The 57504-nt window shown below is 65.8% G+C and carries 49 protein-coding genes, 1 tRNA gene, 1 other RNA gene and 1 riboswitch (1 of these 52 only partly in view); of the genes, 20 read left to right on the top strand and 31 right to left on the bottom strand.

Annotated elements, in window-relative coordinates; genetic code table 11:
• Positions 1 to 338: 338 nt before the first annotated feature.
• The 4 genes from Y887_RS12895 to gcvP form a co-directional block, all read right to left on the bottom strand.
• Positions 339 to 2444, bottom strand: a complete 2106-nt coding sequence (locus tag Y887_RS12895; protein ID WP_046964719.1) for a catalase — start codon at positions 2442 to 2444, stop codon at positions 339 to 341.
• Between the two features lie 218 nt (positions 2445 to 2662).
• A complete protein-coding gene (locus tag Y887_RS12900; RefSeq protein ID WP_046964720.1) occupies positions 2663 to 3517 on the bottom strand; it encodes an aldo/keto reductase in 855 nt (284 codons plus the stop codon).
• Positions 3518 to 3617: 100 nt separating this feature from the next.
• Positions 3618 to 5288 (bottom strand): carboxylesterase/lipase family protein, encoded by a 1671-nt coding sequence (locus Y887_RS12905; protein ID WP_046964721.1) that lies wholly within the window; start codon positions 5286 to 5288, stop codon positions 3618 to 3620.
• A gap of 376 nt (positions 5289 to 5664) precedes the next feature.
• Positions 5665 to 8598 (bottom strand): aminomethyl-transferring glycine dehydrogenase, encoded by a 2934-nt coding sequence (gcvP, locus tag Y887_RS12910; protein WP_046964762.1) that lies wholly within the window; start codon positions 8596 to 8598, stop codon positions 5665 to 5667.
• A 98-nt stretch (positions 8599 to 8696) separates the two neighbouring features.
• Positions 8697 to 8811, bottom strand: a riboswitch (glycine riboswitch).
• Positions 8812 to 9066: 255 nt separating this feature from the next.
• On the opposite strand from gcvP, the gene Y887_RS12915 reads away from it, so the two are divergent.
• Positions 9067 to 10320 (top strand): multidrug effflux MFS transporter, encoded by a 1254-nt coding sequence (locus tag Y887_RS12915; RefSeq protein WP_046964763.1) that lies wholly within the window; start codon positions 9067 to 9069, stop codon positions 10318 to 10320.
• A 16-nt stretch (positions 10321 to 10336) separates the two neighbouring features.
• Entirely contained in the window at positions 10337 to 10741 is a 405-nt protein-coding gene (locus Y887_RS12920; RefSeq protein WP_046964722.1) for a hypothetical protein, read from the top strand.
• Between the two features lie 259 nt (positions 10742 to 11000).
• On the opposite strand, the gene Y887_RS19145 is transcribed toward Y887_RS12920, so the two are convergent.
• The 6 genes from Y887_RS19145 to Y887_RS12945 form a co-directional block, all read right to left on the bottom strand.
• Positions 11001 to 11067, bottom strand: a non-coding RNA gene (locus tag Y887_RS19145) — sX9 sRNA.
• A gap of 77 nt (positions 11068 to 11144) precedes the next feature.
• On the bottom strand, positions 11145 to 13031 hold the full coding sequence (locus Y887_RS12925; RefSeq protein WP_046964723.1) for an XVIPCD domain-containing protein: 1887 nt from the start codon (positions 13029 to 13031) through the stop codon (positions 11145 to 11147).
• 132 nt (positions 13032 to 13163) lie between these two features.
• Complete coding sequence (locus Y887_RS12930; protein WP_046964724.1) at positions 13164 to 15182, bottom strand: M2 family metallopeptidase; 2019 nt, start codon at positions 15180 to 15182, stop codon at positions 13164 to 13166.
• 136 nt (positions 15183 to 15318) lie between these two features.
• Positions 15319 to 16980 (bottom strand): phosphoethanolamine transferase, encoded by a 1662-nt coding sequence (locus tag Y887_RS12935; protein WP_046964725.1) that lies wholly within the window; start codon positions 16978 to 16980, stop codon positions 15319 to 15321.
• Positions 16977 to 17741: a phosphatase PAP2 family protein gene (locus Y887_RS12940; protein WP_046964764.1), complete on the bottom strand. Its 765-nt coding sequence runs from the start codon at positions 17739 to 17741 to the stop codon at positions 16977 to 16979. The genes Y887_RS12935 and Y887_RS12940 overlap by 4 nt, the downstream gene beginning before the upstream one ends.
• A 98-nt stretch (positions 17742 to 17839) precedes the next feature.
• Positions 17840 to 19573 carry an ArnT family glycosyltransferase gene (locus tag Y887_RS12945; RefSeq protein ID WP_046964726.1) on the bottom strand — a complete coding sequence of 578 codons (1734 nt, stop codon included), beginning with the start codon at positions 19571 to 19573 and terminating at the stop codon, positions 17840 to 17842.
• 148 nt (positions 19574 to 19721) lie between these two features.
• Here Y887_RS12945 and Y887_RS12950 point away from each other — a divergent pair, with 148 nt between their 5' ends.
• A complete protein-coding gene (locus Y887_RS12950) occupies positions 19722 to 20438 on the top strand; it encodes a response regulator transcription factor (protein WP_046964727.1) in 717 nt (238 codons plus the stop codon).
• Positions 20431 to 21729 (top strand): sensor histidine kinase, encoded by a 1299-nt coding sequence (locus Y887_RS12955; RefSeq protein ID WP_046964728.1) that lies wholly within the window; start codon positions 20431 to 20433, stop codon positions 21727 to 21729. The genes Y887_RS12950 and Y887_RS12955 overlap by 8 nt, the downstream gene beginning before the upstream one ends.
• Positions 21730 to 21842: 113 nt before the next feature.
• On the opposite strand, the gene Y887_RS12960 is transcribed toward Y887_RS12955, so the two are convergent.
• From Y887_RS12960 to Y887_RS12980, 5 genes are read right to left on the bottom strand one after another with little or no spacing between them, the layout of a single operon-like run.
• On the bottom strand, positions 21843 to 22436 hold the full coding sequence (locus tag Y887_RS12960) for a hypothetical protein (RefSeq protein WP_425445608.1): 594 nt from the start codon (positions 22434 to 22436) through the stop codon (positions 21843 to 21845).
• Between the two features lie 53 nt (positions 22437 to 22489).
• Positions 22490 to 22747, bottom strand: a complete 258-nt coding sequence (minE, locus tag Y887_RS12965) for a cell division topological specificity factor MinE (protein WP_005994583.1) — start codon at positions 22745 to 22747, stop codon at positions 22490 to 22492.
• 2 nt (positions 22748 to 22749) lie between these two features.
• Positions 22750 to 23559: a septum site-determining protein MinD gene (minD, locus tag Y887_RS12970; RefSeq protein WP_046964730.1), complete on the bottom strand. Its 810-nt coding sequence runs from the start codon at positions 23557 to 23559 to the stop codon at positions 22750 to 22752.
• A gap of 35 nt (positions 23560 to 23594) precedes the next feature.
• Positions 23595 to 24338, bottom strand: coding sequence for a septum site-determining protein MinC (minC, locus tag Y887_RS12975; protein ID WP_046964731.1), 744 nt, complete (start codon positions 24336 to 24338; stop codon positions 23595 to 23597).
• A 2-nt stretch (positions 24339 to 24340) separates the two neighbouring features.
• Positions 24341 to 24937 (bottom strand): GNAT family N-acetyltransferase, encoded by a 597-nt coding sequence (locus tag Y887_RS12980; RefSeq protein ID WP_046964732.1) that lies wholly within the window; start codon positions 24935 to 24937, stop codon positions 24341 to 24343.
• 232 nt (positions 24938 to 25169) lie between these two features.
• Between Y887_RS12980 and Y887_RS12985 the strand changes: the two genes are divergently transcribed.
• The 5 genes from Y887_RS12985 (at position 25170) to Y887_RS13010 (ending at position 29836) form a co-directional block, all read left to right on the top strand.
• Entirely contained in the window at positions 25170 to 26363 is a 1194-nt protein-coding gene (locus Y887_RS12985; protein ID WP_046964733.1) for a sensor histidine kinase, read from the top strand.
• Complete coding sequence (locus tag Y887_RS12990; RefSeq protein WP_005990002.1) at positions 26363 to 27004, top strand: response regulator; 642 nt, start codon at positions 26363 to 26365, stop codon at positions 27002 to 27004. Before Y887_RS12985 ends, Y887_RS12990 begins: the two co-directional genes overlap by 1 nt.
• 508 nt (positions 27005 to 27512) lie before the next feature.
• Positions 27513 to 28694 carry a polyketide cyclase gene (locus Y887_RS13000; protein ID WP_046964735.1) on the top strand — a complete coding sequence of 394 codons (1182 nt, stop codon included), beginning with the start codon at positions 27513 to 27515 and terminating at the stop codon, positions 28692 to 28694.
• Positions 28695 to 28788: 94 nt separating this feature from the next.
• Entirely contained in the window at positions 28789 to 29160 is a 372-nt protein-coding gene (locus tag Y887_RS13005; protein ID WP_046964736.1) for a DUF423 domain-containing protein, read from the top strand.
• 1 nt (position 29161) lies between these two features.
• The gene (locus Y887_RS13010) at positions 29162 to 29836 is read left to right on the top strand and encodes a DNA-3-methyladenine glycosylase family protein (RefSeq protein WP_046964737.1); all 675 of its coding nucleotides are present in this window, start codon (positions 29162 to 29164) and stop codon (positions 29834 to 29836) included.
• 83 nt (positions 29837 to 29919) lie between these two features.
• Here the strand turns inward: Y887_RS13010 and Y887_RS13015 are convergent, their stop codons facing one another.
• From Y887_RS13015 to Y887_RS13045, 6 genes are all read right to left on the bottom strand, one after another.
• Positions 29920 to 31353, bottom strand: a complete 1434-nt coding sequence (locus Y887_RS13015) for an FAD-binding oxidoreductase (protein WP_052764998.1) — start codon at positions 31351 to 31353, stop codon at positions 29920 to 29922.
• A gap of 171 nt (positions 31354 to 31524) precedes the next feature.
• Complete coding sequence (locus Y887_RS13020) at positions 31525 to 32322, bottom strand: M15 family metallopeptidase (RefSeq protein ID WP_046964738.1); 798 nt, start codon at positions 32320 to 32322, stop codon at positions 31525 to 31527.
• A gap of 158 nt (positions 32323 to 32480) precedes the next feature.
• On the bottom strand, positions 32481 to 33080 hold the full coding sequence (locus tag Y887_RS13025) for a PH domain-containing protein (RefSeq protein ID WP_046964739.1): 600 nt from the start codon (positions 33078 to 33080) through the stop codon (positions 32481 to 32483).
• 186 nt (positions 33081 to 33266) lie between these two features.
• A complete protein-coding gene (locus Y887_RS13035; RefSeq protein WP_046964741.1) occupies positions 33267 to 33446 on the bottom strand; it encodes a type II toxin-antitoxin system antitoxin in 180 nt (59 codons plus the stop codon).
• Positions 33443 to 33727 carry a hypothetical protein gene (locus Y887_RS13040; RefSeq protein ID WP_011036335.1) on the bottom strand — a complete coding sequence of 95 codons (285 nt, stop codon included), beginning with the start codon at positions 33725 to 33727 and terminating at the stop codon, positions 33443 to 33445. The genes Y887_RS13035 and Y887_RS13040 overlap by 4 nt, the downstream gene beginning before the upstream one ends.
• Positions 33728 to 33736: 9 nt before the next feature.
• Entirely contained in the window at positions 33737 to 34603 is an 867-nt protein-coding gene (locus Y887_RS13045; RefSeq protein ID WP_046964742.1) for an SPFH domain-containing protein, read from the bottom strand.
• A gap of 129 nt (positions 34604 to 34732) precedes the next feature.
• Between Y887_RS13045 and purT the strand changes: the two genes are divergently transcribed.
• A complete protein-coding gene (gene purT, locus Y887_RS13050; protein ID WP_046964743.1) occupies positions 34733 to 35935 on the top strand; it encodes a formate-dependent phosphoribosylglycinamide formyltransferase in 1203 nt (400 codons plus the stop codon).
• A gap of 258 nt (positions 35936 to 36193) precedes the next feature.
• Here purT and Y887_RS13055 read toward each other — a convergent pair whose 3' ends face one another.
• Both Y887_RS13055 and Y887_RS13060 read right to left on the bottom strand, forming a co-directional pair.
• Positions 36194 to 37441 carry an endonuclease/exonuclease/phosphatase family protein gene (locus Y887_RS13055; protein WP_084726027.1) on the bottom strand — a complete coding sequence of 416 codons (1248 nt, stop codon included), beginning with the start codon at positions 37439 to 37441 and terminating at the stop codon, positions 36194 to 36196.
• Between the two features lie 21 nt (positions 37442 to 37462).
• Positions 37463 to 38377: an arginyltransferase gene (locus Y887_RS13060; RefSeq protein WP_046964745.1), complete on the bottom strand. Its 915-nt coding sequence runs from the start codon at positions 38375 to 38377 to the stop codon at positions 37463 to 37465.
• Positions 38378 to 38416: 39 nt separating this feature from the next.
• On the opposite strand from Y887_RS13060, the gene Y887_RS13065 reads away from it, so the two are divergent.
• Entirely contained in the window at positions 38417 to 39007 is a 591-nt protein-coding gene (locus tag Y887_RS13065) for an EF-hand domain-containing protein (protein ID WP_046964746.1), read from the top strand.
• A gap of 313 nt (positions 39008 to 39320) precedes the next feature.
• Here Y887_RS13065 and Y887_RS21445 read toward each other — a convergent pair whose 3' ends face one another.
• The 7 genes from Y887_RS21445 to uvrA all read right to left on the bottom strand — a co-directional run bounded on the left by Y887_RS21445 (position 39321) and on the right by uvrA (position 47125).
• Entirely contained in the window at positions 39321 to 39449 is a 129-nt protein-coding gene (locus Y887_RS21445) for a hypothetical protein (RefSeq protein WP_281256844.1), read from the bottom strand.
• A 44-nt stretch (positions 39450 to 39493) separates the two neighbouring features.
• Positions 39494 to 40687: an RNA polymerase sigma factor gene (locus Y887_RS13070; protein ID WP_046964747.1), complete on the bottom strand. Its 1194-nt coding sequence runs from the start codon at positions 40685 to 40687 to the stop codon at positions 39494 to 39496.
• A 357-nt stretch (positions 40688 to 41044) separates the two neighbouring features.
• Complete coding sequence (locus Y887_RS13075) at positions 41045 to 41548, bottom strand: putative signal transducing protein (RefSeq protein ID WP_046964748.1); 504 nt, start codon at positions 41546 to 41548, stop codon at positions 41045 to 41047.
• A gap of 230 nt (positions 41549 to 41778) precedes the next feature.
• Positions 41779 to 42684: an acyl-CoA thioesterase II gene (gene tesB / locus Y887_RS13080; RefSeq protein WP_046964749.1), complete on the bottom strand. Its 906-nt coding sequence runs from the start codon at positions 42682 to 42684 to the stop codon at positions 41779 to 41781.
• Positions 42685 to 42755: 71 nt separating this feature from the next.
• Positions 42756 to 43526, bottom strand: coding sequence for an enoyl-CoA hydratase/isomerase family protein (locus Y887_RS13085; protein WP_046964750.1), 771 nt, complete (start codon positions 43524 to 43526; stop codon positions 42756 to 42758).
• A gap of 228 nt (positions 43527 to 43754) precedes the next feature.
• Positions 43755 to 44159: an acyl-CoA thioesterase gene (locus Y887_RS13090; protein ID WP_017156574.1), complete on the bottom strand. Its 405-nt coding sequence runs from the start codon at positions 44157 to 44159 to the stop codon at positions 43755 to 43757.
• Positions 44159 to 47125: an excinuclease ABC subunit UvrA gene (gene uvrA, locus Y887_RS13095; protein WP_046964751.1), complete on the bottom strand. Its 2967-nt coding sequence runs from the start codon at positions 47123 to 47125 to the stop codon at positions 44159 to 44161. The genes Y887_RS13090 and uvrA overlap by 1 nt, the downstream gene beginning before the upstream one ends.
• 292 nt (positions 47126 to 47417) lie before the next feature.
• Between uvrA and rplU the strand changes: the two genes are divergently transcribed.
• The 3 genes from rplU to obgE all read left to right on the top strand — a co-directional run bounded on the left by rplU (position 47418) and on the right by obgE (position 49293).
• Complete coding sequence (rplU, locus tag Y887_RS13100; RefSeq protein WP_005989959.1) at positions 47418 to 47738, top strand: 50S ribosomal protein L21; 321 nt, start codon at positions 47418 to 47420, stop codon at positions 47736 to 47738.
• A gap of 12 nt (positions 47739 to 47750) precedes the next feature.
• Positions 47751 to 48011, top strand: coding sequence for a 50S ribosomal protein L27 (gene rpmA, locus Y887_RS13105; protein WP_003484326.1), 261 nt, complete (start codon positions 47751 to 47753; stop codon positions 48009 to 48011).
• A gap of 232 nt (positions 48012 to 48243) precedes the next feature.
• Positions 48244 to 49293 carry a GTPase ObgE gene (gene obgE / locus Y887_RS13110; RefSeq protein WP_046964752.1) on the top strand — a complete coding sequence of 350 codons (1050 nt, stop codon included), beginning with the start codon at positions 48244 to 48246 and terminating at the stop codon, positions 49291 to 49293.
• Positions 49294 to 49384: 91 nt separating this feature from the next.
• Here the strand turns inward: obgE and rpsT are convergent, their stop codons facing one another.
• Positions 49385 to 49654 (bottom strand): 30S ribosomal protein S20, encoded by a 270-nt coding sequence (rpsT, locus tag Y887_RS13115; protein WP_002807888.1) that lies wholly within the window; start codon positions 49652 to 49654, stop codon positions 49385 to 49387.
• 116 nt (positions 49655 to 49770) lie between these two features.
• On the opposite strand from rpsT, the gene murJ reads away from it, so the two are divergent.
• The 6 genes from murJ to Y887_RS13145 all read left to right on the top strand — a co-directional run.
• The gene (gene murJ, locus Y887_RS13120; protein ID WP_046964753.1) at positions 49771 to 51375 is read left to right on the top strand and encodes a murein biosynthesis integral membrane protein MurJ; all 1605 of its coding nucleotides are present in this window, start codon (positions 49771 to 49773) and stop codon (positions 51373 to 51375) included.
• Between the two features lie 273 nt (positions 51376 to 51648).
• Entirely contained in the window at positions 51649 to 52734 is a 1086-nt protein-coding gene (locus tag Y887_RS13125) for a bifunctional riboflavin kinase/FAD synthetase (protein WP_046964754.1), read from the top strand.
• 6 nt (positions 52735 to 52740) lie between these two features.
• Complete coding sequence (gene ileS, locus Y887_RS13130) at positions 52741 to 55572, top strand: isoleucine--tRNA ligase (protein WP_046964755.1); 2832 nt, start codon at positions 52741 to 52743, stop codon at positions 55570 to 55572.
• 247 nt (positions 55573 to 55819) lie between these two features.
• Positions 55820 to 56338 carry a signal peptidase II gene (gene lspA, locus Y887_RS13135; RefSeq protein WP_046964756.1) on the top strand — a complete coding sequence of 173 codons (519 nt, stop codon included), beginning with the start codon at positions 55820 to 55822 and terminating at the stop codon, positions 56336 to 56338.
• Between the two features lie 64 nt (positions 56339 to 56402).
• Entirely contained in the window at positions 56403 to 57353 is a 951-nt protein-coding gene (gene ispH, locus Y887_RS13140; protein WP_046964757.1) for a 4-hydroxy-3-methylbut-2-enyl diphosphate reductase, read from the top strand.
• 140 nt (positions 57354 to 57493) lie between these two features.
• A tRNA-Thr gene (locus Y887_RS13145) sits at positions 57494 to 57504 on the top strand; it runs 65 nt beyond the window's last position.

Consider the following 57504-nt stretch of genomic DNA (forward strand, 5'->3'; position numbering starts at 1 on the left):
CCAACAACACAGTTGCTACAAGGACGTACTTGCGGCGTGTCCCGCGACGGTGGGCGGGCAAGGGCCTTGCAGCCGAGTCGCAGCCCGCTGCTCTACAGCCGGCCTATCCGCGCGCACCAACACCCCAAAGACAAGAAGGCGCAACGACGTACAGGCAGCCAGGGGCTCAAATCGCAGCGTCGTTGACTAGAAACGGCCAAAAGAATGGCTGAAGGCTGGCCGTTGCGTAGGACGCATTGGTCTACTGCTGAAGATGAGTTGCTGCCCGCATAAACGACTTGGGCGCGAACGACGTAGAGTCGTTCGCGCCCAAGCCTGTGCAGCCTCTGCGGATAAGGTTACGCCAGCATGCGCACCTTCGGTTCGCGCGCCCACTGGCGGGTCTTGGCTGCAGCGATGAAGGCCTTGGTGTCGGCAGCCGGGACGATACCGGCATCCTTGCCGACATTGCCTGCCTTGAGCAGCAGCTGCGCGCCATCGTCGAAGGCAATCGCCTTCAAATGCGCCCAGGCATTGCTGACGAAGTCCAATGCCGCAGATTCGGTGGTCAGCAATTTTGCCGCTTCCGACGACAGCAACACGGCCACGGCATCGAACACGATCGACGGTGTGCCGGCCAACTGGCCATCGGCAGCCAGCTGCTTGCCATCGCTGAGTTTGGCGCCGCCGAGTTTGGGTGCCACGATCTTCACTGTTGCACCGGCTGCTTCGGCGGCCTTGCGCACGGCCTTGATCGCCGCGGCGTCCGAGCCGTCGTGGATCAGGATGCCCACCGTGCGCCCCTGCAAGGTGTCTTTCATCTTGCCGATCAATTGCAGCGCGGGCGACAGCGGCATGTCGGTGGGCGCAACCGCTGCAGGAGGTGCTGGCGGCAGCTTGGTCATGCCCATGCCGTCGGCCACGCGCTGCGCCAACGCCGGGTCGACATGACGCAGATGCCCCACGATGGCTTCGCGCACATGCGCGGTTTCGACCTTGGACAGTTCAAACACCAGCGCCGACGCGATATGCGCCTGTTCCGGTGCGGTCTGGCTGCGATAGAACAGCCGTGCCTGGCTGTAGTGGTCGGCAAAACTCTCTGCACGCACGCGGCCCTTCGCGCCATCTTCCGCAGGCGTTGCATGACTGGGGAATCCACGCAGCGCCTCACGCGGCGCATCGGCCTGCAGAGAACTGGGTTCGTAGGCAACGCGTCCCTTCGGCACCCCCATCTGCATATGCCCATCGCGCTGGTTGTTGGCGAACGGGCACTTGGGCGCATTGATCGGGATCTGATGGAAATTCGGCCCGCCCAGACGGCTCAGCTGCGTGTCCAGGTACGAGAACAGACGGCCCTGCAGCAGGGGATCGTTGCTGAAATCGATGCCGGGAACGATGTTGGCCGGGCAGTACGCCACCTGTTCGGTTTCGGCGAAGAAGTTGTCCGGCCAGCGGTCCAGCACCATGCGGCCGACGATCTGCAGCGGCACCAGTTCCTCCGGAATGACCTTGGTCGAATCAAGGTGATCGAACGGGAATGCATCGGCTTCCGCCTCGGTGAACAGCTGCACGCCCAGCTCCCACTCGGGGAAGTCGCCGCTCTGGATCGATTCGAACAGGTCGCGACGATGGAAGTCCTGGTCGGCACCGGCAATCTTCACCGCCTCGTCCCAGATCGTGGACTGCAGGCCGAGCTTGGGGCGCCAATGGAACTTGACGAAGGTGCTGTCGCCGGCTTCGTTGAGGAAGCGGAAGCTGTGGATGCCGAAACCTTCGATCATGCGTAGCGACCGCGGGATGGTGCGGTCGCTCATCGCCCACATGATCATGTGCATCGATTCGGGGGAGAGCGAAATGAAATCCCAGAACGTGTCATGCGCGCTGGCGGCCTGCGGAAAGCCGCGGTCCGGTTCCATCTTCACTGCATGGATCAGGTCCGGGAACTTCATCGCATCCTGGATGAAGAACACCGGGATGTTGTTGCCCACCAGATCCCAGTTGCCTTCCTTGGTGTAGAACTTGACCGCAAACCCGCGCACATCGCGCGGTGTATCCACCGAGCCGGCGCCACCTGCAACGGTGGAGAAACGCGTGAACAACGGCGTCTTTTCACCAACTTCGGTGAAGATCTTGGCGGTGGTGTACTGACTCAGCGATTTGGTCAACTCGAAGTAGCCATGCGCGGCGCTGCCGCGTGCATGCACGATGCGCTCGGGGATGCGCTCGTGATCGAAGTGGGTGATCTTCTCGCGCAGGATGAAGTCTTCCAGCAACGTCGGCCCGCGCGGCGTGGCGCGTAGCGAGTTCTGGTTATCGCCAACCGGGATGCCCTGGTTGGTGGTCAACTGCGGATGCGAACCGCCGGCTTTCTGATGCAGTTCGTCGCCGATGCCACGCAACTCGTGCGCGCTGGCGGAGCTGCCGACAGAAGGAACCTGTGCGGATTTGATTGGGGACTTGGCCATGGGGGACTCCACGTTGGCGGGCTTGAGGATGCGGGCTATCCAATCGAGCCTGGGAGTGGCGCTGTTAAACGGATGTGTCTACATGCGAGCAAACACTCACACTCATGCATCGCACGTGGCCAAGCGTGCGCGAGCGCGCGTTGCGCAATGCCAAGTACGCCACGTGCATGATGCGAACGCTGCCACATCCATCGCGATGCAGGATGCAGCGTGCGGATCTACAACAGATCCAGCGGCTGTTTGCGCGTGGGCGGCGGGAACGCGCTCTCCAGGGCGGCAAGATCCTGCGCATCCAGCTGCAAGGTGCACGCCGCGGCGTTTTCACGCACATGCGCGGGCGTGCCCGATTCGGGAATGGCGATCACCTGGCCGCTGCGGATCGCCCACGCCAATGCCACCGCGGTGGCTGCCACGCCACGTCGTGCGCCGATGGCATGCAGCACCGGATGGTCGAGCAAGGCGCGGCTGCCCAGTGGCGAGTACGCCATGACCGTCACCTCATGGTCGGCGCACCACGGCAGCAGATCGAATTCGATACCGCGGCTGCCGGCGTGATACAGCACTTGATTGACCAGGCAGCGCTGCCCGCCATCGATGCGCCACAGATCCTGCATATCGTCCACATCGAAATTCGACACGCCCCAATCGCGGATCTTGCCAGCGTCGCGCAAGGCTTCAAACGCCGCGACCACCTCGGCGAGATCGCTGCCGCCGCGCCAGTGCAGCAGGTACAGATCCAGCGTACGCACGCCAAGCCGCTGCAGGCTGGCTTCGCAGGCGCGTGCGATGCCGCGCGCGCTCGCGTTGCCCGGCAACACCTTGGACACCAGGTACGGCGCCTGTGCGCTGTCGATGGCCTGGCCAATCAACTGCTCGGAACGGCCGTTGCCGTACATCTCGGCGGTGTCGATCAGCCGCATGCCCAGCTGCTGGCCGGTGCGCAACGCCTCGATCTCCTGGTGTGGCGGATGCCGGCCCTGGCCCAGATTCCATGAGCCCAGGCCAAGCGCAGCGACGCGACGTCCGGTGCGCAGCAGCACCTCGGGGCAGGGGGATGAGGTGGATGTGGACATGAAACACTCCCGTAACGTTGATTGCAGGCAACTGGGCGAAGCCGACAGTGCGGCACCGGCATCTGCGTCACCGACGCACTTCGCTGCGGCGACGACACGCTCATCGTTGACCATCGCCTGTGAGGTCCGGCTGATGCTGTTGCGTATGCGACGGCAGTGGGAGTGCAGCAGCCTGTGCATGTGCATCCCAGAACGCGCAGCGGTGCCGCTGTACGAAGTCGGGCGTGCTGCCGATCCTGCGCGGTGACAGTGTCAACGGCGTGTCACCCTCCAGGCGCGGCCACAGCGGTCGTCCGCCACCGTTGGGGTCGCCAGTGCGGGCGAACGCACCCCAATAGTCCTGGAAAGTGTTGGAAAATGCCTGTTGCGCTGTACTGAACTGCGGGTCGCCACTGAGCACCCAGGGGCGCTGAAACAGGTATGCCAGCTCGGAGGCGTGAAACGCGCCCAACGGGCGCGAGAACGGCAGGCGCCACAGGCCGTACGGCGCCTGCGGGTCGTCGAACTCATACGCATACACCGCCGCATGCGTGCGCAACGCTTGCCCGAGCCGCCGCGTGGGGCAGGCGAAGCCGCCGTCGGTGACGATGTCGGCAAAGGCTTCCCAGCGCGATTGCGCCGCGACATCCGCGTAGTGCGCCATGATCGGTGCCGGTGCCGCATACATGCGCTGGATGCGCGCCTCATAGCCGCTGCGCAGCGTGAGCTTGCCGATGTAGGACAGCAGTTGGGCGAACAGGCGCCCCTCATCGCGGTTGTTGCCGAGCAGGACCGGGACCTGCACATGCTGCGCGCCGGCAATCGCCTCGGCGGGCGTCAACGGCAATACATCGCCGCCTGTCATTGGCGCCCAGGCGTCGCTGCCGGTCAAGCCGCGGCGTTGCGGCGTTGCATCGGCCACTGCGTCGGCAGGCAGCCCGCGCAGGCAGGCTGCAGCATCTGTGTCATCTGTGCATCCAAGCGCGTGCGCCATGCGGGTGCCGCCGTTTTCGGCCTGCTGGCGTGCCACGCTCGAATCGGCGGCCAGGCAGCTGCCGCTCTGCAGGATCGCGCGCTGAAACAGGTCACGCGCCCCTGGCGAGGCGAGCTGGTAACAGATGCTCCATGCGCCGGCGGATTCACCGAAGACGGTGACGTTGTGCGCGTCGCCCCCGAAGGCGGCGATATTGCGTTGCACCCAGCGCAATGCGGCCTGTTGATCGAGCAATGCATATGCCCCTTCGCCTTCGCCACGCAGACCCGGATGCGCGAAGAATCCGAAGACCCCCAGCCGGTAATTGGGCGCCACCACGATGACATCCTGCCGCGCCGCCAGTGCACTCAGGTCGTAGTCGACATTGCTGCCCAGCTCCAGCGCGCCGCCGTAGATCCACACCATCACCGCGCGCGGATGTGCAGGCGCCGGGCCGGGCGGGGCGTAGATGTTCAAGGTGAGGCAGTCTTCGGAGACGTTCTTTTGCCCGAAGCGATAGCGCGGCAGGCAGGCTGGCCCGGCCTGCGTTGCTTCGCGGACATCCTTCCAGGCTGTTGCCGGCTGCGGCGCGCGAAAGCGCAACGCGCCCACCGGCGGCGCGGCAAACGGCACGCCGAGAAATGTCTTGCCTTGTGCGCTGGCCGCACCGCGCACCACGCCCGTCTCGGTCCGTACCAGCTCGGCACGCGTATCGGGCGCATGCACCAGTGCCGGCACCTCGCCGGGGCGGCGCGGTGCGCAGCCGATCAGCAGGCTGGTTGCCAACAGCAAGGTAGCGAGATGTTTCAGTGCAGGCATGTGCAGGGATCTGCCATGTGAGGAGGGCGTTGGCCATCATGCCCATCGCACGTGTAGGCGAGGCAAACGCACGCGCAGTGCCTGCGCGGCAGGCGTTGCGAGTCGCGTTCTGCGATGGCTCCGAAACAGGACAGTGCATGTGCACACCATCTGCAGCTGCGATGTCGATGAATGCTGGTCGCCCCAGCAGCGGTTCTGGTAGCGACCATGTGGCTGCCACCATGTCGCTATCGCGCGTTCACTGGTAATGCTGCAACCAGCATTCGCTGGCCATCGATGTCGTCCTCTCGCGAGGCTGGGGCGCATCGCATGACGCAACAAAAAACCCGGCTGTCTCACCAGCCGGGTTCGATGGTTAACATCTGTGGACCGTCAGTCAGGCCTCGGCGTCTTCCTTGTACGCATCCACCGGGATGCAGGCGCACATCACGTTCTTGTCGCCGTAGACATTGTCCACGCGTGCGACCGGCGGCCAGTACTTCTGCTGCTTGAGGCTGGGCAGCGGGAAGGCGGCCAGTTCGCGTGGGTAGGCATGGGTCCACTCGCTGGCCGACACCTGGGTGGCGGTATGCGGGGCGTGCTTGAGCGGGTTGTCGTCGCGGTCCAGGCGGCCGTCTTCGATGGCGCGGATCTCTTCGCGGATCTGGATCATCGCGTCGATGAAGCGGTCCAGTTCGTGCTGCGATTCGCTTTCGGTCGGTTCCACCATCAAGGTGCCGGCGACCGGGAAGCTCAGCGTCGGCGCGTGGAAGCCGAAGTCGATCAGGCGCTTGGCGATGTCTTCGGCACCGATGCCGCTGGTCTTTTCCAGCGGGCGGATGTCGAGGATGCACTCGTGCGCCACCAGCCCATTGCGGCCGGTGTACAGCGTCTTGTAATGCGGTGCCAAGCGCCTGGCGATGTAGTTGGCATTGAGCAGTGCCACCTGGGTCGCCTTGCGCAGGCCACCGCTGCCCATCATGGTCACGTACATCCAGCTGATCGGCAGGATCGAGGCCGAGCCGTAGGCCGCCGCGCTGACCATGCCGCCGATGCGCGAGGAGTGTTCACTCCCGCTTTCGGAGTTGAGTCCGCCGCCATGGATGGCGGCAGTTTGACCTTCGCCGGCATGGATGCCGGCACGAGGCAGGTATGGCGCCAGGTGCGACTTCACCGCGCACGGGCCCACACCCGGGCCGCCGCCGCCATGCGGAATGCAGAAGGTCTTGTGCAGGTTCAGGTGCGACACGTCCGAGCCCCACTTGCCGGGCTTGGCCACGCCGACCAGGGCATTCATGTTGGCGCCGTCGGTGTAGACCTGGCCGCCATGCGCGTGCACGGCTTCGCAGATCGCCACCACGTCCTCTTCGAACACGCCGTGGGTGGACGGGTAGGTGATCATCAATGCGGCCAGACGCTCGGAGTACTTTTCCGCCTTGGCGCGGATGTCGTCGACATCGACATTGCCGTTGGCATCGCACTTGGTCACGACCACTGTCATGCCGCACATCTGCGCCGACGCCGGGTTGGTGCCGTGGGCGGATTCGGGAATCAGGCAGATGTCGCGATGCGCTTCGCCACGCGAACGGTGATAGGCGCGGATCGCCAGCAGGCCGGCGTATTCGCCCTGCGCGCCGGAGTTGGGCTGCAGGCTGACCGCGTCGTAGCCGGTGCATTCGACCAGCATCGCTTCCAGCTCGTCGATCAGCTGCGCATAACCGGCCGACTGCTCGGCCGGCGCCAGCGGATGGATCGCGCCGAACTCGGGCCAGGTCACCGGGATCATTTCTGCGGTGGCGTTGAGCTTCATCGTGCAGCTTCCCAGCGGGATCATGGTGCGATCCATCGCCAGATCCTTGTCGGCCAGCGAGCGCATGTAGCGCAGCAGTTCGTGTTCGCTGTGGTGGGTGTTGAACACCGGGTGTGTCAGGAACGCGCTGCTGCGCAGCAGGCCGTGCGGCAGCGCATCGGCGGTGACGGCATCCAGCGCATCGATGTCCGCCTGCGCACCGAACAGCTGCGCCAGCGCGACCACGTCGGCGCGCGTGCTGGTTTCATCCAGGCTGATACCGACCGCTTCGCTGTCGATCGCGCGCAGGTTGATGCCGGCTGCGCGAGCCCTGGCGTGGATGGCCTCGGCATCGACCGCCTTGACGTGCAAGGTGTCGAAGAACTGCTCGCCCACGGTGACGCCGGCGCCGCGCAGTGCAGCGGCCAGGATCGCAGCCAGCCGATGGGTGCGGCGCGCAATGCGGGTCAGGCCCTCGGGGCCGTGGTAGACCGCGTACATCGAGGCCATCACCGCCAGCAGCACCTGCGCGGTGCAGATATTGGAGGTGGCCTTCTCGCGGCGGATATGCTGCTCGCGCGTCTGCAGCGTCAAACGGTAGGCGGGATTGCCGGCGGCATCGATCGATACGCCGATCAACCGGCCCGGCATCGAGCGCTTGTACGCATCGCGGCAGGCCATGAAGGCGGCATGCGGGCCGCCGAAACCGAACGGCACGCCAAAGCGCTGCGAGTTGCCGACCACGATGTCCGCGCCCCATTCGCCGGGCGCGGCGATCAGGGTCAGTGCGAGCAGATCGGTGGCCACCGCGACCAGGCCGCCTTGCGCGTGCACTGCATCGGCCAGCGCGGCGTGGTCGCCGATGTGTCCGAAGCTGTCCGGGTATTGCAGCAGCACGCCGAAGCATTCGGCCTGCAGCGCTTCGTCCGGGGTGCCGACGCGCAGCACGATGCCCAGCGGCTCGGCGCGGGTACGCAGCAGTTCCAGCGTTTGCGGATGCACCGCGTCGTGCACGAAGAAGGTGTCCGACTTCGACTTGGCCGAGCGCTTGGCCAGCGTCATCGCCTCGGCCGCGGCAGTGGCTTCGTCCAGCAGCGAGGCGTTGGCGATCTGCATGCCGGTGAGGTCGGCGCACAGGGTCTGGAAGTTGATCAGCGCTTCCATGCGGCCCTGCGAGATCTCTGCCTGGTAAGGCGTATACGCGGTGTACCACGCCGGGTTTTCCAGGATGTTGCGCAGAATGACCTTGGGCGTGTGCGTGCCGTAGTAGCCCTGGCCGATAAAGGTGCGCCGTACCTGATTCTTGCTGGCGATGGCGCGGATCTTGGCCAGCGCTTCTTCTTCGGTGATCGCCTCGGGCAGCGCGAGTGCGGCTGGCGACTTGATGTTGCCCGGCACGATGGCGTCGGTCAGCGCATCCAGCGAGGCGTGGCCGACCACATCCAGCATCTGCGCGATTTCCGCATCGTTGGGGCCGATATGGCGTTCGACGAACGCGCTGTGGTGTTCGAGGTCGCGCAGGGAAGACGTGGTCTGGGACATGGCGGGCATCCGGGGCAGGGGGCAGACGAATGGTTGACAGCCACCGGACCGGCGTGACGCGCGCAGCGCATCACCTCCTGTCGCAGCGACAGTCTTCCTCGCGCCCCTCTGTCCTTTTGCCTGAGAGTTTAAAAACGCGGCCTGGCCCATGGCCTGCCTGCGTTCCGTGCCCCTTCGGCGCCGGCATCGGCCGGTCTCTCCAGAGTTGTACTGCGGATGGTATCGGGCCTGAGCGATTACGGGCTGTTGCGCCTTCGGCAGCGGCAGTGCCGCTTCTCCCACCGTGTTGCCGGGGCGATTATAGCGTGGCTCCGCGCCGGCTGGTGCGCGGCAGGCCGGGGGCGTACTTGCGCTTGCTTAACCTTGCCGGCGCAAGCGCCTATCATCGGCGTCCCTGTGCTCATCCCGGCATTGCGACAGGCAGGTGCCGGCGTGCGTCCCCCGATGCACCACGTTCCGGACTCCTGCATGCCCCCCACCACGCCCTCCACCCGTCGCATGGCGCTGCTGCTTGCCGGGCTGGCGATGTTCGGCCCGTTCTCCATCGATACCATCTTCCCGGCGTTCTCGCGGCTCAGCCGCAGCCTGGCGGTGGACCAGGTGGCGATCCAGCAGACCATCAGCATCTACCTGCTGGCCTACGGGGTGATGAGCATCGCGCACGGGCCGCTGTCCGATGCCTGGGGTCGCAAGCGGGTGATCCTGGGCGGGCTGGTGCTGTTCATCGCCGGCTCGATCGGCTGCGCGCTGTCGCAGGATCTGCCCACGCTGCTGGCCTTCCGCGCGCTGCAAGGCCTGTCGGCCGGCGTGGGGATGATCGTCGGGCGGGCCGTGATCCGCGACCTGTTCCATGGCCCGGATGCGCAGCGGCTGATGAGCCAGGTCTCGATGATCTTCGGCATCGCGCCGGCGATCGCGCCGATCATCGGCGGCTGGATCCTGCTCAGCGGCGCTGGCTGGCCGCTGATTTTCTGGTTTCTGGTGGTGTTCGGCCTGGTGCTGCTGATCGCGACCATGACCTGGCTGCCGGAGACCCACCCGGTGGAAGCACGCACGCCGCTGCAGCTCAAGCGCTTGCTGCACGACTACGTACGGATCGGCTTCAACCCACGCTTCCAGCGCCTGGCGGCCGCCGGTGCGTTCAATTTCGCCGGCATCTTCCTGTACATCGCCTCGGCGCCGGTGCTGATCATGCAGCACCTGCATCTGGGCGAAGGCGACTTTGCCTGGTTGTTCATTCCCACCATTGGCGGCATGACGCTTGGCTCGTTTTTGTCCGGGCGCATGGCCGGCCAGATGAACCCGGTGCGGCAGATCCGCATCGGCTTCATCTGCTGCGGCGTGGCCGCGCTCGCCAATCTCGGCTACACCCTGACAGTGGCGCAGATCGCGCTGCCGTGGGCGGTGCTGCCGATCTTCCTGGCCGGTGTCGGCATGGCGTTGATCTTCCCGATCCTGGCGCTGGCGGTGCTGGACATGTACCCGCAGCAGCGCGGCCTGGCCTCGTCGCTGCAGGCCTTTACCCAGCTCATGACCAATACGGTGGTGGCCGGGGTGCTGTCGCCGCTGCTCAGTGAACACCCGCGGCATCTGGCGATCGGCATGACCGGTTTTTTCCTGCTGGGCTGGCTATTCTGGCGCTGGGAGCGCCGCAGCGGCCGCCGTCTGCGGCACCGCCAGGCCACCGAGGCAGTGCCGCTGGAGCCGGCCGACCATCTTTGACCCTACAGGAGCCCGCATGTCCACCGATTCCAAGTTGCGCCGCGATGCCCGCAAGCGTGCCACCGAGCGCCAGCGCAACCAGGCCGCCGCCAAGGCCACGGCCGAATCGCCGATCGAGGCGCATGCCGAACTGCGCGACCAGCAACGCACGCTGCTGGCCGGCATCGTCCGCCGCGACGGCGAATGGGTGCTGGGAATGGACGGCCGCATCGCTGGCGAGAGCACCAGCGCCGCGCAGGTGTTGACGCTGATCATGCGCGCCGCCGAACTGCACGAGCGCCAGGGCACTCCCGTGCGCCTGACCTATTCGGACGCGCTCAAAGATGCCGCGCATGCGGAGGCCCAGGCCGGCGGCATGGAGTTCGAGCAGTTCAAGGCCAGGTTGAGCGAACGCTTGCAGGGCGGCGCGAAGCTCAACTGAGTCGCCCCCGCGGCATGCCTTCGCCGGCGCAGGGGAGGCGTTCTGCATGGATCAATCGCGCTACCGTGCCTGCTGCAAGGGCGTGCAGCAGGCCGGCCTCAGGTGTGGCGGCCAGGCGCTGCGCTGCAGCTGCGTGGCGCAGCGTCGCCGGCGCGCCAGCCGATCATCGTCCCCGACCCGGTACGCTCGGCCAACACAGCCGGTTGACCACATGTGCGAGCGACCTCTTTCGATCTACAAATTCAGTGCAATTGAGAGCGGCTAACAAGATGTAGCGGGCAGTCGTCAGGTGGGCGCGGCGGAGCCGGCGTGTCCGAGCGGTCCATGCCGCGCCGCGCACCGGCCGTGCCCGTCTGGCGGTGAGCACAGCGGGTTCGTTGCCTGCGCTCACAGGCGCGCCGTCTCAGCGCGCCTGTGCCTGCCGCTGCGTTTCCTGCGACACCTGCGCCTGCGCCGCGGCATCGCGCTCCGTGCCGGTTTCCAGCGCCTGCAGCCGTTGCAGGCTGGCTGCGACAGGCTCCTCCTGCACGGCCTTGGCATCGAAGCTGCCCCGCAGATGCGCGGGCGAGTCGAGTGCGCCCTGCACCACGAAGCCACGCGCAGGATCGTTGCCGAGCAGCACGTGATCGACCCGCTGCAAGCCATTCTCGCGTGCGGCCACCACCGACCCCAGGGCCAGGCGTTCGCTGTCCATCCCGGCTGCCGGGCCCGGTGCCGCTTGCAGGCGCTCCACCGCCGCAGTGCATTGCTGCAGCAGGGCATGATCCGGATGCGTTGCATCGCGCGGGTCCGGGAGCGCCGGGGCAGCGTCGGTCGGCCGCGGCAGTACGGTGGCATCGATACGCTGCAGTTGGCCGTCGTAGGTGCCGTCGGCGCCGTCGGCGATGCGCTGCAGCCGCTCGGCGAACGCATAAGGCGATCCACCCACGTTGCGGACCATCGCGATCGCGAACTGCTCGGGCGACTGCGCCGGGGCGTTGCGATCGCCGACCAGCGAGCTCAGGGAGCTGCCGCCGATCCTGCTGGCGTCGACGCTGGCGCGGGTCTGCTCCAGCAGCGCCTGCATCTGCGCCTCGTTCAATTCCAGCGTGGTCTTCTGTCCTGGCGCGATTTCGCCGGTCCCCGTCATCTCGCCGCGCAACGCGCTGTTGAGGGTCTGCGCGATCGCCTTTTCCTCGCTGGCCTCGTTGCGCCCGCCCAGGCGCTGCAACAAGCCCGGCGCGGCCACGTCGCCATCGATCTCGAAACGGTAGCTGCGCTGCTCCACGCGTTCGGTCTGATTGCCGTCGTACTGGCGCACGATCGTCAGCGGCACGTTGTCGCCGTATTGCAGCTGCTGCACCAGAGTGTAGCCCTCCTGGCCCGGCGTGCTGATGCGCACCTGGCTGCCTTGGTTGCGGTTGCCGGCGACATCGGCGCTGAGCGGGCCTAGCTCCAGCTGCAGACGCTGCTGCGAGCTGAAATTGATCCGCTCCAGCGTCTGCATCTCATCGACGCCGGGCACGTCCGCTGCAAGCCTGCCCTCGCGCACGAATTCGCCCATCGCCGCGCGTGCGCGCGGATCGGCCAGGTCGAACTGCGCGCTGTGTACCTGCGACTGGCCCAGGGAGTCGGCGCGCCCGAGCAGGGCCTGCGCCGGTCCGGCCTTGACACCAAGCGCGTTCACCGCCTCGATGGCCGCATTCGGCCCGGTCACCACGCGCACGTGGCGCTCGTCGACGCGCTCGATCATGGAGCTGCGGCCGCTGGCTTCGGTGATCTGGCTCTGCGCGGTGAGTGATCGCAGGCTCGCCGAGGATTCGTGCTGCACGAAGGTCTGGGCGTCCATCACCGCGCGTGCGCCGACCGGAAGGCTCTCCGGCTGCAGCGGATTGACCTGTCTGGCGGCTTCCAGCGGCTGGTCGACACCGGGCAGCGTCAGGGCGTAGCGCATGCGCTGCCCGGCACTGGCGCCAGCCTCGAGGCTCAGCTTGCTGTCGCCGAGCTTGGACTGCAGGCGTTGCTGCAGACCGGTCTGCGCGTCGGCCTCAAGGCTGAAGGTGGTGGTCTTGGCGTCTGCATCGCTGAGAATGCCTGCGCTCAGCGAGCCGCTGCTCTGCGCGTTGCCATGCGAATACTTGGCCGACTGTTCTGCCGGGTTGGCTGAGACGGTGCCGCTCCCCAGTGTCGCCGCGTACTCGCTGTTGGAACTGCTGTAGGTCGGGTCGAATGCGCGATCGTTGGCATCGTCGATGAACTGCGTGTTGCGGTCCACATCGCGCGCGTCCGGGCCGGTGGAGGCGTTGCTCATTGGGATGCTTCCTGCATGCTGCGCCTGTGCGGCGGGCGCGCAGTATATCGCCGACGTTTTTGGCGTTTATCAAAGAAGTGTGATGCGGCGGCCAAGGCGATGGCCGTCGCATGTCGCAGCGACATCGGCGCCTCAGTGCAGCGTGGCAGGCGCGGGCGTGTTGCTTGCGGCAGCAGGCGCAGTGGCTTGCCAGCCGCACAATTGGCCTTGATTTTGCTGCTTGAGCCAATCGCTCATCGGTGCGAAGTACTCCAGCATCGGGCCGGCGTCGAGTTTTTCGTTGCCGGTGAGTTCCTTCAGCGTGGTCTGCCAGGGCTGGCTCGCTCCACGTTGCAACATCGACCAGAATTTCTGTCCGGCGTCCTTGTTGCCGTAGAAGCTGCACTCGTACAACGGGCCTTGATGCCCGGCCGCATCGCACAGCCCCTTGTAAAACTGGAACTGCAGGATATGCGCCAGAAAGTAGCGCGTGTATGGCGTATTGCCCGGCACGTGGTATTTGGCGCCGGCATCGAAGAACTCCTCGCCGCGCGGGGTCACCGGCGCCACGCCCTGATATTTGGCTTTCAGTTCCCACCAGGCCTGGTTGTAGCGCTCCGGCGGAATCGAGCCATCGAACACGCCCCAGCGCCAGCGGTCGATCATCAAGCCGAACGGCAGGAACGCGACCTTGCTCAAGGCCATGCGCATTTGCGAATTGATCAATGCTTCGCGCCCGGCCTGCTGTTCGCCGACCATGCCGATCGACTGCAGATACTTGGGCGTCATCGCCAGCACGATGGTGTCGCCGATCGCTTCGTGGAAGCCGTCGTTGGCGCCGTTCTGGAAGAGCGGCGGCAGCGGGTTGTAGGCCAGGTCGTAATAGATGTGGCCGAGCTCGTGATAGATGGTGGTGAAGTCTTCTTCGGTGGGCTTGATGCACATCTTGGTACGCACATCGGCACCGATGTTCTGAGTCGGCTCGCCGCCCATGTTCATGTCCCATGCGCTGGCATGACAGACTACATCGCGGTCCAGGGGCTTGATGAACTGCGAGCGTTGCCAATAGGTATCGGGCAGCTTGGGCATGCCCAGCGACGTGTAGAAATCCTGCGCGCGCTCGGTCATCTGTCGGGCGGTGCGCAATTGCGCCTCGCGCTCGGCATTGAAGCGTGCGGCCGTCCCGCCGTCGCCACCGGTGTTGCGCGCCAGCACCGCGCTCAGATTGCCCTGGTACTGTTTTTCCAGCGCAGAAGTGATGTCCAGATCGCCGGCGCCGGGGTAGGGCTGCAGCAGATCCCACAGATTGCTCCAGTCCTGCTGCCACATATTGCCCATCAGGTGCGCAGGCAACAGGCCGCCGGCCAGCTCGCCCTTGTCCTTGCCGTATTGCGTGTCCAGCTTGCCGCGCGCGTAGCACTGCAGCTGCGCATACAGCGGTTTGACCTGCTCCCACAACCGGTCGGTCTCGCTGGCCAGCTGTGCCGGCGGCATGTCGTAGCCGCTGCGCCACATCACCCCGACATCGGCAAAGCCATTGCCGCGCGCGCCTTCGTTGGCCAGCTCGACAAAGCGCTGGTAGTCCTTGCGCATCGGCTGGGCAGTGCCATGCCAGCCCTGCCAGGCATCGAGTTGTTCGTTGTAGTCGCGGCTGCTGGCCAGGACCTGTTCCAGCTCGCCGAGCTGGCGGCAACGGCGTTGTTCGCCATCGCCCACGCAGTAACTTCCCGCGCCGTAGTCGCCTTCCATCTTGGCGGCGATGCGGGTGAGTTCGGCCAGCTTGGCCGGGTCGCGCGGTGCGGGCAGGGCGCTCATCAGCTTGAGCAGCTGCAGTGCGCGTGCGCTGTCGGCCGACATCGGCGTGCCGACATAGCGCTTGGATTGTTCGATCCAGCGATCCAGCTGCGCCAGCGAACGCTCGTTGGCCTTGGCAGCCAGCAGCTGCGAGTCGCCGTTGATATAGGTCGAGGACAGCCACTGCGCGGCAGTGACTTCCGGGTAGGCGGCCTTGTACTCGGCACTGATACGCGCCACGAACTGGTCGGCGCTTTCGGCAGGCGCGGTCTTGGTCGCGGCCGGCGTGGCCGGCGGCGCAGCGTCCTTGCGGCAGGCCGACAGCGATAACGTGCCGGCGGCCACAGCCAGTGCCAGCAACAGCAGACGAGGATTCACGGGTGGTCCTTGCAGTGAAGTCCGGCGAAGGCTAGAGCGCGCGAGGCTTCAGGGCAAGCAATGCTTCACGGCAAGCGGTGCCGCCGCCGATGCCACGCAGCGGCGGTGGATCCCGCCGCTGGCGGTGCCAAGACGCTCAGCCTTTGCCGGTGCACTGCGCAAAGACATCGCGTTCGCGCGCATACACGCTGGTCTTGACCTGCATCAGGCCCAGCACCGACGGGAACAGCGCGTCCTGGTCGGTGTATTGCCCGGCGCGATGGCGCAGGCAGGTCTCGTCCAGACCGCGGTCACGCGCGAATTCCGGCGAGAACCACATCACCATCGGCACGTGGGTCTGCTCCTTCGGCGCGATGGCATACGGCACGCCATGCAGATACAGGCCCTTCTCGCCCAGCGATTCGCCATGATCGGAGAGATAGATCATGGCGGTGTCGTAGTCGGACAGGCCGCGCAAGGTATGGATGGCCTGATTGAGGAAGTGATCGGTATAGCTGATGGAATTGTCGTAGGCGTTGACGATGTCCTGGCGGCTGCAGCTGCCGAGGTCGGCGGTCCTGCACACCGGCTTGAAGCGCTCGAACTGCGCCGGGTAGCGTTCGAAGTAACTGGGGCCGTGGCTGCCGAGTTGATGCAGGACCACCACGCGGTCGCCGGGCTTGGCGCGCACTTGCGCCGCGAGGTCGCGCAACAGGATTTCGTCCATGCAACGGCCGTCGGCGCACAGGCCTGGCGTGGTGGCGTCATCCAGCTTCTGCATGTCCAGCCCCTCGCACACGCCCTTGCAGCCGGACTGATTGTCGCGCCACAGCGTGGAAATACCGGCATGTTCAAGCACGTGCAGGAACGACTGGTGGCCGCGGATCATGTCTTCGTTGTAATCGCGGCGGCCGAACGGCGAGAACATGCAGGGCACCGAGACTTCGGTGCTGGTGCCGCACGAATGCATGTCCGGGAAATTGATCACCCCTGCCTGCGCCAGCTCCGGCGTGGTCTGGCGCGCATAGCCGTTGAGGCCCCAGTTCTGCGCACGTGCGGTTTCCCCCAGCACCAGCAGCAACAGGCGCGGGCGGCTGCCAGCAGCGCGCGGCGTTGCGGTGGCATCGTGTTCGATCGGCTGCTTGGGCGCACGCTTGATCGGCGACTCGGACTTGAGGTTCTGGCGCAATGCGACGATGTAGTTGATCGGCGTGGCCAGGTAGCGCACTTCGCGGTGATTGCGCATCAGTGCCGAAATGTCCTGCGACGACACCATGGTGCCGGCGGCACCCACCACCGCCACGGCCAGCAGGAATCCCACCCGGACCAGCAGCGACTTGCCGGCACTGCGCGCACGCAGACGCGTACGCCACAGCAGCACGGTGGGAATCAGGAAGTAGCACAGCAGCGGAAAGATCAGCCCCGGCGTAAGCAGCTCGCGCGATTCCTTGTGGTCGGTATGCAGCACGTTGCGCAGCATGTCCGCATCCAGATAGACGTTGTAGCTGTCCATGTAGTGCGCAGCCAGCGCGGTGGTGAACAGCAGCAGGGTCAGCAGCGGCTTGGCGTTCCAGCGCCATACCAGTAGACCCAACAACAGCGCGTGCACGGCGACCAGCAGCGCCATCAACGAAATCGCAAACCCGATACTGCCCGGGTGGGTGGCCATCGCCGTGCGCCAGAACAACTGATTGCACACCAATGCGAAAAACAGGCTCGACAGCAACACCAGCGCTTCGGTCGACACGGTCGGCCGGGTACTCCATGTCAGCGCACGCGTGCTGGTGCGCCCGCGCGGTTCCGGCAACCAGGTGCTCATGCTGCATCCCCCGATGACAACATCGAATCAGACGCGCGATGCGGCCGTGCCAGCATCACGCAGTACAACGCCAGTGCCGTCAGCCAGCACACTGCCAACGACCATACATCGTGGGAGAGAAAATGCGCGCCGCGCAGTTGCTGCGCAACGCCGAAAATGAGACCTGCAGACAAGCCGACGCACAAACCTGGAACGCGCCACGCAGGACGCAGCGACAGCGCGCAGAAATACAGCGCAACCCAGGCGTATCCGGCACTGGCATGGCCCGCCGGAAAACAACCGGACGCGGCAATGCCCTGGCGCGATTCGAATAGCCCGATCATTGCCTGCGTACCGCCATACCGGCTCAAATCCCAGGGGCAATCCATCGCCGTCCACGACTTGAACAACGACACCAGCGAGGTCGACAAGGCGACCGATGCGGCCAGATAGGTGAGCGGCCAACGCAGTACGCGCAGACGCGGCCTGCACCAGGCCGCCACCGCCAGAATAATGACGCTGACACCTGCAGCCGTGCTCAACCATTTACCAACGCGATGAATCACGCCACTGGTGAACCAGTGGTCCTTGAGCAGCCAGTGCCCGCCTTCCATCCGGTACAGCGCATCGGCAATCCACTGGTCGCCGCCGGCGCCCATCAACAACGCGCTGAGCAACAGCACACCCGTCAGCGGCATCCACAGATGGCGCACAAAAAAGCGCGCCCGCGCATCAGAGGCGGTGTGCGCCAGGACGGGCGCATGGACGGGAAGCGTACTCATCGGGATGTCGGCCTGTGTCATTGACCGGCATCTTCGAAACCCGGATGTCGGAGAGCGGTCGGACCGGAGTTGCTCAGTCGTTAATCGACACCGAGCATTCAGTCTGTATCGCCGTCGCTACCGGTTTGTTCGGTGTCGGATGCAGTAGCGATGCAACCGGCGTGCCACGCCGTGCCTGGCACCAATTGCCATTGATTGCGATTGGACTCGCCGATATCGATGCGTTGCGCCGGATCGATGCATGGCGGTACAGCCTGCTTGAGCACGAACAACCAGCGTTTTTCCGGCGCCTGCGCAAGCCACGGGCCTGCCTTGTCCCATTGCTGCTGCCAACTCGCCTTGAAGCCGAAGTCGGTCACTGCGCGGTCGGCCTGCAGCAGGTTCTGCTCGCGCCAGGCCAGCATGCCCAACTCGGCATCCGGGCCGATCCGCTGGCCCACGCGCTGCATCAGCCGCGCGGACGAACTGTAAGGATCCAGTGCCGGCATCAAGCCCAGGCCGTACACGATCCACAGCGCCGCCGTCATGACCACCACCGTGGTTCCGGTGCGCCGGCCGCGCGACCACGCCACCACCGTGAGGCCGACGATGCCAAGGCCGATCAGCCAGAACCCCACCGACTGCAACGACGCCAGCTCCATGCCGCGCTTCAGCGCGGTGTTTTCGGCCCAATGCAGGTGCAGCGCAATGCCGCCACCCAGGCTCAGGCCGGCGAGCGCAAGCAGCAGCACATAGCCGGTGAGCAGCGCACGCACACTGCGACGGCGCAGCAGCCCGGCCAGCAATGGCGCCGCCGCCATGCACAGCGCTGGCAGCATCGGGAAGATGTAGACCTCGCGTTTGCCCGGGCTGGCGCTGAAGAACAGCAGCACCAGCACGCTCCACGCCAGCAGCAGCACATAGCGCGGGTCGCCGCGGCGCAGCCGGCGCCACCATGCCGGCAGCAGCCACGGCAACAACAGGCAGCCCGGCAGCCACAGCGTGGCGATCACCTGCAGGTAGTACCAGAACGGTTTGACGTGGTGCCAGGCGTGCGCATAGCGCGTGCCGGTCTGCTTGAACAACAGCTCGTGCGCGTAGGCGTGCAATTGCGGGTTATCGCTCTGCAGCAGCGCGATACCCAGCGGCCCCAACCACACCGCGGTACCCGCCAGAAAGGCCGGCAACACCAGCAGCCAACTGCGCCCGGCCTGCGCACGTGCCGGCAGCACGCTCCAGTGCCGGCGCGGCAATGCCATCCACGGCAGCAACAGCAGCAGCGGCAGGAAGCCGACCCCCTTGGTCACCGTGCCGACGCCGGCGGCGAACACCCCCAGCATCCACGCGCGCCAGTCCGGCCCGCGCAGCACATGCCGCAGCAGTCCCCACAGCGACAGCGTGGTCAGCGCGACCAGCACCATGTCGATCTGCGCGCGCTTGGCCATCAGGCCGAACTGCAGTACCGCAAACAACGCCAGCACCGCGTAGCCGGCCACGCGCCGGTTCCACAGCCGCCGCGTCATGTCCCAGGTCAGCCACAGCGTTGCCAGCGCGGCCAGCAGCGAGGGCAGCAGAAACGCGACCGGCCAGTGCGGCACCAGCTCGTAGCTCGCCGCCTGCAGCCACATGAACACCGGCGGCTTTTCTGCATATAACTCGCTGCCACGATGCGGCAGCAGCCAATGGCCGCTGTCGACCATGGTGCGGGCGGCCAGCACGAAGCGCGGCTCGTCCGGCGGATTGGGCTGGCGCAGCCCGAGCCCGGCCAGCAAGCTGACAACGATCAGCAGCAACGCCGCCAGCAGCACGCGCCGACGGGAGAGAGAGGCAGAGCTGGCAGGCGACACGTGCATGCCCCGATTAAAAGGGGCAGAACCATAGCTGGCAAGCAGGTCGGAATTTTGTCGGAATGCGCGCAAGGCCGCCGGGATCGGTCGAGTTCGGCTCGCCTCGGTTAGGATGCGCACACCGTCCCTGTCGGGCCGCTCTGGAAACCGCCGCATGCGGCTGCTGGTCATCGAAGACAACCGCAATATGGTCGCCAACCTGTTCGAGTATTTCGAAGCGCGCGGGCATACCCTGGACGCGGCGCCCGATGGCGTCACCGGCCTGCACCTGGCCACCACCCAGCACTACGACGTGCTGGTGCTGGACTGGATGATGCCGCGCATGGACGGGCCGGAGGTGTTGCGCCGCCTGCGCGAGCAGCACCACTGCGAACTGCCGGTGATCATGCTCACCGCACGCGACGAATTGCCGGACAAGATCGCCGGCTTCCGCGCCGGTGCGGACGATTACCTGACCAAGCCGTTTGCGCTGCCCGAGCTCGAAGTGCGTATCGAGGCCTTGCTTGCGCGTGCAAATGGCCGCCGCCGCGGCAAGCTGCTGCAGGTGGCCGACCTGCGCCTGGATCTGTCCACGCTGGAAGCCACCCGCGCCGGCCAGGTGCTGCATCTGTATCCGGCCTGCCGCAAACTGCTGGAAGTGTTGATGCAGGCCAGCCCGGCCGCCGTCACCCGGCAACGTCTGGAGCAGTCGCTGTGGGCAGACGACCCGCCCGATGGCGACATGCTGCGCTCGCATATCTACGAGCTGCGTCGCAGCGTGGACGGCCCATTCGCGCAGAAGCTGATCCATACCCTGCCACGGCTCGGCTACCGTTTGGCAGAGCTCGATGGTGCCAGCGAACCGACGAGCAGCGATTGCGCCGATGGCTAAGCCGCGCCCGCTGGGACGTCGGGTCATGGTGTGGTTGTTCGGCTACACCTTGCTGATGACCTTGGCGGTGTTCGGCACCGCGCAATACCTGCACGAGCGCGCCGAGCATGGCGTCTGGCGCTCGCTGCTCAACTCCGAACTGGACAGCATCCTGGACAGCAGCGCGCAAAGTCCCGGCTACCACTGGCAGGATTCGGACACCTTGCGGCTGTATCGCCTGGACGGCGGCAAGGCCGTGCCGCCGGTCTTGCGCACGCTGCATCCTGGCCTGCATGAGCATGACGTCGATGGCCGCCCGAGTGCGGTGATGGTGCGCGACACCGCGCAAGCAGGCCGTCTGGCGCTGGTGCTGGATATCACCGATTTCGAAGCGCTGGAGAAATTTCTCACCCGCTGGATGCTGGCCGCCGGCGTCGCCCTGATCGGCATCACCTTGCTGATGGGCGCCTATGCAATGGCCCGACTGGTGAGCCCGTTGGTGGAGCTGGCCCGCGATATCGGTGCGCTGCGTCCGGAGCGGCGCGCGCAACAGGTTGCGGTGGGGGCGCAGGGCAGCGCCGAGCTGTACGTCATCGCCGATGCGCTCAACGATTACCTGGAGCGCAACGGCCAGTTCGTCGAGCGCGAACGCGCCTTCATCGACAGCGCAAGCCATGAGCTGCGCACGCCGATCGCGGTGATCGGCAATGCGGTGGAACTGGCGTTGGAGCAGCCCGGCACGCCGCCGGCGGTGCGCCATCAGTTGCAGCGCATCGCACAGACCAGCGCGTCGGTGGAGCAACTGATCACCTTGTTGCTGGTGCTGGCGAAAGACCCTGGCCGGTTGGTGGGCAGCAGCGACACCGTGCGGCTGGACCATCTGATTCCGGACATCGTCGCCGACCATGCGCATCTGTGTGCAGACAAGGATCTGCAACTGGTCATCGAGCCGATGCCGCCGTGCAGCCTCACCGCCCCGGTCGCCATCGTGCAGACCGCCATCGGCAATCTGCTGCGCAATGCGATCGAAAACAGCGACCGCGGCATCATCCGCATCGCGCTATCGGCGCCGGGCGTGGTACGCATTTCCGACCCGGGCCACGGCATGACACCAGAAGAAATCAGCGCGATCTATGCGCGCCTGGCACGCGGCGATGCACGGCAGGGCAATGGCATCGGCCTGGAGCTGATCGGGCGGCTATGCGAACACCTGGGTTGGAAGCTCAGCCTGGAATCCGATGCAGGGCAGGGCACGGTCGCAACGCTGGACCTGTTCGGTGCCACGACGGCAATCGCGCCGACACACGCCTAGGGCACTGCAGGCGCAGCCCGTCGAGGTGCGCCACGTGGCCGTACAGAGGCTGCGCATGCTGGTCGGCATCAGGCAAGCCACGCCTTGCCATCGAGGGGCAGGCAGTGGCCAACTCAGGCCGGCAGCAGTCCGCGTTCGCTCAGCCAGTTGCGCGCGTTCTCGGCATCCTGCTCGAACCAGGCGCGGGTGGATCCCAATCGGTAGGTATAGCCCCAGGCATCCATGTCGGCCATCAGTCGCGCGCTACCCACGCCCGGCAGCTGCTCGGCCAGCAGGATCTGCAGGTAGCAGGTGGCGTCTTCCTCATCCACCGAATCGGTGGCATCGGTATGCACGGCGGCGCGTTTGTCGGCGGGCAGCACGATCAGATGCCCGGCCTCGTGCAGCATCGAGTGCACCGGCGTGTCGTCGCGCACATAGACATCGCAGCCGATGATGCCCGCCTCCGGTTCGCCCCAGAAACTGCCCGGGATCGCCGCGCCCGCGTCCACGCGATGCAGGCGCAGGCCATACCGGCCGAGCAGGGCGGCCGGCGCGTCCAGGCCGATATCGGCCACGCACAGCACCGCGGACGCATCGGATGGGGAAGCAGGATGAGACGTCACGCGCAGTCGCTCGCGGTCGGGCGCGCTGCAGGGCGCGCCATGGGGGAGATACCTAAACGGTACCGTGCGAACACGGTACCGTCGTGATGTTGATGGGGCCATTGCCACCCAGCGCGCGAGCGTCGATGGCCCGCACGCTGGCGGCAACGACCGCGTTACTTGTCGCCGTCTTCCGGCAGGGCGACAGAAATATCCAGCACGTCGTGCTCGCCGTCCTTGACCAGATCAACCCGCACCGCATCGGCGTCGATGTTGACGTACTTCTTGATCACTTCCAGCAATTCGCGCTGCAGCAGCGGCAGGTAATCCGGCCCGCCACGGTGGTTGCGCTCCTGCGCAATGATGATCTGCAGGCGGTTCTTGGCCGTCTCGGCGGTGTTCTTCTTGCTCTTGAGAAAATCGAGCAGGCCCATGCTTACCCTCCGAACAGCTTGCTGAAGAAGCCTTTCTTCTCCACGGATGTGAATCGCATCGGGCGCTCTTCGCCCATGATGCGGGCGACCGCGTCGTCGTAGGCCTGGCCGGCCGGGGACTCGGCATCCAGGATCACCGGCTCGCCCTTGTTGGAGGCGTTGAGCACGTCGCCGGATTCGGGAATCACGCCGATGGCCTTGAGCCCCAGCACTTCTTCCACGTCGGTGATGCTGAGCATCTCGCCGCCTTCCACGCGGCCCGGGCTATAGCGGGTCAGCAGCAGGAACGCCGGCACCGTCTTGCCTTCTTCGGCCTTGCGGGTCTTGGAGTCGAGCAGGCCGATGATGCGGTCGGAGTCGCGCACCGAGGACACTTCCGGGTTCACCACCACCACGGCGCGATCGGCGAAGTACATCGACAGGAACGCGCCTTTTTCGATACCTGCCGGCGAGTCGCAGACGATGTACTCGAAGCCGTCGGCGGCCAGGTCCTTGAGGACCTTCTCCACGCCGTCCTGGGTCAGCGCATCCTTGTCGCGGGTCTGCGAGGCGGCCAGCACGTACAGGTTGTCGAAGCGCTTGTCCTTGATCAGCGACTGTTTGAGCGTGGCTTCGCCGTGCACGACGTTGACGAAGTCGTACACCACGCGCCGCTCGCAGCCCATGATCAGGTCCAGGTTGCGCAGACCGACGTCGAAGTCGATGACGGCGACCTTCTTGCCGCGCCGCGCCAGCCCGCAGGCCAGGCTCGCGCTGGTGGTGGTCTTGCCGACGCCGCCCTTGCCGGAGGTGACTACGATGATTTCAGCCAAAGGATTTCTCCGAATGTTTCTGTGGTTGGGCCGCGTCAATCAAGCGCAGCGATCTTGATCTGGTCCTGCTCCAGCCAGACCTGGACGGCCTTGCCACGCAGGTCCATGGGAACATCGTCCAGCACCTTGTAGTGGCCAGCGATGGCGACCAGTTCGGCGTGGAAGTCGCGGCAAAAGATGCGCGCGTCCGGGTTGCCCTGCGCGCCGGCCAGAGCGCGGCCACGCAGGGTACCGTAGATATGGATGCTGCCGTCGGCGATGACCTCCGCCCCGGCGCCGACCGTATTGAGTACGGTCAGGTCGCAGTTTTCCGCATACAGCTGCTGGCCCGAGCGCACCGCGTTGCGTTGCATGCGGCCTGGCGCCGGGCGCGCGACCGGCGCTGCGGGTTCGGCGCGTGCCGGCGGCGGAGGAGGTGGCGGGCTGACCGCAGTCGGTTCGTATTGCGCGCGGAACTTGGCCAGCAACGGCACGCCGAGCTGCTGGGACAGCAGGTCGATCTCGCTGGTGCCGTAGGCCAGCGCCACCGGCAGCACGCCCGCAGCGCGCAGGCCATCCAGCAGCGCCTTGGCGGTGCCCACGTCCGGCACCTGCGACAGGCCGCCGAAATCCAGGATCACCGCCGCGCGCCCGAACAACTTGGGCGCCCGGGTCACGCGCTCGCGCATTTCCTGCACCAGGCGCGGCACATCCAGGGTGCGCACGCGCAGGTTGGCGATGCCCACCTGGCCGATCTTCAGTTCGCCGGCCTGTTCAAAATCCACATTCACACTCGACACGCTCAGCTCCCCGTCGATGGATTGTCGGTGGCGGCATGCCGCGGCCGGCCGACCCACGGCAAGTGCTCGGGCAACGTGCCGCCATAGGTCTCCTTGACCCACGGATAGCTGCTCATGTCCTTCATCAGCATGCTCGCGCGCACATCCACGTCGGGCATGGTGTTCTGGCCCACTTCGCGGAAGCCGAAGCTGCCATGGAACAGCAGCGCCGCATCGGCGCCATGGTCCAGGAACACCTCGCAGGCCAGCTGCGGGTAGCGCAGCTCGGTGTAGCTCTGCACATCGGCATAGAACGCCCGCCCGACGCCACCGCCGCGACGGCGGCTGGCGACCACGATGCGGTCGATATAGAAAAATTCCGGATGACGGTCCCGGAACCAGGCGAAATTGCTGCTGTCATGGGCACTGCCACTGCCGAATCCGACCAGGAAACCGGCCAGGTTGCCGTCGCGCTCGGCGACCCGGAAATATTCGGCATGCTCGTAGAAGCGTTGCAGCTTGTTTGAATCCAGCGGCAGGATCGCCAGTCCGGCATTGTTGTTCAGGGCCAGGACGGAATCGAGCTCGTGCTCGCGCACGTCGCGGATGACGATCGACATTGGGACTCCGTGGGGTAACGCTCTCGACCCGAAATCGGATCTGCGTCGGATTATTGCATGCGGGGCCTGAAGCGGCGACCCGCCGCGTGGACCACGGCGGGCAGGTCGCCGTTGCGCCAAGGCAGCGCGCAGGCGCAAACCCGGCCTTGCCGGCAGGCGCGTGCAGGCGAACACGTGCATGCATGACTTCCGGCAAGAGGGCAGCGGCGGCGCTTGGGCCTAAGATGCCAGCATGTTGGGATACCTCAGTCATACGCGCGTCCTGCGCTTCGCCGGCCTGTTCACCTGGGCGATGATCGCCATGCCCTTGGTGTTCATCTATTGGGCGCCCGCCGAAGAGGGCGATCACCGCAGCGTGCTGGAGGCGGCCACGATGTCGGCGTTCTTCGTCGGCTTTGGGGGCAGCTATTTCTGGCTGACGCGCGGCCTGAGCAGCGGCGGCCATGCGCATTGGTACGACCGGCTGATCCTGCTGCTGCTCACGGTCTGTGCGCTGGCGGTCAGCTATCTCACCCGAACCGGCCTCGGCAGCATCTTGATGATGGTGGCTGCCGGGGTGATCCCCTGGCTGCTGCCGCTCCGTGTGGGGGTGGTGTGGCTGGTGCTGAGCCAGCTGGCGGTGCTGCCGGTCTACCATCTGCTGCTAGGGTTCCCGGTCTCCGGCGCCCTGATGCAGTCGCTGCTGTACGGCGGCTTTTCGATGTTCATCTTCGTCACCAGCCTGGTCGCCCGGCAACAGACCGAAGCGCGCGAAGAACAGCGCCGGCTCAACGCCGAACTGCGCGCCACCCGGGCGCTGCTGGCCGAAAGCGCGCGCATCAACGAGCGCACGCGCATCTCGCGCGAACTGCACGACCTGCTCGGCCACCACCTCACCGCGCTCAGCCTCAACCTGGAGGTGGCCGGTCACATCACCGAAGGCCAGGCGCAGGAGCACGTGCGCCAGGCGCACACCCTGGCCAAGCTGCTGCTCACCGACGTGCGCGAGGCGGTCAGCCATCTGCGCGACAGTGGCGCCATCGATCTGGAGGCGGCGCTGCGCCCGCTGGTGACCCAGGTTCCCTCGCTGGACATCCACCTGGACATTGCCCAGCCGTTGACCCTGGACGACCCCGAGCGGGCGCATGTGCTGTTGCGCTGCACCCAGGAAATCATCACCAACGCGGTGCGCCACGCCGGCGCGCGCAACCTGTGGATCCAGGTGCGTCGCGATGCCGACACCGTATTGATCGACGCCCGCGACGACGGCCATGGCGCCGATGCGGTGGCGCCCGGCAACGGCCTGCGCGGCATGCGTGAGCGGCTCAGCCAGTATGGTGGGAAGCTGGAAATCCAAACCCGGCGCGGCGACGGCTTCGGCCTGCGCATCTGCGTTCCAGGCGCGCCGGCACTGATGCCTGCGGCCGTTACCCAAGGAGTGTTCTGATGATCCGTGTCTGCCTGGTCGACGACCAAACCCTGGTGCGCCAGGGGATCCGCTCGCTGCTGGCGCTGGATAACGGCATCGAGGTGGTGGCCGAGGCCTCGGACGGCAAGCAGGCGGTGGAACAGATTCCGCAGATCCAGCCGGATGTGGTGCTGATGGACATGCGCATGCCGGTGATGTCCGGCCTGGAAGCCCTGCAGATGCTGTCGCGCAACGGCACCCTGCCGCCGACCATCATCCTGACCACCTTCGACGACGACCAGCTGGTGCTGGCCGGGCTCAAGGCCGGCGCCAAGGGCTACCTGCTCAAGGATGTCTCGCTGGAACAGCTGGTTGGCGCGATCCGCACCGTGGCCGACGGCGGCTCGCTGGTGCAGCCGGCGGTCACCCAGCGCCTGCTGTCGGGCCTGGAGCACATGCGCAACGAATTCGTCAGCCTGGACCGGCCCGATCCGCTGACCGACCGCGAGACCGAGATCCTGCGGCTGATGGCCAGCGGGTTTTCCAACAAGGAGATCGCCAATTCGCTGGGCGTGGCCGAGGGCACCATCAAGAATCATGTGTCCAACATCCTGTCCAAATTGGGCGTGCGCGACCGTACCCGCGCGGTGCTCAAGGCGTTCGAGTTGCAATTGGTCTGACGGCAGGATGTCCCGCCCGGCGCAGCGCGCCGGGCGTTCGCAGGCGCGCAAGCCTGCGGCTTGCAGGCGGCGCCTGCTCACCCTGTCCAAATTGGGCGTGCGCGACCGTACCCGCGCGGTGCTCAAGGCGTTCGAGTTGCACTGGTCTGACGGCCGTGCCGTCGCAATGCGCTGACGTCCAAAGTGCGGCGCGACGTGGCGTCGCGGTCCTGCACGCCCGTGACGCAACTGCACCGCGCCGCGTGGACGGCGATGCGGCCGTTCGTCCCTCTGACTGATGCGGCATCACACGGACGCAGCGCACGATGTGCATGATGACTGCGCGCAATCGGCGCAAACCCTTGCGCAGGCTGGGATTGCGCAGTTTCGCAACGGCGTTGCGCGCGCTGGATGACACCGCAAGACCGCGCTACCCGTCGCACAACTGAACATCTTTCTCGAAGCCTGCTAGGATGGTGGCTTCGCTTCACTCAACCCGGCCGTGGGATCGGCCCCGGAGACCTCCTGAATGACCCGTATTATCGAGTTCCTGATCGCCTTGGGGATCGTGGCTGGCTTGTTTGTCGTGGTGGGCTTGGTGTTGCCCTCGGAGCGGCAGATGTCCGAGAGTGTTGAGACCAACCGCAGAATGACGATTGTTTACGACACCGTGAACAGCTTCCGTCGTTTCAAGGATTGGAACCCGCTTGTGCTGCGTGACCCGAAGATCCAGCTGAAGCTGGCCGGCCCGGAAGAGGGCAAGGGTGCACGCGTCGAATACAGCTCCACCGAGGGCTATATCGGCAACGGCAGCTGGGAAATCAAAAACACCGTCAAGAACGAGCGTGTTGAGATCGCGATCGAAGATCCCACCAAGGGCTACGACAAGGTCACCAATTTCACCCTGGCTCCGACCGGCAAGAACAACAAGAACGTCAAGATCACCCAGGATTACAGCGTCAAGTACGGCTGGAACCTGTTCGGTCGTTACGCCGGCCTGTATGTCAGCCGCCACGTGGGCGACGACCTGAAGCTGGGTCTGTCGCGTCTGGCCACCGCACTGGCCACCGTGCCGAACTTCGACTACCGCGCGCAGCTGGATGGCAAGCCGGTGTTGAGCGATCTCAAGCTCGTCGATGTGCCGGCCGAGGACCTGTTGGTCGTCACCGCAGGCAACATCGATCGCGACAACGAGACGATCAAGAAGTCGATCAAGGACAACCAGGAGTGGATCAAGCGCGTGATGGACGCCAACGGCCTGGAAGCTGCTGGTCCGGTCCGGATCGTCACCACCGACTTTGCCACCGACAAGTACGCGTTCGACGTCGTGCAGCCGGTCCGCAAGCGTGCCGGTGGCGCGCCGAAGGCCGATGCCAAGACCGACACCGCCAAGACCGATGCCAAGAAGGACGACGCCGCTGCTGCTGCGCCGGTCGACGCGACGCCGGTTGCCGCAACGGGCGAAGAGCTCAAGCTCAACATCCCGTCCGAAGCACCGGTGAAGTACGAGCGCACCAAGGCGCACCGTTCGGCATTTGCAACCTACGCAGGCCATATGGCCGGCCTGGATGCAGTGCGTAGCTCCCTGCGTGCCTGGGCTGCCACCAGCGGCAATGACGTGACCGAGCGTCCGTACGAGTCGTGGAAGGGCGGCGTGGACAAGTCGTTCACGCAGGACGGTACCTACGACGTCTACTGGGCCATCAAGTAATCGCTTCACCACGATGACGTGAGCCAGACGAAAACGCGCCGCAGCCTTGCGGCGCGTTTTTTTTGCGCCACGGCGCTGCCAGGAAGTTGCCCGTATGTCTTTGCTCGATCGTCGCAAGAAACATCCCTCGTTGCTGGCCTTTTTCGGAGGCTTGCTGGCCGCCGTCGCCGTGGGGTTGTCGGCCTATGCCTCGCATGGCGTGACCGACGCGCTGGTGCAGTCGCGGCTGCAACTGGCGTCGCTGTACGCATTCGGTCATGGCGCCGTGCTGGTTGTGCTGGGTGCCACCGAAACGCGTGCGTTCGGACGGGTCGGCCTGTACCTGCTGCTGCTCGGCACGTTGCTGTTTGCCGGCAGCCTGGTCGGTGGTGCCTTGCTGCACTGGCCGACCAGCCTGGCACCGATCGGCGGCACCAGCCTGATGCTGGGCTGGGTGGTGCTGGCGATCGGCGCGTTGCGGCGCTGAGATGCCACGCCACGCCCGCGGGTTCGATGTGGAGGCGGCGTTCGCGCAGTTGAGCCGGCGCGACCGCGCGCTGGGCGCGTGGATGAAGCGTATCGGCCCCATCGCGCCGCAGCCGGGCTGGCGCAAACCGTTCGACCCGGTGGACGCATTGGCGCGTGCCATCCTGTTCCAGCAACTGAGCGGCAAGGCCGCGTCCACGATCGTGGCGCGGGTAGAGGCGGCGATCGGATCGAGCCGGCTGCACGGCGACACCCTGGGGCGCGTGGACGATGCCGCCCTGCGTGCCTGCGGCGTGTCCGGCAACAAGGCACTGGCACTGCGCGATCTTGCCCGGCGCGAAGCGCTGGGTGAAATCCCTTCGCTGCGCAGACTCGCCCTCATGGAAGACGACGCCATCGTCGAGGCCTTGGTGCCGGTACGCGGCATCGGCCGCTGGACGGTGGAAATGATGCTGATGTTCCGCCTGGGCCGCCCGGACCTGCTGCCCATCGACGACCTGGGTGTGCGCAAGGGCGCCCAGCGCGTGGACAAACAGGAGCAGATGCCCACGCCAAAGGAGCTTGCCGAGCGCGGCCAACGGTGGGGCCCGTATCGCACCTACGCCGCGTTTTATCTATGGAAGATCGCCGACTTCAGCGTCGCGTCCAAAGTGCCGACCCCGCGCTCACAGGAATAGGTACACCGGGTGGATGTACAAGCGCGCACGCCGGCGCGAGCGGGTGGAGAACGGTATCAGGGGCGTCCGGTGCCCGGCGTTGCTCAGCCAGGCAGGTACTTGTCCCACAAGTGGTTGCGGAAGCGACGCTCTGGATCGATGTTCCTTTTGACGCTCGCAAAAGACCCGGCTTCCGGGTAAGCGGCGGAAAATTGCTGCTGGCTGGCATGCAACCGGTAGGGGAGGTAGTAGCGGCCGCCCTGCGCCAGCGCCGCATCGATCAACTGCCGGGTCCAGGCCACCGTTGCCTTGTCAGGCGAGCTGCCGCTGCGCTGCTTGTAATAGAGCACGAAGGAAAACACCGGCTGCGGTGCCCAGCGCAACATTGACACCGTATCGGCAGGCGAGTGGCGGATCGAGATATTGAGTGCGTTGACATCGTTGCGGCGCAGGATTGCCGCCATTTCGCGCGCGAATGCGGTAAATGCAGGCACCGGCACGAAATATTCCTGCAGCAGGTAGGTGGACATGCGCCGCGTGCGCGGTTCCAGCGAACGTGCATCCAGGCTGGCCTGGCAATTGCGACGCATCACTACCGGCGTCTGCAGCAGCGGCGCGGTCTGATAGCGCTCGCGCAGCGACTTGCTCAGCGGCAGTTCCGATGCGGCCCAGATCAGATTCTGTTCGCGGGAGTAGTCCAGGTCGCGCGGAATCAGGCGCCTGGCATCGGTTGGCGGGGCATCGCTGCTGACCCAGGTCACTGCCAATGGGCGATCAAAGTGCGGCGGCGTCAGGTCGGCATTGTGCATCACCGCCAGTGGGTCGGCGGCGATACGGTCGGCGAAGAAGGCGGGGTAGTCGTCCAACGCCACGTGTTCCACCCGCCGCTCCAGCATGTCGTTGAGTGTCAGCGACAACTCCACTTCGGTGACCACGCCTAGCCCGCCGTAGCCGCCAATGACAGCGGAGAACAGCTCCGGCGTGTTTGTGCGGTTGAGTTCGTTTATCTGGCCACCTGCGTCCACCAGCTGCAAGGCATGCACCGTGTGCGCAATCGGCCCGGCATGCAGGTAGCGGCCATGGCAATTGACCCCGATCGAGCCACCGACGCTGAAGTTGCTGTAGCTCTGCATCACCGCGATTGCCAGGTCATGTGGGTCGATCAGGTCCTGCACGTCCCGCCAACGCATGCCGCTACGCACGCGGATGCGTCGGGCAGCGACATCCAGATGCACCAGGCCGACCAGCTCGCGCAGGTCCAGGTGCAGCGAAGAGGGCGAAGAGATCTGCCCGCCCATGCTGTAGCGCGCACCGCCGATGGACACCGGACCGGTACTGCTGCGTAGCAGGCTGACCACCTCGTCCACGCTGCGCGGCCGCGCGATGCGTGCCACCGTGGGGCGATCGATGCCGGCAATATCGGTGACCTGCAGCGATGAGTCGGGGCTCTTGCCGCATCCTGGCATGGTCAGCGCAACGCCGGCACCCAGGAGCGCGGCGGTGGCGGTGCGGCGCTGTCTATCGATGTGCTCGTCCATAAGCGGATGTCTCCAGCAGGGTTGGGAATCAGGTGGCGGCGGGCGGCAGCCGGCCGACTGTTGCGTCGGACCACAGCCGGGGGGATCGGCAGGCAATGGAGGTGATGGCGATGCAGCGCGCGCGCTCACGCGTTGGACCTGCCAGGGCGATGACACAGCGTGCGGCAGGCTTCATGGCGCGTGCCAACACCAATGCCAGGGTTCGTAGACGATGCCATGCCGATTGTCGCGTGGATAACTCAGGCGGTAGCCGAACTGCTGCGCGTGACTGCCCAGCCAGGCAAATGCAGCGGTGGCTTCGAACGATTCTTCGGCCGGGGGTTCGCCAGGAGTGCCGATATCGAGTGCGTCGCCGCTGTGGTGTTCGCTGAAGCCGGGGGCGGCGTTGACTGCCAGAATCTGGTCCAGCGTCAGCCCGCGTGCGAACTTGCGTTCGAAGATGCCAAGCTGGTAATCGTGGCTGCGATAGCCGGAGATTGCATCGAGCACGATGTCCGCACGCAGCGCGGCCGCACGCATCTGCATCCATGCACGCGCGGCGCCTGCGCTGAGCCAGAGCGGCCGGCCGAAGCGATCGCGCCCGGCGTACTGCAGCGTTGCCGGTTCGGCGATCAGGCGCAGGCCGGTGCGTTGCACATAGTCATCGGCAACAAGCCCGAGCTGCGTCAGGCGATGCTGCAAGCCGTCGACCGCAAGAATGCCTGCGTGGCCTTGGCGACTTCGAACGGTCGCGTTTTGCAGTTGGTCCAGTGCCTCGTCCAGGCCGGGCTCGCGCGCCAGCCGCGGCACCAGCGGCATCAGCCCGTGCGGCAGCTGCGCGGCAAGATAGCGTCCATCGCGCTTGCGCCGCAGCAGCCAGTCGGCCTGCGCCAGCACGCGGGCGTCGGCATTGCTGCGGGCACGCAGCAGGGCGGCCGGTACCAGCTCGATGGCGGTGGTGTTGAACAGCAGGGACGGCGTTGTGCGCATTGCGACAGGGTAGGGCTAAGCGTGGCGTACGGCCAGCTGGCGTGAAAACAGCCAACAAAAACGACCGCGTAGCGGCCGGGTCTGCACGGCCGGTGCTGGGAGTTGGCATGTGCCACTCGTAAATCGCGGTTCGTCTACGTCTGCTTGATGACTGCTCGCTACGTTCTGTCAGTCGCTCGTAAATCACCGAGCAATTGGTGTGGCTGCTCAGGGCTGAGCACCACCAGGCTGTTGTCGCGCAACGGCAGAATCAGCACGCGCCTGGAGTGGGTGAGTAGATAAAAGCCTCTGACTGCGGACTTGCTGCGGTAATGCCCCGATTTGAAACCCGGGTAGCCGAAGCCGAGCAACTGCAGGCCGGAGTTGAACGCCGTATGTTCGGCCAGGTCGACAACGCGTGCGCGGTCCAGGCGCATTGCGCTTAGCGGCACACGCTTGGTGAAGAAGGTCGAGCGGACGATCAGGCAAGCGTCGTCCAGCTGGATGCTGCGTCGCGCGTGCGCAACGGTACACGCCACCGCCACTGCCAGCAGGATGCCCAGATGCACCACCAGCGTACCGGAATGGTCATGACTGCTTGCGTGCGCAATGCTGATGAGGCCAGCAGTGATCGACAGCGGTAGCCAAAGCCAGACTGCCAGGCCCCAGCGCGTCGCCGGTGCCGCGGCGTAGTCGCGTCGGCGCCGCTGCGGGTGTTGCCCGGTGTGCGCTTTGGGCGCTGTGTCGCTGCCTTTGGGTTGGTCCGAACGTGTCGCCATCTCAGAGTTTCTTCTTCAACGCCACGGATGCCGGCAGCGCCATACCCGGTGCCGGATGCATGACAAGCGTGGTCGTCTCCTCACTCGAGTAGCTCCGAGCGATTGATTCGCCCCGGCGGTCATTACGTGAGATGTCGCCGACGATTGCGTGTGCCAGCGCGATGGTGGCTGAGCCCACAGGCCTGGTCATGCCGAGGGTTCCTTGTCGCCCTGCGGCTTCGGTAGCCGCCCGGCCTTGCGCAGCGCATCGCGCAACACGTATTCGATCTGTGCATTGAGACTGCGCAGTTCGTCGTCGGACCAGCGCTGCACGGCTGCCAGCACATCGGCGTTGATGCGCAGCGGGTAGGCCTTCTTTTCGCTCACTCGCGCTCACCGCGGCCGCTGTGACGGCGCAGGTGCATGACCATCGAGACGATCAGGACGTTGACGCCGATGATCATGCCGATCACCACTGCGTAGATACCGGCGCGGTTGTCGCCGGCCCAGTACAGGCAGGCGGCACCGATCAGGATCACCAGGCTGATCAAGGCCCAGCGCAGGCCCAGGCCGCGCGCGCGATCGTCGTCGTCCGCACCGATGGAGGCGGCGATCGCCAGCGCGGGCAAACCGGACAGAGCGACCACCAACGGCACCATGACATTCATTGCTTGACCTCAATAGAGCGAGCCGGCGTTGACCACCGGTTGGGTGCCGCGATCAGAACACAGCACGGTGAGAAGGTTGCTGACCATATGCGCCTTGCGCTCTTCGTCCAACTGCACGACGCCGCTTTTCTGCAACTCGGCCAAGGCCATTTCCACCATGCCCACGGCGCCTGCAACGATGCGTGTGCGTGCGGCGATCACCGCATTGGCCTGCTGCCGCTGCAGCATGGCCTGGGCGATTTCCGGTGCGTAGGCGAGGTGGCTGATACGCGCTTCGATGACGTCCACGCCGGCCTGGGTCAGGCGTTCGTCCAGATGCCGCTTGAGCTGTTCGCTGATTTCGGCCGGATGGCTGCGCAACGAAATCTGCCCATCTTCGTGCTGGTCGTAGGGATAGCTGGTGGCCATCGCGCGCAGCGCCGCTTCGGACTGGATGTGCACGAAGCTTTCGTAATCGTCGACGTTGTAGACCGCCTCCGATGCATCCATGACCTGCCACACGATCACCGCGGCGATCTCGATCGGGCTGCCATCGAGCTCGTTGACCTTGAGCCGCCCGCTCTCGAAATTGCGCACGCGCTGGCTGACCCGGCGCTTGGCATAGAAGGGGCTGTTCCAGCGCACGCCCTGGTCCTTGACGGTGCCGACGTACTTGCCGAACAGGCTCAGCACTGCCGCCTGGTTCGGTTCCAGGGTGTACAGGCCGGCCAGCACGAACACGTTGCCGGTGGCGATCAGGATGGCCGGCAGCATGCTCAGAATCGGCAGCAACCCCATGCCGGCTGCGATCAGCGCCGCGGCTGCCAGCAGCAGCACGACGACACTTGCGGCGATCACCGGAATGCCTGGAACGGAGCCGAGCGACTTCTCTTTCATGGTGGGGCATCCTTGATGGGTGTGGAGAAAAGATATCAGATTGATATCAAGATTCGACTGGTTTCCGACCGGCGGTCGTGCCGCCCGCCCGTTAGAATGGCCGCCCCCTTCCGATCTGGACCCGCGCTCATGACTACTCTCGGCACGCCGTTATCGCCCTCCGCCACCCGGGTGTTGCTGCTGGGGTCGGGCGAACTGGGCAAGGAAGTGGCGATCGAGCTGCAGCGCTTCGGCGTGGAGGTGATCGCCGCCGATCGCTACGCCAATGCACCGGCGATGCAGGTGGCACATCGCTCGCACGTGCTGGACATGCTCGATCCTGCCGCACTGCGCGCGCTGATCGCCGCCGAGCAGCCGCATCTGATCGTGCCGGAGATCGAGGCCATCCATACCGAAACCCTGGTGGCGCTGGAGCGCGATCAGGGCCAGCGCGTGATTCCCACCGCGCGCGCCGCACGCCTGACCATGGACCGCGAAGGCATCCGTCGCCTGGCTGCCGAAACCCTGGGCCTGCCGACCTCGCCGTACCGGTTTGTCGACACCGCTGCCGAGTACCGCGAGGCGATCGCCGCAGTGGGCCTGCCGTGCGTGGTCAAGCCGGTGATGTCGTCTTCGGGCAAGGGTCAGAGCACGTTGCGCAGCGAGGCCGACATCGATGCGGCCTGGGATTACGCGCAGACCGGCGGACGTGCCGGTGCCGGCCGCTGCATCGTCGAAGGCTTCATCGATTTCGATTACGAGATCACCTTGCTGACCGTGCGGCATGCCGGCGGCACCTCGTACTGCGATCCGATCGGGCATTGGCAGCAGGACGGCGACTACCGCGAAAGCTGGCAGCCGCAGCCGATGTCGGCCGCCGCCTTGCAACGCTCGCAGGAGATTGCGAAAGCCATCACCGACGATCTGGGTGGCTGGGGACTGTTCGGGGTGGAGTTGTTCGTCAAGGGCGACGAAGTCTGGTTCAGCGAAGTCTCGCCGCGCCCGCACGACACCGGGCTGGTGACGCTGGTGTCGCAGGAACTGAGCGAATTCGCGCTGCACGCCCGCGCCATCCTCGGCCTGCCGGTCGGTGCCGAGAACGGTGGCGTGATCCGCCAGAGCGGCCCGTCGGCGTCGAGTGCGTTACTCGCCCACGGCACTGGCGTGCCGGTGTTCGACAACGTTGCCGCTGCATTGCGCGACCCGGACACCGCCCTGCGCCTGTTCGGCAAACCGCGCGTGGACGGCCACCGCCGTGTCGGCGTCACCCTGGCGCGCGCAGAGAGTGTCGATGCGGCACGCGAGAAAGCGCGTTTGGCGGCTGCGGCGCTGACGATTCAGTTGCAGGACTGAGCAGCGCCTCGCTTGAAAGAGTGCAGCCCGGTGTTGCACTTCTTTCCGAACGCCAGCTGCGGCATGTACCGATACGCTTGCCATCACCATTGAAGGCAGGCGTGCGAGCGATCCCTCGTCGCCATGCGGCGGGCGTGGGTGTGCGACGAGGCTGATTCGCGCTGTGCGTGCGCTCGCTATCCCCGTCATGCCGGCTCGGGAAGTAAGACCGATTCCAACAACCCGACGTTGCCTCACAACACAACTCGCCAATTCCGGCTACAAGCCGACATCCACCCACACCGCATGATGGTCGCTGCCATCGGCAATCGCTGCCTCCGGGGCGGTGCTGGCCGGCCAGAAGATGCCGCTGCCGATCAGGGTGAACCGGTGCGATGGCAGCACGTAGTCCAGGCGCATGGTGCCGGCCTGCGGGCCGAAGTCGCCGGTGACCTGGTGCGGGTCGCCGGTGTGCACGATGCCTTGCGCGGCGTATTCGGCGGTCTTTTCCGGGCCGCCGTCGCTGCGCGGGGTGGGGTATTGCAGCACGCGCGGATGATGGATCAATGCGCTGATCGCTTCGTGGCGGCCGGCGCCATCGATCGGGTCGTTGTTCAGATCGCCCAGGATCACAAAGTGCGCATCGGCCGCCAGGCCACCGCAGATTCCCTTGTCATCGCACAACCAGCGTTTGCTGTCGGCCGCGTCGTCCAGGTACGCACGCCATAGCGCGAGCTCGTCGTGGTTGCGGGCTGCGTTGCGTTTTTCCGCGCCATCGAACACCGGCGGCGTCGGGTGCGAGACCAGCGCATGCACGACACCGAGCGGCGTGCGGACCGGCACGTCCCAATGCGATTTTGACGACAGGCGCAGTTGCGCCCAGATCGCGTCGCTGTAGAACGAACGCCCGGTCCCCGGATCCAGCGGCCGCAGCGCACCCGGCAGCGCGCTCCATTTGAGCAACTGAAAACTGCGCACGGCCTGCGCATCGATCGGATACCGCGACAGCACCAGCATGCCGTATTGGCCAGGATGCAGCCCATAGCCCCAGGCATCGTTGCCACGCGAGCGGCCATCGCCACCGATGCTGCCGTTGTTGTCCAGGTCCAGGCCGCTCGGCACGCCGGTATTGACCGGTGCCAGATACCGATACGGGTAGCGCAACGGTTCGCCGCCGCCCGGCTGGGCGACCTGCAGGTAGCGTTGCTGGAACAGATCGGCCGCGCGGTGGTCGGGATCGAAATCGAATTCGTTGAGCAGCACCAGATCCGGGCGCACGCGCTGCAGCACGGCGGCGATCTTGCGTGCGTGCGCGCTGTCGCCCTGCAGTTCGCGCACCAGGCCGCCGGCCTCGTCGGAGTACAGCGAGGTGTTGTAGGTGGCGATGCGCAGCTGTGTCGGTACAGCGCCGCTCGCGCTACCGGCCGATGCAGGCGTGCGATGGGTGCAGGCGGCGCAAAGCGCGGTCAATGCGAGCAACAGAAGAGGTCTGATCATCGCGCGATTCTCGCATGCCGGATGCGACAGACCGATGTCGCGCGCTGCGATTCACGGTGCCGATGCGGCTGGCGGCAGCCCGCGCCACTGACGGCCGTCGTAGGCCTCCAGTGCGTTGAAGCGGCGCTTGTAGTTCATCTTGGCGTGCCCGTCGATCCAGTAGCCCAGATACACATGCGCGCGTCGCTCGCGCTGCGCCCATTGAATCTGCTGCAGGATCGCGAAGGTGCCCAGGCTGCGCGCGGCCGCCTCCGGCGCGTAGAACGTGTACACCGCCGACAGCGCATGCTCGGTCACATCGGTGACCGCAACGGCGAGCAGTCGCCCCGGGGCATGCGCTACGGCCGGTTCGCGGATTTCCAGAAACCGCCCATGCGACCAGCCGCCGATCAGGAACTGATCGAATTCGGTGCCGCCATGCTCGTCCATGCCGCCACCGGGGTGGCGGGAGGTGAGGTAATGGCGGTATAGGGCCAGTTGCTCGTCGGTGCGCTCGGCCGCGACCACGCGCACGACCAGATCCTGGTTGCGCGCAAGGCAGCGGCGTTGACTGCGATCGGGCCGAAACGCATCCACCGCAATGCGCACCGGCACGCAGGCGCGGCAGCGCTCGCAATGCGGCCGGTACACCAGATCGCCGGAGCGACGAAATCCCCATGCCAATGCCTGCGGATAGATCGTGCCAAGGCGCGGGTCATGTGGGTCCAGCACCAGATCGCGCGCACGACGCTCGGGCCAGTAGCCGCAGGCGTGCTCGCCGGTCTGGAACAGGCGCAGGTCGTCGTGGGTGTCGGCGTGAATGGCCATGCGCGCAGGATAGCGCCTGTACGTCGCAACAGCGGCGACTGTCCGCTGGATGAATACGCCAGGTGAGCGCGTCAACGCGTGCGCCGATGGCCCGTTGATGTGGGTGTTGGTGGCAGCGCACGGCGTGTCCGGATGCGCCACCCACGCGATGCGGCCCATGCAGGTGCCGCGTGTGGTTCCCACAATCAGGAGTTTCTCATGACGTCTCGCAAACCCTTCCTCGCCCTGGCCGTGCTGGCTGCGCTGTCCGCCGGCGCCGTGTTCGCTGCCACTCCGCCTGTTGCCGGCGATGCGCCGCGTCCTGGCAAGCTCGACAGCAATAACGATGGCGTCATCGATCGCAGCGAAGCGGCTGCCGACCCCAGGCTGGCCGCGCAGTTCGACACGCTGGACACCAACAAGGACGGCAAGCTCTCGCGCGATGAGCGCCCCAGTCATCGCGGCCCGGGTCGCGAGGGACGTGGCGACTGGATGGCCAAATTCGACACCAACAAGGACGGCCGTATCAGCCGCGAGGAAGCCAAGGCCGACCCGAAGTTTGCCGCGCGCTTCGATCAGATGGATCTCAACAAGGACGGCTTCGTCGATCGCGCCGACCGTGAGCTGCGCATGCAGCAGCATCGCGATGCGTGGTTTGCCAAGGCCGACACCGACAAGGACGGAAAGCTGAGCAAGGCCGAGTTCGATGCCGCATCGAAGATGCGCGGCGAGCACGGTCGCTGGGGGCAGGGCGAGCATGGCGAGCACGGCAAGCGTGCGATGCCGGCCAAGCCTGCTGCGGCCAACTGAGTGTGTCGTGCAGCTGTTTGAGTAATGCCGTGGTCGGATGACACCGTCGTCATGGCGGTGGCCCATCCGCAACAGGTAACAAGGCGCCGATCGACAGACGGCCTCCCGCGCAGGCAGGAGGCCGTTTTTTGTACGTGCGTTGTCGGGTCGGCCAAGCCCGTTGATTGCTTACTGCCTCTGGATACGGCAACCACATCATCGGCTGACGCAATGGCGCAGCGCGAAGAGCCGTTGGCCGCCCGGGGGCGTATCCTCGATCGCGCCTTCCGCGGCAATAGCGGGGGCAGCTTGCGCCCCTGCCGGCCCAGCGACATCACCCGATGACCGAGATCGCATCAACAATCGAGACAAGGACCACGTAGAGCGCTGTTCTCACGCGCAAGTGGAAGACCTCGCGCATGTTGGTGACAAACACGTTGCGCGCATTCCGACGATCTTCCATGTGCGCGCCAGTGGCATGCAGATCGATACGTGTGTTGGAGGGCCTCATAGCATCCCCAGCTTGATGTAGTGGCGCAGGATCGGCAGCACCACCGCGGCGTTGCTGACGATCACTGCGGTTGGGCTGAACATGCAGCGGTAGAGCAGCGGTGCCCGCTTGGCTCCGCGCCGACGTGCATCGCGCTCCAGCATCGGGCGCATCACCCGCGGCAGCACCATGAGGGACTGATAGTTGATGACCAGCAGGCCTGCGCTCAGCACCAGCAGCGATGCCAAAGCGCTGACTCCAACCCATTTCAGCATCAGCGTGGCGCTGCAGACCAGAACGGAGATCAGTGTGATGGCGTGGGTAAAACGTCGCACGGCTGTCGCCTCGCTGGGCGATTGCGCAAAGCGCAGCAGATAGGTGCCTGACCAGTAGGTGGCCAGCGCAGCAACCAGCACGCTGCCAGCAGCAAATAGCGCCGGCATGCCGAACCAGACGCTCAACGCACCGGCCGCGCCGCCACTGCCAAGGGAAGAGCCTGTCAAACCGCCCACGCCCAGCTTGCCCGCGCCACCGATGCCGCCAAATACGATGGCCGCGCTGGCGGTGCCGGGCGCCGCCAGCATCGTCGCCGAGGTCACTGCCGTGGCAAAGGCGACGCTGGGGGCAGTGCTGCGTGCGAATTCGCCGAACCTGCGCAGCAATTGGTCGCGCACGCTGGCGCGCGCACGCGACAGGCGTTTGCGAACCGCCGTATCGCTGAGGCCCAGCAGTGAGGCGACCTGTTGCGAGCTCTGGCCTTCGCGGTAATACAGCAGCAGGGTCTCGCGGCTTTCTTCGGGCAACGCGGAAATAATGTCGAGCGCGGCGATCTCTTCTTCCACCTGCAGCAGGCGGTCGGCGGGCGAGGGCGCAGGATCGGCGGCCATGGCGATCGCCAGATCGGCCGCCTCGCCACTGAGGGCATGGTGGCGGTTGGCGCGTAGCCAGTCGCGTGCCAGATTGCGGGTGATCTGGCGCAGCCAAGGCAGGAAGCTGGCGGGCTGATGCAGTTGCGCCAGCCGCTGCCAGGCGCGCAGAAACGCTTCCTGGGCGATGTCCTCGCTGGCGGCGATATCGCGGGTGATCGCCAGCGCGATGGCAGTGACCGTGTTCTGGCAGGCACCGACAATGCGGCCATATGCCTGCTGGCAGCCGGCCGCGGCACTGGGCAGTTCGCGTTGCAACATCAGATCCAGCGTGTCGGCATGCATCGGCACAATCCCCGTCCTGTTCCCAGCATGACGCATGGACACGGCGGATGTGACCGATACGATTCCATGGTGGGTGGGTGCGGACCGAGAGATGCCAACGAACGACCATACGAGGGCGTGGTCGAGCCTGGTCTCGCAGCGAACGAGGCCGGCCCAGCTCCTCAACGGATGAGGCCACGGTCCGCAGCGAACGCGCCGCTGGTGTCGCCAAGCTGGCCGGCCGGTAGCGGATGCAGCGGCGCGACACCACTTATTCCGGTGACCGTGAGGGCGCAGGGCACAAGGATGCAGGTCTGCGTGCGCTGCGTCAGCGACCACCCTGCCAGCCCGTGCCATGCCAGCGCAGCGCGGCGGCGCTCAGCGCGCCGGCTGGATCCGCACCCGCACTTCTTCGTCGTCCGCCGACGGTGTCGCTTCCGGGGGCGGGTGTGATGCGGGCTGCGTTGCCGGCGCGATCGGTGCGGGAGTGCTGCGATGGCGCATCACCACCACCATGGCCACCGCGCCAATCACCAGCAACAGCATCAGACGGATGCGCCATGCCCAGCTGCGCGCGGTGGTGCTGGAGCCGTTTTCGCCTTCGCGGAAGGTGTATTCCACGTTCGGCAGGTCGCGGCGGGTGGTATCGAGCAGGCGCGCGTCGCGCAGCAGGTCGCGCGCACGCGGCTGGTCGTCGGCGTGCACGATCCACACGGTGGGATAGGCCTGCGCGTTGCCTTGCTCCAGGTAGCTGAACTGGCCGGTGCGCTTGCTCTCATATGAGCGGCCATTGCTCATGCGCACGTCGATGCCGGCGTTGCGCAACAGATTGGCCACGCCCTCGGCGGTTTCGATACGTTGACTGCTGAAGATCTTGCGCATGCTGGTGGAAATCGCCGTTGGGTCCGGAACAGATGGCGCCAGTGCCGCGCCGGTTCAAGATGAAGGAAGGATGCCGCTGATCGCTGTCGCTACGTGGCCGCACGCGCGCCGGCGAACAAGTCCGCGCGTGGTCGTGCCAACGCGCATGCTGGGTGGTGCACCGGCAGCGCGCCCAGCCCCTGCGCTGTCGATGGATGAGTCCGCGCCACAAGCGCGCCACGCATCTGCGCCTAGCCCCTGGCCGGCACGGCAATCGCGCTGCCCTCGGGCACCACGCGGATCAGGCCTTCCTGCGTGGTGCTGGCGACCAGTACCCCGGCGCGGGTGAAGAACTGCCCGCGTGCCAGGCCGCGCGCGCCCTGCGCGGTGGGGCTGTCCAGCGAATACAGCAGCCAGTCGTCGGTGCGGAAGGGACGGTGGAACCACAGCGCATGGTCGAGCGAGGCCATCTGCACATTGGGCGTGTAGTAACTGATGCCGTGCGGAAAGGTCGAGGTGCCCAGCAACTGGAAATCCGAAGCGTAGGCCAGCAGCACCTGGTGCAGGCCGACATCGTCGCCGATCGGGTCGTTCAGGCGCAGCCACATCTGCTGGAACGGTGGGCGCTTGGGTGGCTTGAGTTCGTCGCGCGGAAACACATGGCGAAATTCGAACGGGCCGCCGCGTGAGAGCCAGCGCTGCACCTTTGCCGGCAGCTTCGCCAGCACTTCCGGCGCCAGCGGCGCGGCCGGTTCGATGTCTTCCGGCGGCGGCACCACCGGCATCACCGACTGATGCTCGGCACCGTCTTCGTGTTCCTGGAACGAGGCCGCACAGAAAAAGATCACCTTGCCGTGCTGGATCGCGGTGACCCGCCGTACCGAGAAACTGCCGCCATCGCGGGTGCGGTCGACGTCGTAGACGATCGGGTGGTCGATATTGCCGGCACGCAGGAAATAGGCATGCAGCGAATGCGCCTGACGGCCATTTTCCACCGTGGCCTGCGCGGCCGACAGCGCCTGGCCCAGCACCTGTCCGCCGAAGACGTACTTGGTGCCGATGTCGCGGCTCTGGCCGCGAAACAGATTGTCTTCCAGGCGCTCCAGCGACAGCAGGCTGATCAGTTCGGAGACGACGGGTTCGGCGGTGGCGGACAAGAGGCTGGCCTGGGCGTGCGACGGACCACGATTATAGCGGGCCGCCTGCCCGCCACCGGGCGGGGGCAGGCTCAGGCCTTTTGCAGGCGTGCGACCAGGCCGCGCAGCGCGGCCTGGGCATCGGGCGCGTACCAGCCATCGACAAAGCGCTCCAGCTGGATCAGCTCCGGCGCCAGGGCAGCGCGCAGATCCGCCCTGGCCACCGCGCGCGTGGCCAGCATCGGCTGCCGTGGCAGTTGCTGCAGCTCCTGCAGCCACGCCACCGCGCGTGCGGTGACCAGCTCGCCGTCGACCAGCTCATCCACCATGCCGATCTGGGCGGCCTGTTCGGCCGGCAGCAATTGCCCGGACATCAGCAGGCGTTCGGCGCGATGCGCACCGACCACGCGGCGCAGCAGCCGCTGGATGCCTTCCGGCGCCGCCAACCCCACCTGCACTTCATTCAGGCCGATCGTGTACGGCCGCGCGGTATCGGCGCTGCGCGCCATCACCCGGTAATCGCAGCACAGCGCCAGCACGCAACCGCCGGCCGGCGCATGGCCGCCGATCGCCGCCACCACCGGCACCGGGCAATTGGCCAGCGCCTGCGCTGCCTCGAAGAAGGCCGTCCAGCTGGCCAGCAGCGCAGCGCGGTCGGTGCCATGCGACAGCAGGTGTGGCACATCCATGCCACCGGAAAAAATACGTTCGCTACCCGACAGCACCACGCCGTCGACATCGCTTCCTAGCTGCTGCACGGCGGACGTCAGTGCCTGGCAGAGTGCGGTATCCAGCGCATTGACCGGCGGGCGCGCCAGGCGGAGTTCGCGAAGACGGCCGTGGTCGAGGATTTGGATGCTCATGCGGGGCTCCTGAAAGTCGGGCCATGATAGACGGCCGTCGCTGCATGCGGTGCGTACATGCAAGCGCGGTGCTGGTCCGGTGGTGCGTTTTGGCGCGCAGCCACAGTGCAGCATCAAGCGCACATGCGGGCCAGCGGTTTCAGCATGGGCGGGAAACGCGCACATAAAAACGGCGGCTCCATCGAGAAGCCGCCGTGTGTCATTCAACCGCGTCTGCGCTGAGCGCGATCAGCTGCTCGCTGCGCGCACCGCATCCGGCAGCGCCGCGCTCTTGCCGGTCTGCGTATCGATCCACACCACCACCACGTTGCCGTCGGAGTACAGCTTGCTGTCGTCCTTCTGGTCGAAGATGCGGTGGCCGATGGTCACGCTGCTGGTGCCCAGGCGTTCGACGAACAACTCGACGGTGATGTCATTCGGCCAGATCAACGGCTGCTTGTAGTTGACGTTGGTGGCAGCGACCACCGGCGCGATACGGTCGGTCATCGCCACGCCTTGCACGCCCAACATCCAGCGCACGCGCGCTTCTTCCAGATACGAAATGTATTTGGCGTTGTTGACGTGGCCCATGCTGTCCATATCGCGCCAGCGCACGCTGATCGGGATGCGTGCCAGGATCTTGTGTTCGCTCATCAGCTTGCCTTCTTCTTTGCAGTCTTCTTGGTGGCGGACTTGGCGACCTTGGTCACCTTCTCCGGTTTGACCTTGCGCGGCGGGCGCGCATCCGGCTTGTTGGCCATCGCGGCCGGGCGGGTCTCGCGTGCCTTGACCGACGGCAGCATCTTGGCCAGGAACTGCCCGGTGTAGGACGCCTCGTGTGCGGCCACATCTTCCGGTGTGCCGGACACCAGGATGGTGCCGCCACGATGGCCGCCCTCCGGGCCCAGGTCCACGATCCAGTCGGCGGTCTTGATCACGTCCAGATTGTGTTCGATCACCACCACCGTGTTGCCCTCGTCGCGCAGCTTGTGCAGCACGCCGAGCAGCGCTTCGATGTCGTGGAAGTGCAGGCCGGTGGTCGGCTCGTCCAGGATGTACAGGGTGCGTCCGGTATCGCGACGCGACAGTTCCTTGGACAGCTTGACGCGCTGTGCCTCACCGCCTGACAAGGTGGTCGCGCTCTGCCCCAGCTTGATGTAGCTCAGGCCGACATCGACCAGCGTTTCCAGCTTGCGCGCGATCGACGGCACCGGCTCGAACAGGCGCAGCGCATCTTCGACGGTCATCTGCAGCACGTCGCTGATGTTGAAGCCCTTGTAACGGATCTCCAGCGTCTCGCGGTTATAGCGTTTGCCATGGCAGACATCGCAGGGCACATAGACGTCGGGCAGGAAGTGCATCTCCACCTTGATCATGCCGTCGCCCTGGCAGGCCTCGCAGCGGCCGCCGCGCACGTTGAAGCTGAAACGCCCAGGCGAATAGCCGCGCGCGCGCGACTCGGGCACCTGCGCGAACAGTTCGCGCAGCGGAGTGAACATGCCGGTATACGTTGCCGGGTTCGAGCGCGGCGTGCGTCCGATCGGCGACTGGTCGATATCGACCACCTTGTCGAACAGATCGAGATTTTCGATCTCCCGATGCGCCGCCACCGGATGCGAGGCGCCGTTGATCTCGTTGGCTGCCAGCGAAAACAGCGTGTCGTTGATCAAGGTCGACTTGCCCGAACCGGACACGCCGGTGATGCAGGTCAGCAGGCCGGCCGGAATCTGCAGGTCGACGTTCTTGAGGTTGTTGCCGGTGGCCCCGCGCAGATGCAGCATCATCTTCGGGTTGGGCTTGTGGCGCTGCTTGGGAATCTCGATGCGGCGCTTGCCGGACAGGTACTGCCCGGTCAGTGAACGTGGCGAGTCCAGGATGTCCTGCAGCGTGCCTTGCGCGCAGATCTCGCCGCCGTGCACGCCAGCGCCGGGGCCGATGTCCAGCACATGGTCGGCCAGACGGATGGCGTCTTCGTCATGTTCGACCACGATCACCGTATTGCCGAGGTCGCGCAATCGCGTCAGCGTGCCCAGCAGGCGTTCGTTGTCGCGCTGATGCAGGCCGATCGACGGCTCATCCAGCACGTACATCACCCCGACCAGGCCGGCGCCGATCTGGCTGGCCAGGCGGATACGCTGCGCTTCGCCGCCGGACAAGGTGTCGGCCTTGCGCTCCAGCGTGAGGTAATCCAGGCCCACATCGACCAAAAAGCCCAGGCGCTCGGCGATTTCCTTGACGATCTTGCTGGCGATCTCGCCGCGCCAACCCGGCAGCGACAATCCGCGGAAGAAATTGAGCGCTTCGTTGACCGGCAACACCACCAGCTCCGGCAGCGGACGATCGGCCACGAACACGTTGCGCGCAGCACGATTCAGCCGCGTGCCATTGCAGGCCGGGCAGGGCTGCTGGCTGACGTATTTGGTCAGCTCTTCGCGCACGGCCGGCGATTCGGTCTCGCGGTAACGGCGTTCCAGATTCGGCAGGATGCCTTCGAAGCGATGCTTGCGCGTGGTGCGCCCGCCCGCATCGGTGAAGTAGGTGAAACTGATCACCTCATCGCCGCTGCCGAACAGCACCGCCTGGCGCACCTTGGCCGGCAAGCTGTTCCATACCGCATCCACATCGAACTTGTAGTGCTTGGCCAGCGAGGCGATCAGCTGGAAGTAGTAGGCATTGCGTCGATCCCAGCCGCGCACCGCACCGGCCGACAGCGACAGTTCCGGATGCACCACCACCCGGTCCGGATCGAAGAATTCGGCCACGCCCAGGCCATCGCAACTGGGGCAGGCGCCCACCGGTGCGTTGAACGAAAACAGGCGCGGTTCCAGCTCCGGCAGCGAGTAATCGCAGACCGGGCAGCTGTACTTGGACGAGAACAGGTGCGGGGCTGCGGCCGGGTCGTCCAGCGACTGCACCGCGACCATGCCTTCGCCGAGCTTGAGCGCAGTCTCGAAACTTTCCGCCAGTCGTTGCTTGATGTCTTCGCGCGGACGGAAGCGGTCGATCACCGCTTCGATGGTGTGTTTCTGGCGCAGTGCCAGTGCCGGCACCGCGTCGATCTCGTACAGCTCGCCGTCCACGCGCACGCGCACGAAGCCCTGCGCACGCAGCTGCTCGAACACCTGCGCATGTTCGCCCTTGCGGTCACGGATCACCGGCGCCAGCAACATGTAACGCTGTTCCTGATCCTGGGTGAGCATGTGGTCGACCATCTGGCTGACGGTCTGCGCTTCCAGCGGGAAGCCGTGATCCGGGCAGCGCGGCTGGCCCACACGTGCATAGAGCAGGCGCAGGTAGTCGTAGATCTCGGTGATCGTGCCCACGGTGGAGCGCGGGTTGTGCGAGGTGGATTTCTGTTCGATCGAAATCGCCGGGGACAGGCCTTCGATATGGTCCAGGTCCGGCTTTTCCATCACGCTGAGGAACTGGCGCGCATACGCCGACAGCGACTCGACGTAGCGGCGCTGGCCCTCCGCATAAATGGTGTCGAACGCCAACGACGACTTGCCCGAGCCGGACAGGCCGGTGATCACGATCAGTTTGTCGCGAGGCAGGTCGAGGTCGATGTTCTTGAGGTTGTGCGTCCGCGCGCCGCGGATGCGGATGAAATCCATCGCCATGGGGGATCCGATGTCGGGCCGGCGAACCGGCAGTGGTGCGAGCGTGCTCAGCAGGAATGAGTGGCAGTCGATCAGCCTACCCGCCGACCTAGGTGAGGGCAATTGCCCCAAATGCCAGTCTGCCGGGGCGGTTGTGGCGGCCGGATGATGCGTTCCACCCGTCCGATTCGGGTGCGCGGCCGCGAACCTGCTTGCGGGTTGACCCGAAACCCGCTAGGCCAGTACAATCCCGCTCCTGTCTGCCCCATGGGCAAGTCAGGCGACCATAATAACTACAGAGGAACACCTGGTCATGTACGCAGTTCTGGTAACCGGCGGTAAGCAATACCGCGTCGCGCAGGGCGAAACGCTCCGCGTGGAAAAGCTCGAAGTCGAAGCCGGCAACGAGATAAAGTTCGACACCATCCTGATGCTGGGCGATAGCGATGGCATCAAGCTGGGCGATGCGCTGAAGGGCGCCTCGGTCACCGCCAAGGTCGTGGCCCATGGCCGCGCCGACAAGGTGCGCATCATCAAGTTCCGTCGCCGCAAGCACCACATGAAGCGTCAGGGACACCGTCAGTACTACACCGAAATCGAGATCACCGGCATCGCCGGTGGCGACAAGAAGTAAGGAGAACCAGTCATGGCACATAAAAAGGGCGTAGGTTCCTCGCGCAACGGTCGCGATTCCAACCCGAAGTACCTCGGCGTGAAGATCTTCGGTGGTCAGGCCATCGACGCCGGCAACATCATCGTGCGTCAGCGCGGCACCCAGTTCCATCCGGGCGCCGGCGTCGGCCTGGGTCGCGACCATACGCTGTTTGCGCTGGTCGACGGCAAGGTGGAGTTCTCCACCAAGGGTCCGAAGAAGCGTCGTACCGTCAGCGTGGTTGCCGAGGCGTAATCGCCCGCTCCATGCAGGCCAGTCCGTCAGGCATCGCTGCCTGGCGGACGAGACGGAAAGCCCCGCTTTTGCGGGGTTTTTCGTTTGACGGCCGGGAGTGGGGATTCGGGATTGGGGATTCGCAACAGCGGATTTCGAGAGTCCCGGTGCCGTTGCTTCCTGCTGTTTCCGTGGCCGCCAAGCGGCGTCCTGCGGTGGTGTTACCAATCCCAAATTACGAATCCCAAATCTCATGAAGTTAGTCGACGAAGCAGAAATCCTGGTGACCGCCGGTAATGGCGGCAATGGCTGTGTCGGCTTTCGCCGCGAGAAGTTCATTCCGCTCGGCGGTCCCGACGGTGGCGATGGCGGTGCCGGCGGTAGCGTCTGGATCGTGGCCGACGAGAACGTCAACACCCTGGTCGACTTCCGCCATGAGCGCACCTTCAAGGCGCAGCGCGGCGAGAACGGCATGGGTCGCCAGGCCTATGGCAAGGGGGGCGAAGACCGCGTCATCGTGGTGCCGGTCGGCACCGTGGTCATCAACGTGCAGACCGATGAAGTGATCGGCGACCTGACCCAGCACGGCGATCGCCTGCTGGTTGCCAAAGGCGGCAAGGGTGGCCTGGGCAACATGCATTTCAAGAGCTCGGTCAATCGCGCGCCGCGCCAGTCCACCACCGGCGAGGAGGGCGAGGAGCGTCTGCTCAAGCTCGAGCTCAAGCTGCTGGCCGACGTCGGCCTGCTGGGTTTCCCCAACGCCGGCAAGAGCACGCTGATCCGCGCGGTGTCCTCGGCGACGCCGAAGGTGGCCGACTACCCGTTCACCACGCTGTATCCAAATCTGGGTGTGGTCAGTGTCGAGGCCTACCGCAGCTTTGTGATCGCGGACGTGCCGGGGCTGATCGAGGGCGCCGCCGATGGTGCCGGCCTGGGCACGCAGTTCCTGCGCCATCTGCAGCGCACCCGTCTGCTGCTGCATCTGGTGGATATTTCGCCGATGGACGGGGGCGTGGACGCCTCGCCGGTGGATCAGGTGCGCACCATTGAGCGCGAGCTGGAACGTCACGATGCCGAACTGCTGAAGAAGCCGCGCTGGCTGGTCCTCAACAAGGCCGACCTGATGTTCGAGGACGAAGCGCGCGCCGCCGCCGAAACCATCGTGGCCGAGCTGGGCTGGACCGCGCCGTGGTACCTGGTGTCAGCGCTGGGCCGCGATGGCACCTTCCCGATCATGAAGGACGTCATGGCGTTCTTCGACCGCCAGCGCGAGGACGAGCTCGAGGCGCGCAATGCGGGCTGAGTGCACGCACAGGCACACAAAAAACCCGGCTGAGGCCGGGTTTTTCTGTGCTACCGGAAGCCAGGCTTCCGGTAACGGCGCAGCTGATCGCTTACGCGGCCTTGATGGCCTTGATGCGAGCGGTCAGGCGGCTCTTGTGACGCGCAGCCTTGTTCTTGTGAATCAGGCCACGGGCGCTGAAACGGTCGAGGATGGGCTGAGCAACGGCGAAAGCAGCTTCGGCGCCTGCAGCATCGTTGGCGTCAAGGGCCTTGATCACCTTCTTGACGGCGGTGCGCAGCATCGAGCGCTGTCCGGTGTTGCGCTCATTGCGCACAACGGTCTGCTTGGCGCGCTTCTTGGCGGACTTGATATTGGCCACGGTGGTGGTTTCCTGAAGAATCGGTGTAGTGGAAAAAGCAAGCGGGAAAGTATGATGGACCCAGATATGTACGTCAAGTCAGTTGTCAAGAGGGATGCAGCGTGAGCAAGCCTGGCATGGTGAGAGGCCTGCTCTCATTCAGCAGTATGACCATGGTGTCGCGGGTGCTGGGACTGGTGCGCGACCAGGTCATCACCACCACCTTCGGCACCAATGCGGTGACCGATGCCTTCTGGGTGGCCTTCCGGGTGCCCAATTTCCTGCGCCGGCTGTTTGCCGAAGGCTCCTTCGCCACCGCGTTTGTGCCGGTGTTCACCGAGATCAAGGAAACCCGCCCGCATGCGGACCTGCGCGAATTGATGGCACGGGTGGCAGGCACGCTGGGCGGAGTGCTGCTGCTGGTCACCGCGCTGGCGCTGATCTTCGCACCGTCGCTGGCCACGCTGTTCTCCAGCGGGGTGGATACGGATCCGGCCAAGCATGGCCTGCTGGTGGATCTGTTCCGTCTGACCTTCCCGTTCCTGCTGTTCGTCTCACTGACCGCGCTGGCGGGCGGGGCGCTGAACAGTTTCCAGAAGTTCGCCATGCCGGCGCTGACCCCGGTGATCCTCAACCTGTGCATGATCGCCGGCGCGGTGTGGCTGGCGCCGAAGCTGGGCGGCACTCCGGAAAAACAGATTCTTGCGCTGGGCTGGGCGGTGCTGGCGGCAGGCATGCTGCAGCTGCTGTTCCAACTGCCTTCGCTGAAAGGCATCAACCTGCTGACCTTGCCGCGCTGGGGCTGGCAGCATCCAGGCGTGCGCAAGGTGCTGACCCTGATGGTGCCGACGCTGTTCGGCTCATCGATCGCGCAGATCAACCTGCTGCTGGACACCGTCATCGCCGCCAAGCTGACCGATGGCTCGCAGTCGTGGCTGTCGCTGGCCGACCGCTTCCTGGAATTGCCGCTGGGCGTGTTCGGTGTGGCGCTGGGCACGGTGATCCTGCCGGCGCTGGCGCGGCATCACGTCAAGACCGACCGTGCGGCGTTTTCCGGTGCGCTGGACTGGGGGTTCCGCACCACGCTGTTGATCGCGATGCCGGCCATGCTGGGCCTGCTGTTGCTGGCCGAGCCGCTGGTGGCGACCTTGTTCCAGTACCGCCAGTTCACTGCCTTCGACACGCGGATGACCGCGCTGTCGGTCTACGGCCTGAGCTTCGGTCTGCCGGCCTATGCCATGCTCAAGGTGCTGCTGCCGGCGTTTTACGCGCGGCAGGACACCCGTACCCCGGTACGTGCCGGCGTGGCGGCGCTGGTCGCCAACATGGTGTTCAACTTCGCGTTGCTGGCGGTGGTCTACCAGATCATGGTGCCGCCCGAGCTCAAGGCGCAGGGCGTGATGCAGGCGCTGGGCAAACAGCCGGGTCTGCATCTGGCGCTGGGCATTGCGAGCGCGCTGTCGAGTTATCTCAATCTCGGGTTGCTGTGGTACTGGCTTGGCAAGTCCGGTGTCTACCAGCGGCGGCCGGGCTGGGGCGGCTATGCGGTACGCCTGTTGCTGGCGTGCGCGGCCATGGTGACGGTGCTGTTGGGCGTGTTGTGGTGGCTGCCATCGTTCACCGTGATGGATAAATGGCATCGCATTGGTTGGTTGGCGGTGCTGGTCGGTAGCGGCGGGTTGACCTACGTGGTCGCCCAACTGGCGTTGGGGTTGCGGCCGCGGCATCTGCGGGAGAGTTGAGCCGCCCTGGTTCCGGACGCCGCCGCGGCCGCTGGCGAGCTCCGCCCGGGGTGTCTGCAATCGGCGCGGCCGCACAGGCGTGAAAGGTCCGCGGTGGTCCTGGCCGACGTTGCGGCCGGGGAACCGAGGCCAGTCGCCGCCTGCCCGGGCCACGCGCTTGGGTGATGCTGCGCCCGCCGGGCGCGCCCATGCGGCTTGACAGGCACGGCTATACTTACAAGTTATGCATCAGCGAGGGTCGGCCACCAGGCCGGCATCTGTTTGGATCGAGGAATGAGCAGGCTGTTTAGAAACGTCGAGGGCGGGACGCTGTTCCCGCACGGAAGCGTGGTCTGCATCGGCGCTTTCGATGGCCTGCACCTGGGGCATCGGACGTTGGTGCAGCACGCCATCGCGCGTGCGCGTGCACTGGGCGTGCCGGCCGTGGCGTTGAGCTTCGAGCCGCTGCCGCGCGAATTTTTTGCCCCGGCCGCGCCGCCGCCGCGGCTCACCCTGGCGCGCGCCAAGATCCAGGGCTTGTACGACTTCGGTGCCGACAGCGTGGGCCTGATCCGTTTCGACGGCCGCTTGTCGGCCATGCGTGCAGAAGATTTCGTGCGCCTGGCACTGGTGGGCCGGCTGTGCGCGCGCGAGGTGTGGATCGGCCCGGAATTCCGTTTCGGCTATCGGCGTGGCGGCGATATCGGCTTGCTGCGTACGTTGGGTGAACAGCATGGATTTGCGGCTGGCGAAATCACGCCGGTGCACCTGCACGGCGAACGGATTTCCGCCACGCGGATTCGCGAGCTGCTGGGCGCCGGCGAGTTCGTGCATGCCGGGGAGCTGCTCGGTCGCCCGTATGCGATCGGTGGGCGGGTGGTGCGCGGCAAGCAACTGGGGCGCACGCTGGGCTATCCCACCGCCAATCTGCGTTTCCCGCGGACTCCCGCGTTATCGGGCATCTATGCGACCTGGGTGCATGGCGTGGCCGAGCGTCCGTGGCCATCGGTGTCCAGCTTCGGTACCCGGCCCACCGTGGCCGGCGTGGAGCCGTTGCTGGAAGCGCACCTGTTCGATTTCCAGGGCGATCTGTATGGCCGGCATATCGAGGTCGAATTCGTCGCCAAGCTGCGCGACGAAGAAAAGTTCGATGGGCTCGAGGCGTTGACCGTGCAGATGCACCGCGACGCCGAGCAGGCCCGCGCCGTGCTCAAGGCGAGCCCCTCGCGCCTGCCTGCCGATGCGGGCGTTGTTGGTTCCGTCGGTCTTCCCGGTGAGGGGCAAGGTGACAGCGCGTCGCGCCGTTTGGCAGATGCAGACGCCGTCGATGCCGCCGCCCCGCAACATTCCCGTCCATCTCCTTACGCAGCGCAACGGTAGATTCCTGTGACCCAAGACTACAAAGCCACTCTCCATCTGCCTGCGACGGAATTTCCGATGCGCGGCGATCTGCCCAAGCGCGAGCCGGCGATGCTGGACCGCTGGGAGCGCGATGGGCTGTATGCGCAGCTGCGCGCCAACGCGGCGGGGCGCCCGCTGTTCGTGCTGCACGACGGCCCGCCGTATGCCAATGGCCAGATCCATCTGGGTCACGCGGTCAACAAGATCCTCAAGGACATCATCGTCAAGTCGAAGTATCTGGCTGGCTTCGATGCGCCGTATATCCCGGGCTGGGACTGCCATGGCCTGCCGATCGAGATCGCGATCGAAAAGAAATACGGCAAGGTCGGCGTCAAGCTGGATGCCGCCGAGTTTCGCCAGAAGTGCCGCGAATACGCGACCGAGCAAATCGATCTGCAGCGGCGCGATTTCAAGCGCCTGGGCGTGGTCGGCGATTGGGACAACCCGTACAGGACGCTGGATTTCCGCTTCGAAGCCAATGAAATCCGCGCGCTGGCCAAGGTGGTGGACAACGGCCACCTGACCCGCGGCGTCAAGCCGGTGCATTGGTGCTTTGATTGCGGCTCGGCGCTGGCCGAGGCCGAGATCGAATACGCCGACAAGGTCTCGCCGACCGTGGATGTGGCCTATCCGGCGCGCGATCCGGCGGCAGTGGCTGCTGCGTTCGGCGCCAGTCTGCCGGCAGGCGCCAGCGTGGCGGTGCCGATCTGGACCACCACGCCGTGGACGCTGCCGGCGTCGCTGGCGGTGAGCCTGGGTGCGGAGCTCGATTACGTGCTGGTCGAAGGTCCGGCCGACCGTGGCCAGCCGCGTTGGCTGATCGTCGCCGAGGCCCTCGCGGCCAGGGTGCTGGCGCGCTACGGCGTGGACGATGTGGCGGTGCATGGCCATGCCAAGGGCGCCGTGCTGGACCAGATGCTGCTCAACCACCCGTTCTATGCCGAGCGCGAGATCCCGCTGCTGCTCGGCGAGCATGTGTCCGCCGAGGAAGGCACTGGCGCCGTGCACACTGCGCCCGGTCATGGCCAGGAGGACTACCAGGTTTCCAGGCAGTACGGCTTGCTGGAGCGCTATACCGCCGCGCAGATCAATCCGGTGGATGGACGTGGCGTGTATCTGCCCTCCACGCCGCCGCTGGGCGACACCGTGCTGGCCGGGCTGCATATCTGGAAGGCCAACGACGTCATCATCGAGGCGCTGCGCGACACCGGCGCGTTGCTGGCGGCCAGCAAGATGGAGCACAGCTACCCGCATTGCTGGCGCCACAAGACGCCGATCGCGTTTCGTGCCACGCCGCAGTGGTTCATCTCGATGGAGCAGGCCAACCTGCGCGCCGATGCGCTCAAGGCGATCGAGCAGGTGACCTGGTACCCGGCCTGGGGCCAGGCGCGTATCGCCGGCATGGTCGACGGCCGCCCGGACTGGACCATCTCGCGCCAGCGTACCTGGGGCGTGCCGATCGCGCTGTTCGTGCACCGCGAAACCGGCGAGCCGCATCCGCGCAGCACCGAGTTGCTGCGCCAGGTCGCCGACCGGGTGGAGCAGGGTGGCGTGGACGTGTGGTACACGCTGGACGCGGCCGAACTGCTGGGCGATGAAGCGGCCGATTACGACAAGATCACCGACATCCTGGATGTGTGGTTCGACTCCGGCGTGACGCATGAGGCGGTGCTGGTGGACCGTGGCCTGCCCAAGCCGGCCGACCTGTATCTGGAAGGCTCCGACCAGCATCGCGGCTGGTTCCAGTCCTCGCTGTTGAGTGGTGTGGCGATGGACAAGGCGGCGCCGTACAAGCAGTGCCTCACCCACGGATTTACCGTGGACGAGCACGGCCGCAAGATGTCCAAGTCTTCCGGCAACGGCATCGAGCCGCAGGAGATCATGAAGACCCTGGGCGCAGACATCCTGCGCCTGTGGATCGCATCGGCCGACTACAGCAACGAAATGTCGCTGTCGCAGGAGATCCTCAAGCGCAACGCCGATGCGTATCGTCGCCTGCGCAATACCGCGCGCTTTCTGCTCGGCAATCTGCATGGCTTCGACCCGGTGCAGCATCTGGTGGCGCTGGAGGACATGGTGCTGCTGGACCGCTGGATCGTGCATCGCGCGCACGAGCTGCAGGAAAAGATCGTCGCCGCCTATGCGCGTTACGACTTCGCCGAGATCGTGCAGGCGCTGCTGAATTTCTGCAGCGTGGACCTGGGTTCGTTGTATCTGGACGTGACCAAGGACCGTCTGTACACGATGGCCGAAGACGCGCGCGGCCGCCGCTCGGCACAGAGCGCGATGTATCACGTGGCCGAAGCCTTCGTGCGCTGGGTGGCGCCGGTGCTGACCTTTACCGCCGAAGAGCTGTGGGCGTACCTGCCGGGCGAGCATGTCGGCAACGTGTTGTTCGCCACCTGGTACGACGGCCTGGCGCCGTTGCCTGCCGGTGCCGCGCTGACCGGCGCGGATGTCGAGAAGTTGCTGGCCCTGCGCGAGCAGGTGGCCAAGGTGCTGGAGCCGATGCGCGCCAACGGGGCGATCGGCGCGGCGCTGGAAGCGGAGATCACCGTGGCGGCCGATGCGCAGACTGCCGCGCGCTGGCAGCCGCTGGCCGAGGAACTGCGCTTCCTGTTCATCAGTGGCGACGTGACCGTGACCGCGGCCAGCACCGACGACATCTTCGTCAGCGCGCAACCGACCACCAAGGCCAAGTGCGTGCGTTGCTGGCACCACCAGGCCAGCGTGGGCAGCGATGCGCGGCACCCGGAACTGTGCAGCCGCTGCGTCAGCAATATCGAAGGCCCGGGCGAGCAGCGTCGCTGGTTCTGATGTCTTGATTGCTTCTCCCGCAAGCGGGAGTCCGTTCCAATACCCCTTCTCCCGCAAGCGGGAGTTCGTTCCAATATCCCTTCTCCCGCAAGCGGGAGTTCGTTCCAATATCCCTTCTCCCGCAAGCGGGAGAAGGTGGCGCGCAGCGCCGGATGAGGGCCGTGATGGCGCATCCGGCGCTTCTGACCGATTTGCCCGTCGGGCAGCGACTCCCGAACCCGGGAGTCGCAACAGCTAAGGTGATTCCATGACCGCAAGACCCAAACCCTCCGCCCTGATCTGGCTGCTGCTGTCGGCCGTGGTGGTGGGGCTGGACCAGTGGAGCAAGGCCTGGGTGCTCTCCAGCCTGCCCGAATACACCCCGGTGCCGGTCATCGACGGCTTCTGGAACTGGTACCGCACCTATAACACCGGCGCAGCCTTCAGCTTCTTGAGCGATGCCGGCGGCTGGCAGCTGTGGTTCTTCACCGCGCTGGCGGTGGGTATCAGCGGCCTGTTGGCGGTCTGGCTGTCGCGCACCGCGCGCGGGCAGTGGCGCAGCGCGCTGCCTTATGCGCTGGTGATCGGCGGGGCGATCGGCAATGTGATCGACCGGCTGATGCACGGCCACGTGGTCGATTTCATCCAGTGGTATATCGGCAGCCATACCTGGCCGTCATTCAACATCGCCGACTCGGCCATCGTGGGCGGTGCCATCGGGATTGCGGTGTTCGGGCTGTTCGACAAGTCCGGGAATCGGGAGTCGGGAATCGGGAATCGACGCTGAAGTCGCGTTGCACCGGCGCCGCCCGGTGCCATCCTCCATTCCCCATTCCCGTAGAATGCTCGCCATGGATGTCCTGCTCGCCAATCCCCGTGGTTTTTGTGCCGGTGTCGACCGCGCGATCGAGATCGTCAAGCGTGCGATCGAGACGCTCGGCGCGCCGATCTATGTGCGCCACGAAGTGGTGCACAACCGGTTCGTGGTCGATGACCTCAAGCAGCGCGGCGCGGTCTTCGTCGAAGAGCTCGACGAGGTGCCCGACAATGCCACGGTGATCTTCAGCGCACACGGCGTCTCGCAGGCGGTGCGTCAGGAGGCCGAGCGCCGCGGCTTGAAGGTGTTCGACGCGACCTGTCCGCTGGTGACCAAGGTGCATTTCGAGGTCGCCCGCCACTGCCGTGCCGGCCGCGATGTGGTGTTGATCGGCCATGCCGGGCACCCGGAAGTGGAAGGCACCATGGGGCAGTGGAGCCGCGAGCGCGGCGCAGGCACGATCTACCTGGTCGAAGATATCGATCAGGTCGCCACGCTGCAGATTCGCCAGCCCGACAATCTCGCCTACACCACCCAGACCACGCTGTCGGTCGACGACACCATCGGCATCATCGAGGCGCTGCGTGCGCGCTACCCGGCGATGCAGGGGCCGCGCCATGACGACATCTGCTACGCCACCCAGAACCGCCAGGACGCGGTGCGCGATCTGGCGCGCCAGTGCGACCTGGTGCTGGTGGTCGGCTCGCCCAATAGCTCCAATTCCAATCGACTGAGCGAACTCGCACGCCGCGACGGGGTGGAGTCATACCTGATCGACAATGCCGGCGAGATCGATCCGGCCTGGATCGTCGGCAAGCAGCATATCGGCCTGACCGCTGGCGCCTCCGCCCCGCAGGTACTGGTCGATGGCGTGCTGGCGCGGCTGCGCGAGCTCGGCGCCGAGGGGGTGTCCGAGCTGGAAGGCGAACCCGAATCGATGGTGTTCGCGCTGCCCAAGGAGCTGCGGCTGCGCCTGGTCAGCTGACTTGACGTCGGCAGCCAAGGCTGCTGGGCAAGGCAGGGTGAGCAACGTCCGGATGTCGGCACGTCTGGGAGGCCATTTGCGCATGGCCGCCACGGCGGCGATTGACCAGCCCCTGGGTCCGCTCCTACAATGCACGGCTCGCCGGAATAGC

It is taken from the genome of Xanthomonas pisi DSM 18956, from assembly GCF_001010415.1.
Lineage (GTDB): Bacteria > Pseudomonadota > Gammaproteobacteria > Xanthomonadales > Xanthomonadaceae > Xanthomonas > Xanthomonas pisi.

What these genes read in the sequence shown, in the direction of transcription:
- Y887_RS13040 (WP_011036335.1), bottom strand. Translation starts at nt 33,727, where the DNA reads ATGAATGTCATGGTGCCGTTGGTGGTCGCTCTGTCCGGTTTGCCCGCG.
- Y887_RS12950 (WP_046964727.1), top strand. Translation starts at nt 19,722, where the DNA reads ATGCGGCTGCTGGTCATCGAAGACAACCGCAATATGGTCGCCAACCTG.
- Y887_RS12985 (WP_046964733.1), top strand. Translation starts at nt 25,170, where the DNA reads ATGTTGGGATACCTCAGTCATACGCGCGTCCTGCGCTTCGCCGGCCTG.
- Y887_RS13060 (WP_046964745.1), bottom strand. Translation starts at nt 38,377, where the DNA reads ATGGGCCGCATCGCGTGGGTGGCGCATCCGGACACGCCGTGCGCTGCC.
- Y887_RS13065 (WP_046964746.1), top strand. Translation starts at nt 38,417, where the DNA reads ATGACGTCTCGCAAACCCTTCCTCGCCCTGGCCGTGCTGGCTGCGCTG.
- Y887_RS13025 (WP_046964739.1), bottom strand. Translation starts at nt 33,080, where the DNA reads ATGGCGACACGTTCGGACCAACCCAAAGGCAGCGACACAGCGCCCAAA.
- Y887_RS13010 (WP_046964737.1), top strand. Translation starts at nt 29,162, where the DNA reads ATGCCACGCCACGCCCGCGGGTTCGATGTGGAGGCGGCGTTCGCGCAG.
- Y887_RS12990 (WP_005990002.1), top strand. Translation starts at nt 26,363, where the DNA reads ATGATCCGTGTCTGCCTGGTCGACGACCAAACCCTGGTGCGCCAGGGG.
- Y887_RS13085 (WP_046964750.1), bottom strand. Translation starts at nt 43,526, where the DNA reads ATGAGCATCCAAATCCTCGACCACGGCCGTCTTCGCGAACTCCGCCTG.
- rpmA (WP_003484326.1), top strand. Translation starts at nt 47,751, where the DNA reads ATGGCACATAAAAAGGGCGTAGGTTCCTCGCGCAACGGTCGCGATTCC.
- Y887_RS13070 (WP_046964747.1), bottom strand. Translation starts at nt 40,687, where the DNA reads ATGCATGCCGACACGCTGGATCTGATGTTGCAACGCGAACTGCCCAGT.
- Y887_RS13020 (WP_046964738.1), bottom strand. Translation starts at nt 32,322, where the DNA reads ATGCGCACAACGCCGTCCCTGCTGTTCAACACCACCGCCATCGAGCTG.
- obgE (WP_046964752.1), top strand. Translation starts at nt 48,244, where the DNA reads ATGAAGTTAGTCGACGAAGCAGAAATCCTGGTGACCGCCGGTAATGGC.
- Y887_RS12935 (WP_046964725.1), bottom strand. Translation starts at nt 16,980, where the DNA reads ATGAGCACCTGGTTGCCGGAACCGCGCGGGCGCACCAGCACGCGTGCG.
- Y887_RS13075 (WP_046964748.1), bottom strand. Translation starts at nt 41,548, where the DNA reads ATGCGCAAGATCTTCAGCAGTCAACGTATCGAAACCGCCGAGGGCGTG.
- purT (WP_046964743.1), top strand. Translation starts at nt 34,733, where the DNA reads ATGACTACTCTCGGCACGCCGTTATCGCCCTCCGCCACCCGGGTGTTG.
- Y887_RS12925 (WP_046964723.1), bottom strand. Translation starts at nt 13,031, where the DNA reads ATGAGCAACGCCTCCACCGGCCCGGACGCGCGCGATGTGGACCGCAAC.
- Y887_RS12980 (WP_046964732.1), bottom strand. Translation starts at nt 24,937, where the DNA reads ATGTCGATCGTCATCCGCGACGTGCGCGAGCACGAGCTCGATTCCGTC.
- Y887_RS12900 (WP_046964720.1), bottom strand. Translation starts at nt 3,517, where the DNA reads ATGTCCACATCCACCTCATCCCCCTGCCCCGAGGTGCTGCTGCGCACC.
- murJ (WP_046964753.1), top strand. Translation starts at nt 49,771, where the DNA reads ATGGTGAGAGGCCTGCTCTCATTCAGCAGTATGACCATGGTGTCGCGG.
- gcvP (WP_046964762.1), bottom strand. Translation starts at nt 8,598, where the DNA reads ATGTCCCAGACCACGTCTTCCCTGCGCGACCTCGAACACCACAGCGCG.
- minE (WP_005994583.1), bottom strand. Translation starts at nt 22,747, where the DNA reads ATGGGCCTGCTCGATTTTCTCAAGAGCAAGAAGAACACCGCCGAGACG.
- ispH (WP_046964757.1), top strand. Translation starts at nt 56,403, where the DNA reads ATGGATGTCCTGCTCGCCAATCCCCGTGGTTTTTGTGCCGGTGTCGAC.
- Y887_RS12920 (WP_046964722.1), top strand. Translation starts at nt 10,337, where the DNA reads ATGTCCACCGATTCCAAGTTGCGCCGCGATGCCCGCAAGCGTGCCACC.
- Y887_RS12945 (WP_046964726.1), bottom strand. Translation starts at nt 19,573, where the DNA reads ATGCACGTGTCGCCTGCCAGCTCTGCCTCTCTCTCCCGTCGGCGCGTG.
- rplU (WP_005989959.1), top strand. Translation starts at nt 47,418, where the DNA reads ATGTACGCAGTTCTGGTAACCGGCGGTAAGCAATACCGCGTCGCGCAG.
- Y887_RS12905 (WP_046964721.1), bottom strand. Translation starts at nt 5,288, where the DNA reads ATGCCTGCACTGAAACATCTCGCTACCTTGCTGTTGGCAACCAGCCTG.
- Y887_RS21445 (WP_281256844.1), bottom strand. Translation starts at nt 39,449, where the DNA reads ATGGAAGATCGTCGGAATGCGCGCAACGTGTTTGTCACCAACATGCGC.
- uvrA (WP_046964751.1), bottom strand. Translation starts at nt 47,125, where the DNA reads ATGGCGATGGATTTCATCCGCATCCGCGGCGCGCGGACGCACAACCTC.
- Y887_RS13090 (WP_017156574.1), bottom strand. Translation starts at nt 44,159, where the DNA reads ATGAGCGAACACAAGATCCTGGCACGCATCCCGATCAGCGTGCGCTGG.
- Y887_RS12940 (WP_046964764.1), bottom strand. Translation starts at nt 17,741, where the DNA reads ATGAGTACGCTTCCCGTCCATGCGCCCGTCCTGGCGCACACCGCCTCT.
- Y887_RS13000 (WP_046964735.1), top strand. Translation starts at nt 27,513, where the DNA reads ATGACCCGTATTATCGAGTTCCTGATCGCCTTGGGGATCGTGGCTGGC.
- Y887_RS12915 (WP_046964763.1), top strand. Translation starts at nt 9,067, where the DNA reads ATGCCCCCCACCACGCCCTCCACCCGTCGCATGGCGCTGCTGCTTGCC.
- Y887_RS12895 (WP_046964719.1), bottom strand. Translation starts at nt 2,444, where the DNA reads ATGGCCAAGTCCCCAATCAAATCCGCACAGGTTCCTTCTGTCGGCAGC.
- Y887_RS13125 (WP_046964754.1), top strand. Translation starts at nt 51,649, where the DNA reads ATGAGCAGGCTGTTTAGAAACGTCGAGGGCGGGACGCTGTTCCCGCAC.
- Y887_RS13005 (WP_046964736.1), top strand. Translation starts at nt 28,789, where the DNA reads ATGTCTTTGCTCGATCGTCGCAAGAAACATCCCTCGTTGCTGGCCTTT.
- Y887_RS13015 (WP_052764998.1), bottom strand. Translation starts at nt 31,353, where the DNA reads ATGGACGAGCACATCGATAGACAGCGCCGCACCGCCACCGCCGCGCTC.
- lspA (WP_046964756.1), top strand. Translation starts at nt 55,820, where the DNA reads ATGACCGCAAGACCCAAACCCTCCGCCCTGATCTGGCTGCTGCTGTCG.
- Y887_RS12960 (WP_425445608.1), bottom strand. Translation starts at nt 22,436, where the DNA reads ATGGCCCCATCAACATCACGACGGTACCGTGTTCGCACGGTACCGTTT.
- Y887_RS12955 (WP_046964728.1), top strand. Translation starts at nt 20,431, where the DNA reads ATGGCTAAGCCGCGCCCGCTGGGACGTCGGGTCATGGTGTGGTTGTTC.
- Y887_RS13045 (WP_046964742.1), bottom strand. Translation starts at nt 34,603, where the DNA reads ATGAAAGAGAAGTCGCTCGGCTCCGTTCCAGGCATTCCGGTGATCGCC.